This is a genomic window from Vibrio viridaestus, assembly GCF_003856525.1.
In the GTDB taxonomy this organism is placed as follows: Bacteria; Pseudomonadota; Gammaproteobacteria; order Enterobacterales; family Vibrionaceae; genus Vibrio; species Vibrio viridaestus.
On the sequence record NZ_RJVQ01000004.1, the window covers coordinates 1 to 57,671 of the forward strand.

The following is a 57,671-nucleotide window of genomic DNA, read 5'->3' on the forward strand; positions in this document are numbered from 1 at the left end:
GCACAAAAAGCCGACGTGAAAAAAGCGTAAGACAACCAACCAAACTATTAAGATAAGGAGAAAGACTATGTGGGGTGCATTCGCGTACAGCGCATTTTATCTAAAAAGTGATTATGACCTGGCCGGTAACAAAGTCGGTTCATCTAAAGAGAAAGAGAGCAAAAAGTAAGACGCCAGTCAGGCCATTGAGTCGGGGCCAAGCAAGAGCCGAGTGATAGTCACTCAATCATCAGACTCACCTATCACCATCAGAGTATCGGACAACTAAATCACACAACAAAAGAATCGTCCGGTATTTATTCGAATTAATACTTTAACTAATTAACTGTAAAGTTAATGTAAGTGTCCACATCCTAAGTGAAATTATTGTGATAGTCCTTATTTAAGCGTATCCCTTCGCTGATTGGAATGTTATTTTATATTCAATATTCTTCAATTAGGAAATCAACATGTTGTCCAAAAACTTCACAGGACGTACCGGATGGGTTGCCTTTTTTGCCTCTATTTCCCTATCCGTACTGTCATTTTCTGCGAATGCTGAAGATAATTCTGTATCAGACAGCCATGATCAATCCCAGGTAGTGACTGATTCGGATAATTCAGGAACAGAGGAATCTCTGGTCGATGAACGAATTGAGCAAGAAGAAAAGGTCATCGATAATCCTTTTGTTATCACGCCATATAAAGCGAACTACATAATGCCCGTTACTTATATGTCGCATACGAACGATGAACCGTTTAAAGAAGCGCTTGAGGATGATTATCAGCCATTGGACAATACAGAGGCGAAATTCCAGATAAGTTTCAAAATGCCATTAAGCACACATTTGTTTGACGACACAGGGGATCTTTACTTTGCCTATACGAATCAGTCATGGTGGCAAGTCTACAACAAAAGTAGCTCTTCTCCTTTCCGTGAAACCGTTCATGAACCAGAACTGTTTCTCCAATTTAAAAATGATTGGAAAGTGGCGGGTTTTACAAATTCCTTATGGCAGGTCGGTTTAAACCACCAATCGAATGGACAGTCTGGTGAATTATCTCGTAGCTGGAACCGCGTTTTTGGCGAAATGGTCTTTGATAAAGGGCCCTTTGCTCTGGGTTTAAAAACATGGTGGCGTATACCTGAATCTGATAAGAGTTCGCCCAGTGATGCATCTGGTGATGATAATCCAGATATTAACCATTATATGGGTAACTTCGAGTTAACAGGGCTATATGGTGTCGACAAGCATCGATTTGCAGTTGTACTGCGTGATAACTTAGAGTTTGGGGATAACAAAGGAGCTGTACAGTTAAGTTGGAGTTATCCAATATTAAATAATCTCCGGGTTTATGTTCAGTACTTTAATGGTTATGGTGAGAGCTTGATTGATTACAACTACCATATCCAAAGAGTCGGCGTGGGGATTGCGTTGAACGATCTTCTGTAGTGATTCACTACAGAAGATGTTGATAGGGAAGGCTTTTACTTATCTTTTATTCTTTTTCTTCGGCGAGATGCGTAACCTCTGAGCTACCTTGGTTTAGCTCAGAGGTTTTCAGCTTTTTTTCTTCTTCCTTCGCTTTTTCTATCATAGGTGTGATAGTTGAACCTTGCACGAGAATTGAAAACACAACTACAGCGTAAGTCATTACGAGCAATAACTCTTTAACGTCAATTAGCTTGTCTGGAATCACCAGTATCCCTGATGGAATCGACAGTGCCATTGCCAGAGCTAGTCCGCCTCTTAGTCCACCCCAAGTCAGTATCTTGATCGACCAAGAGTTATATTGACGATATCTTCTGAAACCAATATAAGCAGTGAATACACTTAGATAACGTCCAAGTAATACCAAAGGTACTGCGATCGCCATTAGAATCCAGTCTTCTTCGTGAAATTCAAATAACAGCATAGACATACCGATTAATAGGAATAATACGCCGTTTAAGAATTCATCGACTAACTCCCAGAAACGATCAAGGTGTTCTTCACTTTCCTTCGAAAACCCAATAAAGCGAGTCCAGTTACCGATCATTATTCCTGAGACGACCATTGCGAGTGGTCCCGATACATGGATTACTTCAGCAAAAGCATACCCAGCTGTTGGGATACCGATCGTCAGTAACAGTTCCATTGAGTGATCGTTGGTTGAGCTAATGAGATAGTGGAAAAGCAGTCCTAAAACTAACCCATAACAGATTCCCCCAATGGCTTCCTGTAAGAAAAGCATTGAAACACTGGTTACTGTTGGCGCTTCTGAACCGAACGCAATCGTAAAAAGGGTTACAAAGATGACCAGACCGAAACCATCATTGAATAGGGATTCGCCTTCAATTTGCGTGGAAATCCTTCTGGGAGCATTGAGTTTTTTCACGATAGCCAGAACAGCGATAGGGTCGGTAGGAGAAATTAGTGCGCCGAATAGAAGGCAGTAGACAAGGTCAAATTGAATACCAATAAGTTGGCATATAAAGTACAGAACACAGCCAATGAAAAAGGTGGAGAATAAGGTTGCGCCTAATGCCAGTACTGCAATTTCCCATTTTTGATCAGTTAAATTCGGTAATTTAATTCCCAAACCACCCGCGAACAGAAGAAAGCCTAAAATACCCTTAAGAAGAAAGTTTTCAAAGTTAATGCTTGTCATCGTTTCTGTAGCAATTTGGCTCAAATGGAACCAGTTGTTTTGACCTGCGACTAGAATGATAAGAGAGAGGATCATCGCACCAGCGGTAATGGCAATTGTCGTTTGCATACGACTTATCTTGCTATTTATAAAGGCAATTCCCATTGCCGCCGCAGAAAGAAAGCAGAGAGTATAATAGACCGACATCGTTTTCTCATATTGTTACAATTTGTGTCGGAAATTTTCCTTTGATGTTGGACAAATAGCAAACACTTTTTTCCATAATGTTTGTGATGAATTTAACAATAAATAGTTCCATCGATCTACGTTTAGACGTCTAGATTTCTAACGAGACTGTGTTAGGATGTGTGGCGTGAGAAATGTATGGAATGAGGCTGTAACGTGGGAACGAATATCAGACAACAAATAGAGCAACAGCTAAGAGAACGAATCCTTTTGATCGATGGTGGTATGGGCACCATGATCCAAGGTTACAAGCTTGAAGAGGAAGATTATCGCGGCAAGCGCTTCTCTGATTGGCATTGCGATCTGAAAGGTAACAACGATCTTTTGGTGTTGACTCAACCCTCTTTAATTAAAGAGATCCATTGTGCTTATTTGGAAGCTGGTGCTGATATTCTCGAAACCAACACCTTTAACTCAACAACGATTGCTATGGCTGACTATGACATGCAATCGTTAAGTGCTGAAATCAACTATGAAGCCGCTAAGCTTGCTCGAGCTGCTGCAGATGAGTGGACTAAGAAGACCCCGGATAAACCGCGTTACGTTGCTGGTGTTCTCGGTCCAACTAACCGTACATGTTCTATTTCGCCTGATGTCAACGATCCGGGTTTTCGTAACGTAACGTTCGATAAACTTGTAGAAGCGTATTCTGAGTCGGTTAAAGCTCTGATTGAAGGCGGCTCTGATCTTATTCTTATCGAAACGATTTTTGACACCCTTAATGCAAAGGCGTGTGCTTTCGCTGTCGAAACCGTTTTCGAAGAAATTGGTATTGAACTCCCTGTCATGATCTCGGGTACTATCACTGATGCTTCAGGACGAACTCTGTCAGGACAAACAACAGAGGCGTTTTATAATTCATTGCGTCACGTTAAGCCCATCTCCTTTGGTCTGAACTGTGCTTTGGGCCCTGATGAGCTTCGTCAGTATGTAGAAGAGTTATCACGAATTTCTGAAGGCTGTGTCTCTGCCCACCCTAATGCTGGCTTACCCAATGCTTTTGGTGAATATGACCTCTCTCCTGAAGATATGGCTGAACATATTCAGGAATGGGCGCAATCTGGCTTTTTGAACTTAGTTGGTGGCTGTTGTGGTACAACGCCAGAACATATTGCCGAAATGGCTCGCGTTGTTGAAGGTGTAAAACCAAGAGCACTTCCTGATATATCTGTTGAATGTCGTTTAGCTGGGCTTGAACCGTTAAATATCGCTAAAGAAACTCTCTTTATTAATGTGGGTGAAAGGACCAATGTAACAGGTTCGGCTCGTTTTAAGAGGTTGATTAAAGAAGAAGAGTATGATGAAGCACTGGATGTCGCTCGTCAGCAGGTCGAAAACGGTGCCCAAATCATCGATATCAATATGGATGAAGGGATGCTTGATGCGGAAGCTTGTATGGTCCGTTTCCTCAATCTTTGTGCTTCAGAGCCTGAGATCTCTAAAGTACCAATCATGGTTGACTCTTCTAAATGGGAAGTGATTGAGGCTGGCTTAAAATGCATTCAAGGTAAGGCAATTGTTAACTCAATATCCCTTAAGGAAGGCAAAGAGAAATTCGTTCATCAAGCAAAATTACTTCGTCGATATGGCGCGGCAGTTGTCGTGATGGCATTTGACGAAGTGGGTCAGGCTGACACTCGTGAACGTAAAATCGAAATCTGTACCAACGCTTATAACATTTTGGTGAAAGAGGTAGGCTTCCCACCTGAAGACATCATTTTTGACCCTAATATCTTTGCTGTAGCGACCGGTATTGATGATCATAATAATTATGCGCTTGATTTTATTAATGCTGTAGGTGATATAAAGAAAAACCTACCACATGCCATGGTTTCTGGCGGTGTTTCCAACGTATCGTTCTCATTCCGCGGTAATAACTACGTCCGCGAAGCTATTCACGCTGTCTTCCTTTACCATTGTTTTAAAAACGGTATGGATATGGGAATCGTAAATGCTGGTCAGCTTGAAGTATATGATAACGTTCCTGAAAAACTTCGAAATGCTGTTGAAGATGTGATTCTTAATCGACATAACGATGCAACGGAAAATTTACTCGAGATTGCGGACGAATATCGTGAGAATGCGGTAGGTAAGGCTGATGATGCTTCTGCACTTGAATGGCGTACTTGGCCAGTAGCGAAAAGACTTGAGCACGCATTAGTCAAAGGTATTACCGAGTTTATTACAGAAGATACAGAGGAAGCTCGAGCCAACGCATCTAAGCCGCTTGAAGTGATCGAAGGTCCTTTGATGGATGGAATGAACGTTGTTGGTGACTTATTCGGTGAAGGTAAAATGTTCCTTCCTCAGGTCGTTAAATCAGCGCGAGTAATGAAGCAGGCGGTAGCCTATTTGGAACCGTATATTAATGCTGAGAAACAGGCGGGCACGTCAAACGGTAAAATACTTATGGCGACCGTAAAAGGCGATGTTCATGATATCGGTAAGAACATTGTTGGTGTCGTATTACAGTGTAATAACTATGAAATTATTGACCTTGGTGTCATGGTTCCATGTGAGAAAATTCTCAAAGTTGCCAAAGAAGAAAACGTCGATATTATAGGTCTTTCCGGTTTAATCACGCCGTCTTTAGATGAAATGGTTCATGTAGCGAAGGAAATGGAAAGGCAAGGATTTGACCTGCCACTCATGATTGGTGGTGCGACGACATCAAAAGCGCATACAGCGGTTAAGATCGAGCAGAATTACAGCCAACCTGTCGTGTATGTGAATAATGCTTCACGTGCTGTTGGCGTATGTACATCATTATTATCAAATGATCTTCGTCCTGCATTTATTGAAAAACTAAATCTTGATTATGAGCGTACTCGTGAGCAGCATGCTCGTAAAAAGCCGAAAACAAAGCCAGTGACACTAGAGGCGGCGAGAGCGAATAGGGTTGATATTGATTGGGCTGCTTATACCCCTCCTGCACCAGTGAAGCCAGGTATCCATGTGATCGAAGATATGGATGTTGCTATCTTAAGGCAATATATCGACTGGACACCGTTTTTCATGACTTGGTCGTTAATGGGTAAATACCCTGCGATATTCGAGCATGAAGAGGTGGGTGAAGAAGCGAAACGATTGTTTAATGATGCCAACGCACTTTTAGACCAAGTCGAAGCAGAAGGTCTACTCAAAGCTAAAGGAATTTGCGGTATTTTCCCTGCGGCTAGTGTGGGTGATGATATCGAAGTTTATAGTGACGAGTCGCGTACAGATGTTGTACATACATTATATAATCTTCGCCAACAAACGCAGAAGCCGAAAGGATTTAACTACTGCTTATCTGATTATGTAGCTCCGAAAGCAACGAAAAAGTCAGATTGGGTAGGCGCGTTTGCTGTGACTGGCGGTATCGGTGAACGAGAATTAGCGGATGAATACAAAGCGAAAGGTGATGATTATAACGCGATTATGATCCAAGCTGTGGCTGATCGTCTGGCTGAAGCATTTGCTGAATATCTGCATGCAAAAGTTCGTAAGGAATTGTGGGGCTATGTTCCGGATGAAGCGCTTTCAAATGAAGATTTGATTCGTGAAAATTATCAGGGTATTCGTCCTGCTCCTGGTTATCCTGCGTGTCCCGAGCATACAGAGAAGGCCACGATATGGAGCCTGCTCAATGTTGAAGAAGCGATCGGTATGTCACTGACATCCAGTTACGCAATGTGGCCTGGTGCGTCTGTTTCTGGTTGGTATTTTTCACATCCTGAATCGCGCTACTTCGCGATTGCTGGAATCCAGCAAGATCAAGTGGAAGATTACGCGCAGAGAAAAGGTTGGTCTCTTGAAGAAGCAGAGAAGTGGCTGGCACCAAATATCGGTCTGTAATGATAATATTGCTAGATAATAAAAGGGGTTAGCATCGCTAACCCCTTTTCATTTAATACATATCTCGTTTAGTTGTGCTTTTTAGTTATTCTGCATCTTCAAATAAATCATGATGAATTTTTTGTACTACGGCTTTCGCTTCATCAGCATCGACTAGGAAACAAAGGTTATGATCACTTGCTCCGTAGCAAATCATTCTTAGGTGATAATCACCTAGTGTACTAAATACATCTCTCGCATAACCTTTAGTTTCCATCTGGTTACCAATCAAAGCAATTAGACTTAGGTTACGTTCTACTTCTACACTAGCTAACTCTTCAAGTTCAGAACGCACTGCTGGTGGTAGTTCTGGAGCACCACCTGAAGTGTCTGTCTTGTCGAGTGTTAACGATACACTGATTTCTGAAGTGGTAATCAAGTCCACCGACACTTTATGTTTCGCTAAAATCTCAAATACTTTTGCTAAAAACCCATAAGCATGGAACATTTTCGCACTGCGGATTGTCACCATCGTTTGGTTAGCACGTAGAGCAACGGCACGATACAGAGGAGAGCTTTCCACTCGTTTACGAATCCAGGTACCACCAAGTTCGGGTTCTTTAGACGAACCAACAAACACTGGAATGCCGTGACGTAAAGCAGGCAATAGTGTTGATGGGTGTAAAATTTTTGCGCCAAAGTTTGCCATTTCAGATGCTTCGCTAAAGCTGATTTCTGAAATTGCTTTTGCTTTTGGTGCGATACGAGGATCAGTAGTGTAGATTCCAGGTACATCTGTCCAGATCTCTAAACCTGCAGCTTGAACACCTTCGGCAATTAAGGCTGCAGAATAGTCACTACCACCACGTCCTAAAGTCGTTGTGTTTCCTTGTTCATCTGAACCGATGAAGCCTTGAGTCACTACAACATATTTATTGCATAGCGGTGCTAATTTTTCTTTTGCTAATGTAGCGATAGCTTCGATTTGTGGCTCCGCACGGCCAAAATTATCGTCTGTACGCAGTACTTCGCGGATATCAAAGCGAATTGCATTTGCTCCACGGTCACGCATTAGCTGAGCGAAAATATGCGTAGACATTAATTCACCGCAAGCAACTAAGTGATCCGTTAGCTTATTACTTGATTGGAACGATGCCGCTTCAGCAAGACTAGCAACTGTATCAAGAATAGCTTGGACTTCATTTCTTACCTGCTCTTGTTCTTTCAATTCATCGATAATTGAAAAATGGATATTCGCAAGTTGGGATAAAATTTCCTGACGTTGAGTGGCGTCTTTTACTCCGTTCGCTAGCTCAACCAAATAGTTGGTTACGCCTGAACATGCGCTACTTACGACAAGTTTTGTATCAGGATTACTCTCAACCACAGACGCACTGCGGCTCATTGCTTCAAAGTTAGCAACACTGGTTCCGCCAAACTTAGCGACATTGAATGCACTCACGGCATTTCTCCCACGACTTCTAGAATGAAAAATGTAGTTGGTTCTCCAACGACTCATGTTTGTGAAGAGAGTTTTTCTAGAGCAAATATAGAGGCGAGACAATTCGATTACCTCAGAAGCTCTTCATCAGCGGTGAGCTGATGACAGTTGATGGGATTCAGCCCAGTCACCCGACAAACCCAATCCGCAACTAGGGTTTATCTCGGCACTACTCCCCATGAATGTAATGTATTGGAGTTGAGGCTCCACAAAACATCTACCTGGGTAGTGCTCCTCTTCTGCTTGATAGCCCATGTATTGAACGTGTTACGGGATTCTTTGTCAATGGCTAATTTGTTATTTATGGAAATTTATCTTTTATATTTGTTTTCCATCAAATTGATGCGATTGCGAATGTTTAAGGGACCTCTTCAACTGATGGTATTTCAGTATGAAAGTGATGTTGAGGGAATAAATAGTGGGCTTCCAAATGAGTTTGTAGAGCTTTATTCTCATCACCTAAAATATCATAACTTCTTATCAATAAATCATAATAAGCTGGCGATGGCTGCTGTTTTATCAGCGTTAACAGTTCGGGTAAATAATGACTAATTTCTACTGATGAGTTTTCTTTTAGTGCTTCTGTTATTTTCTCTACCAATACACTGTCTCGATAAACGGTAGGTTCAATTAGTTTATTTAACAAAGAGTAAGTCCCAGCTTGCTTGAACTGATAGTAATAGTAATGGTTATATCCGACTAAAATCAGATAGGCACAAAAAACAGTACCGATAGGCAATGCCGTTAGTTGCAATAAACGAATTTTCCATGCGGCAAGGGGCCGTCTTCTGTATCGAGTAACTCGCTGATCGAGCCAGTAGAGAAGGATAACAAAAGTTATCCAATGAAGATGAGTTTGGTGAATAATATCAGAGCATTGGCTCCCAATGACAACAGGGAAAAGAAGAGAGAATGTCGCCAATCGAACGCCTTTTTTGGCAAAGTAGCCTCGAGCCAAAACGAACAAGCCAGCAAGAATGATGGCGACTACAGGAATTAATCCCCCTTCGATTCCCCACACGAGTATTTCACTGTGGGGAGACAGCAGCTCATCCATGGCTGGGGGAAAGCTTGGGTTTAGTGCATGTTGCCGTGCCGTATAAAGTACGTATTCTTCGGGGAATTTCCCGTAGCCGTATCCAGAAAAAGGCCTTTCAATAAACATATCACTCGTTTGAGCAATGCTTGACAGCATCATACTGTCTTCAGATTCTGAGTTTGGAAAAACAGGCGAGATAATCGATGTATAAAAATAAAGTGTCCCGAAGACAGTTCCGAAGAATAAAGAAATAGACCAACCCACCAATCTTCTGGTTGTTGAGCGTTTTATTACGTACTTTAACAATGCCGAGATACTAATTAGTAACGTAAACCACAATGTTGGAGAGTACATCTGCAGCAATAAAGGCAGGGTATAGATGGGTACGAAATAGAGTAGGGAATTCTTATTCCAAGTGAATTGATACTTTCTAGGTTGCTTCGCCAGTAAATAACCTGACGCTAAAACCCCGGTCATCAGAAAAGTCGCGAGCGAGTAATAACTAGAGAAACCGCCCCATATCTGGTGGGGTTCAAATAGTCCTTTATCTAAGTAAACAGACAGTATTACTGCATAGCTAAACGTTGTTTGTATGAGGCTGGAGAGGATAATAAACCAAAGTAGGCGCTGTTTATATTTATTACTAAAAGGGAATTGCTGCAGAGATAAAAACAGCAACCATCCAAGCCATATAGCGATAACTCGTGGTAATGATTGCGTTAAATTTACATCTGACTCAAATATTGGCAGAGTCAGAAGAACGCAACAGAAAAATAGCCCTAAGGTCAGTTTTGAATAACGCAAATAGCAGTTTCTTGTTACCTGGATAAGGCCAACAAGAATAAGGGTTAGGCTAACAAACCAAGTTAATAGATTTGAGTATCTTTCTATACCATAGCCACTATCCCACCAAGCTGAAAGATAGAATAGTACGATATACAAGCTGCCAATGATTGACATAAACAGCTTGCTAAGCGGCTTCTTCGGCGCGACTTCTTCTAAACGTGTTCCTTTAAGGAGCAGTTGGGCCATAAATAAATCTTTATTTATTAAGGAACTGTAGAGATTACCACAGTTCCTTTATTGCGTTGTTTTTTCAGTTTAACATAGGTTTGAGAAAACGTGCGGTGTGCGAGCGAGTTTCTTCAACGATCTCTTCTGGCGTTCCCTGAGCAATAATCTCTCCGCCACCTTGTCCACCTTCTGGACCTAAATCAACAATCCAGTCTGCCGTTTTAATGACATCCAAATTGTGCTCGATGACGACGACAGTATTGCCTCTATCTCTTAATTGATGGAGTACCGTGAGTAGCTGTTGAATATCATGAAAGTGCAGCCCGGTTGTCGGTTCATCCAAAATGTAAAGAGTCTTTCCAGTGTCTCGTTTAGACAGTTCCTTAGCAAGCTTAATTCTTTGCGCTTCACCGCCAGATAGCGTCGTTGCCGCTTGTCCCAGACGAATATAGGACAAACCGACATCGATTAATGTTTGTAGTTTTCTTGCTATCACGGGTACGGGCTCGAAAAATTCACGAGCATCTTCAACTGTCATCTCTAGTACTTCGTCTATCGTTTTTCCCTTATAACGAACCTCAAGTGTTTCTCTGTTGTATCGTTTTCCTTTACATACATCACAGGGAACATAAACATCGGGTAGGAAGTGCATTTCAACTTTGATAACACCATCACCCTGACAAGCTTCACAGCGTCCACCTCGAACGTTAAAGCTGAAACGCCCCGGTTTGTATCCACGAGAACGCGACTCTTGTGTTCCTGCAAATAGTTCTCTGATTGGCGTGAATATACCAGTGTAAGTCGCTGGGTTTGAACGTGGCGTTCTTCCAATAGGACTTTGATTGATGTCGATAACCTTATCTAGATATTCTAGCCCTTCAATCTTTTTATACGGAGCTGGCGTGGTTGCCGTTGCACCGTTGAGTGCAATGTGCGCTATCTTGAAAAAGGTATCATTGATCAACGTTGATTTTCCTGAGCCAGATACACCAGTAACGCAGGTGAATAGCCCAACGGGAACCGATAAAGTGACGTCTTTTAAGTTGTTACCACTTGCGCCAATTAAGTTAACCGTTTTTTTCTTATCTATCGGCGTTCGGTGCAGCGGTACTTCTATTTTCTTTTCACCACTCAAATATTGCCCTGTTAAAGATGCTTTTGATTTTAGAATTTGTTTCGGTGTGCCCTGAGCAACAATTTGTCCCCCATGGACTCCCGCTCCTGGACCAATATCAACCACATAATCGGCCATTCTTATCGCATCTTCATCATGCTCAACGACGATGACGGTATTACCTAAATCACGTAAATGCGTGAGAGTTTTTAATAGGCGTTCGTTATCTCGTTGGTGTAAGCCAATTGATGGTTCATCTAATACATACATTACACCAACTAGACCAGCACCAATCTGACTGGCAAGTCTAATACGTTGAGCTTCACCACCTGAGAGCGTTTCGGCGCTCCGAGAGAGGTTCAGGTAGTTGAGTCCGACGTTAACTAAAAAGCTAAGACGATCGTTTATTTCTTTCATTATCTTCTCAGCTATCTGGGCTTTTTGCCCTTCAAGTTTTAGGTTTTGAAAGAAAGTCAGGGTATCGGATATGCTTAACTCTACTATTTGCGGCAGCGTTGTATCCTTAACGAAGACATGTCTGGCTTCTTCTCTTAAGCGTGTGCCATTACAGGTTGAACAGGGCTTGTTAGAAATATACTTCACCAACTCTTCACGTACTGAGTTGGACTCTGTTTCACGATAACGGCGTTCCAAGTTAGGTAAGATCCCTTCAAATGGATGGCGTTTTACTCGAATGTCACCACGGTCATTCACATATTTAAACTCAATCTCTTCAGACCCTGAGCCATTTAAAATGATGTTTTGTATCTTTTTAGGAAGCTGATTTAAAGGTTCATAAAGATCAAATTTATAATGTTCTGCTAGTGCATTAAGCATTTGAAAGTAATAAAAGTTCTTCTTATCCCAACCTCGAATTGCTCCATCGGCCAAACTAAGTTCACTATTTTGTATAACTCTGTCGGGATCAAAATACTGCTGAACACCTAATCCATCACAAGTGTGACAGGCACCAGCTGGATTATTGAACGAGAACAACCTTGGCTCAAGCTCTCGCATACTGTATCCACAGTGGGGGCAGGCAAAGTTCGATGAAAAAACAATTTCTTTATCATCGCCATCCATTGGAGCAACCGTTACTACGCCACCGGAGAGTTCGAGTGCCGTTTCAAAGGACTCTGCTAATCTTTGTTGTAGGTTATCCCGGACTTTGAAACGATCAACGATAACTTCGATAGTATGTTTTTTATGCAGTTCTAATGTTGGTGGATCGCTCAAATCACAGGTTTCACCGTCAATACGAGCCCGAATAAATCCTTGCGCTGACAGATTAGCCAGCGTCTTTACATGCTCACCTTTACGCTCCTTAACAATAGGAGCAAGAAGCATCAATTTACTTCCTTCTGGCAGAGTCAAAACCTGATCAACCATCTGGCTGATGGTTTGTGCGGCTAGTGGAACATTATGTGTAGGACAGCGCGGTTCACCAACTCGTGCATAGAGAAGTCGTAGGTAATCGTAAACTTCGGTAATCGTCCCTACTGTTGAGCGAGGGTTGTGTGATGTCGACTTCTGTTCAATCGAAATGGCGGGAGACAGCCCTTCAATGTGGTCAACATCAGGCTTTTCCATGAGTGATAAAAATTGTCTTGCATACGCAGACAGCGACTCAACATAGCGTCGTTGTCCCTCGGCATAGAGCGTATCAAAAGCCAGTGATGACTTTCCTGAACCGGAAAGGCCAGTAATAACGATTAACTGATCTCTTGGCAGTGTCAGGTTGATATTTTTCAGGTTATGAGTGCGTGCACCACGAATTTCTATCTTATCCATCTCATTCACTACAGTGGTTTGAAAATGGAATCAGTATTACATAGAGCGTTCAAACTGAAAAGAGAAATACTGGATAAAAAAACAGTGAGCAAGTGCTCACTGTTTTTCTGGCTTCGAAAGGCTGACGATTACTCGCCTTTACGAGTAGAGTGTTTATTCAATTCTACTTTTTCTGAATTTGACTTATACATATTCTCGTAGCAGAAGTTAGTTGCTTCGATATAGCCTTCTACGCTACCACAGTCAAAACGTTTGCCTTTAAATTTGTACGCAAGAACACAGCCAGATTTAGCTTGTTTTAGTAATGCATCTGTAATTTGAATTTCACCACCTAAACCAGGTTCTGTTTGCTCTATTAAATCAAAAATATCTGGAGTTAGAATGTAACGACCAATGATTGCTAGGTTACTTGGTTCAGTACCAGGTTTTGGTTTCTCAACCATGTCGTCGACGCGGTAAAGATCGTCTTTAATCATTTCACCAGAAATAACACCGTATTTATGGATTTCTTCTTTTGGTACTTCTTGAACGGCAACGATAGTGCAACGGAACTGCTTAAATAAAGCAACCATCTGAGCCAATACGCCTTCGTCTGGATTAACACACAAGTCATCCGCTAACACAACAGCAAAAGGTTCATCGCCAACTAGTTCACGACCAGTTAGGATCGCGTGACCAAGACCTTTCATTTCGCGTTGACGTATGAAAGTGAAGTGAGTTGAACTGATAATCTGACGAATATCACCAAGCAGTTTTTCTTTGTTTGTACCTTGGATTTGGTGTTCAAGCTCATAGTTCATGTCGAAGTGATCCATGATCGAGTGCTTACCACGACCTGTCACGATACACATTCCGTCCATACCGGCTTGAATTGCTTCTTCTACACCATATTCAATCAGTGGTTTATTTACTACGGGCATCATTTCTTTCGGCATTGACTTTGTTGCTGGTAAGAAACGTGTACCGTAACCTGCTGCTGGGAAGAGACACTTTTTAATCATATTATGAAAGCCTTGTTACCTAGTTGTTAAGTAAATGAAATAAAATTTGTCTAGTTGACAATAATGACACTCTAACACGCTTTTTTGACGTGAATACTACGATACACCACTTATTGTAGTAAAAACACAACGAGTTTCAAAAGTGAGACTATTAGACACAGTTATTTCTCGCCCAACTAATTGCCTGTGCTCGGTTCTTTACCGCTATCTTTTTATAGATCTGATATAAATGAGATTTTACCGTTGGTTCACTGATAAATAAGCTATCGGCAATAGCCTGATTACTGCCTCCTGCCTCAAGAGATTTGAGTATTTCTACTTCTCTAGAAGTCAGATTCATCGCAGCACTGAGATTGATATTCTCAAAGTGGTGACGGTAAAAATGAATTAGTTGTCCTAGAGTTCGCCTAGGAAGCCACATTTGTCCATTAACAATTTCTTCTAATCCACGATTTATTTCTCCATATTGTGCTGAGGTATAAAAGAGTCCTTTTAGATTGCCAAACGAGATAAGTCTGTCTGTTGTCAGTCTTTGAGGTGAATTAATAACAACCATCTCTCCTCTATTATTCTGTGGTACTTTTTTCTTGAAAAAAGCTGTAATGCTTTCAGCGTTATCATAGTCGAAGACAAAAATTTTATGAGGATGCAAATCGTAGGGGTTGTCGATGAGAGTGGAGAGCGAGTCTATACGCTTAGAAGAATATGAAAAAATATTTGAAAGATGTTCTATATGTCGGGATTTAAAGCCAGCCTCTTCAGATAAAGTTAAGAAATAAAGTGTTCTTTGGTAATCGGTTCTGTGCATGTATTTACCCTCTTTAATTATGGTGGTTGCACCATGTGTTATGCACGAAACAGGTTCAAGCGAAGAATGTGATTTAACGAGAAACTTCAAATAATTAGCTGAAACAATAGCTCATTGGTAAGTAAAGATATGACTCGACTAGCAACTCTCGTTTTCGCGATGTCTGTGTCAGAAATGTTTGCGATGAAGTGCAAAGAGAAAATTTGTCGTACCTTGAAAGCATGTTATCCTATGCCGATACTTTACATGTAAGACACTAGACGGAGCAGAGAATGGCAAGCCGTGGAGTAAATAAAGTTATCCTAGTCGGTAACTTAGGTAATGATCCAGAAATTCGTTATATGCCAAGTGGTGGCGCGGTAGCGAATATTACTGTTGCTACTTCAGATACATGGCGTGATAAAGCAACAGGTGAGCAGCGTGAAAAAACGGAGTGGCACCGTGTAGCATTGTTCGGCAAGTTAGCTGAAGTTGCTGGAGAATACTTACGTAAAGGCTCTCAAGTTTATATCGAAGGACAACTTCAGACACGTAAGTGGCAGGATCAAAGTGGTCAGGATCGCTTTACAACTGAAATCGTTGTCCAGGGCTATAACGGTGTTATGCAAATGCTTGGTGGACGTCAGCAAGGTGGTCAACCTCAAGGTATGAACGCACCTCAGCAGCAAGGTGGATGGGGACAGCCTCAGCAACCTCAATATCAGCAGCCAGCTGCCAAGCCTCAGAATCAACAACCAGCGCAATCCCAGCCTCAGTACAATGAGCCTCCAATGGATTTCGATGATGATATTCCGTTCTAGATCGATTATTTAGAACATTTAATATGTAGAGCCGCGAGAAATCGCGGCTTTTTATATGTAAAAGACAATAAACGCGTTACTATTAGCGTTGGTCTATTCTTTATCTATGAATATAAAAAGGATTTGGTATTCATGAGATACACCCCAACGCTAAAATTGAGCACTCGACTAGTGGCTTTTGTCACTGTAATTGTGACTGTCGCAATGTTCATCTTGTTTGTCGGTGGCACACTTTCGTTTCAAAAGTTAGGACAAGAATACTTAAATCATTACCTCAATGGGATCGTAGAAGTCGTTGATAAAGAGCTAGAAGAACCTGACTCCGCCTATTCTATGCAGCGGTGGATGCCAAAGTTACTTCAAGCCAGTAATATTGTTGAAATGACCTTAAATTCACCAGCAGGAGAGGTATATCATTTCAAAGATACAGCTTCTAAAGTAGATATTCATCGTCTTTTCTCTGTAGATATTCCCCTCAAGCGTAACGAAGGTTATTCCCTTCATTTCAAAGCTGTTCCCCCTTATATCGGTTATACCTATTCTCTTGGCGCCATGTGGTCTATTACTCTTGCGGTTATTTTGATCATTTTCTGCCTACTGCGGGGAGTTAAATGGTTAAAGGAGCAGTTAATAGGTTCCGAATTACTCGAAGAGCGAGGGAGAATGATACTCGCTGGTCGAGTAGAGCAGTTTGCTAAAGGCGATGAAAGAGAGTGGCCATACACGGCAAGTGAAGCGTTGGATAAGCTGATTGAAGAACTGCAAGACGCTAGACAGGAGAGAAGTCGGTTTGACACGTTTATACGCTCACAAACATTCCTAGACCAACTGACGGGAGCGGCGAATCGTATTTTATTTGATAGTAAGCTTGAAGCTACGTTATTGGAAAATGGCTCCCAAGGTGGGGTGATTTTAATTGGTATCAGCGATGTCGATTCTTTAGAACATGAAAGCGAACGAGAATATGCTCTGGATGAGCTTGTTGTTCTGGTTGGAGAATGTGTTTCAAACATTATTCAACGATACCCCGAGGGGATGCTGTCCCGATACTATGAGTCAGTATTTGCAGTATTGATTCCTCATCAGAGTTCTCGAGAAATTGCAAATGCAACAGTCCAGCTTTTGAAAGCATTAGAACGAATTGATCCTCCTCGACCTCTAGAAAAAGATAACTGGTGTCATATTGGCATCAGTATGTATCAGGAAGGCGAAAGTAGAGCAAGAATTGTGGATGAGGCAGAAACGGCATTGAAGAGTGCGCAGCTGCAAAATATCAATACATGGAGTCGCTTTAATAAAGTTCGCCAGTCTGATGAAGAGCGTGGAAACGTGCGTTGGCGAACGCTGTTTGATCAATCAATTCAGCCTGAAAAAATTCATCTATTCTCTCAGAAGTGTTTTCTTATCGATCACTCTGAGTCTCTTCATTTTATTCATAATGAGTTATTTGTTCGCTTATCTGAGCCGCAGAAAGGTCTTATTAAAGCCTCTCACTTTAGTTCTGCAATTGAAACTGTGGGTTATCAGACAATTTTGGATAAGGCCGTGATTGTTCGAGCGCTTGAGTATTTTAGAGAGAGTAAAGATGAGCAGAGTCTTTCTATTAACTTGTATGTTGTACCATTTGAAGACCGCTCTTATCTGAAATGGTTTAGAGATCTTCTTATTCAGGTGCCATTACGTTTGAGAAAACAGCTCGCTTTTGAATTTACTGAGGGGCATCTTGTCCAACACTTAGACTACATGAGACCCGTAGTTAAAATGCTAAAAGCGTTTGGTTGTAGTGTTATTGTTGGTCAGGCTGGTCGGACGATAGTAAGCACTCACTATGTTAAAGATTTAAATATTGACTATGTGAAGCTTCATCGCAGTTTAATTAAACGAATCAATCAAAGACATGAAAACCAATTATTTATTCGAAGTATGATTGGAGCATGTGGTGGTTCAACGACAAAGGTTATCGCCGTTGGGGTCGAGTTTGAGTATGAGTGGCATGTTCTTAAGTCACTCGGTATCCATGGAGTTCAGGGGCGCTTCTTTGATCAGGAAAAGCAAGTTGTACCTTTACCAAAAAAAACGTCTATTGTGGCGCTAGGGAAAAGAAATCGTTGGAAAAAAAGATGATTTTGGGCAAGTATAGTAACAATTAAGTGTTGTGGTTCCGTTTTTCACAGTTTGTGAGGTGGTTATCCGGACTTTCAGTAAGAAATGTGTTAGAAATTGCTGCATTATGTCCATGTTTGGGCTTCAATACCTTGCCGTGTTGGTAAGGCATTGGTACATTTAGGGCAATTTTTTTAATCTTAATAAATTTATATCTCTTTCAGGACGAGCGAAGAATATGTTTAAAAAACTTCGTGGCATGTTTTCAAATGATCTATCAATTGATTTAGGTACTGCCAATACTCTCATATACGTTAAAGGACAAGGTATTGTTCTTGACGAGCCTTCTGTTGTTGCCATTCGCCAAGATAAAGGTCGTGGTGGTAGAAGTGTTGCTGCTGTAGGGCAAGCCGCTAAACAAATGTTAGGCCGTACTCCCGGTAATATATCAGCAATTCGTCCTATGAAAGACGGCGTTATTGCGGATTTTTATGTTACGGAAAAAATGCTGCAAACATTTATCAAACAGGTACATGACAACAGTTTCCTTAAACCAAGTCCTCGAGTTCTGGTTTGTGTTCCATGTGGTTCGACTCAAGTTGAACGTAGAGCGATTCGCGAGTCTGCTCTGGGCGCGGGTGCTCGTGAAGTCTATTTGATTGATGAACCAATGGCTGCAGCTATTGGGGCTGGTTTGCGAGTGTCTGAACCTACTGGTTCGATGGTTGTCGATATCGGTGGTGGTACGACTGAAGTTGCTGTTATTTCTCTAAACGGCGTGGTTTATTCTTCGTCAGTACGTATCGGTGGAGACCGATTTGATGAGGCAATTATTAATTATGTTAGACGTAATTATGGAAGTTTGATTGGTGAAGCTACGGCAGAAAAAATCAAGCATGAAATTGGCTCTGCATATCCAGGCGATGAAGTTCGTGAAATCGAAGTTCGTGGTCGTAATCTCGCTGAAGGTGTACCAAGAAGCTTCACTCTGAATTCAAATGAAATTCTTGAAGCTCTTCAAGAACCACTAACAGGAATTGTTTCTGCAGTCATGATTGCTTTAGAACAATGTCCGCCAGAGCTTGCATCAGACATTTCTGAAAATGGAATGGTATTAACTGGTGGTGGCGCATTGCTTAAAGATTTAGACCGTCTTCTGACCGAAGAAACGGGTATCCCTGTTGTTGTCGCAGATGATCCTTTGACATGTGTTGCTAGAGGTGGCGGTAAGGCTCTAGAAATGATCGATATGCATGGCGGCGACCTCTTCAGCGAAGAGTAATTGTTTTTAAATATTTAATATAGAACTCCGCATCCAATCAAAACTGGGGTTAGTGAGTAATGAAGCCAATTTTTGGGCGAGGCCCATCTCTCCCGTTGCGCTTGTTTTTTTCTGTCGTTATATCAGCCAGCTTAATGCTGGCTGATAGCCGTTTAAATGCATTTTCTGATGTTCGTTACTTGTTAAACAGCTTAATAGCTCCGATCCAATATGCTGCAGATTTACCTCGAAGTATGTTTGATGGTTTTTACGAGCGATTTCAAAGTCATAAAACGCTTCTGAGTTCAAATCAACAGTTAAAGCATGAAGTACTATCGCTTAAAAGTGATTTAATTCTTCTTAAGCAGTACAAAGAAGAGAACGAACGTTTACGTAAACTTTTGGGATCCTCTTTTGTTCGTGATGAACGTAAGATGGTGACAGAGGTTATGGCGGTTGATACATCGCCTTACACACATCAAGTTGTTATTGATAAAGGCCATATTGATGGTGTTTACGAAGGGCAGCCGGTAATCAATGAAAATGGTATTGTTGGGCAGGTAACATTTGTCGCTGCGCATAATAGTCGAGTGTTATTGCTAATCGACTCGAATAGTGCCATTCCTGTACAAAACCTACGTAATGATATTCGGGTCATTGCTTCTGGTAACGGACAAATGGATAAAATCCAGCTAGAGCATGTTCCTAGTAGCACTGACGTAAAAGTGGGTGATATGTTGGTTTCTTCTGGTCTGGGGGGCGTATATCCAGAAGGCTATCCAGTAGGTCGAGTATCTAAAGTTGACAAGGATACGCGAAGAGAATTCGCAGTCATCTACGCTGATCCCGTGGTGGATTTTGATCGCTTGAGATACCTGCTATTGGTTTGGCCAAATCAGGATCGACAGCAGCAAGTACTCCAATCGACGTTACACTCAGAAGATGAGGATAAAAATGGGCAGTAGTGTTATTAAAGGTCATTTTATCATCTGGGTTTCTTTTATATGCGCATTGATCTTACAAACGATTCCTTGGCCTGGAACACTGGATCTTTTTAGACCACCATGGATCTTATTGATTACGTGTTACTGGGTTTTGGCTTTACCTCATAGGGTCAATGTTGGTACTGCATTAATTCTTGGACTGTTGTGGGATCTGCTTTTAGGTTCGACTCTCGGCATTCGCGGTATGATGATGTCTATTGTTGTTTATCTTGTAGCCATGAACTTTTTGGTTTTAAGAAATATGGCACTATGGCAACAAGCGTTAGTCATCGGTTTTATGGCAATGCTATTGGATGTATTCGTTTTTGCGGGCGAATATCTGATCCGAGAAACTGACTTTAATCCGTTGTCGCTGTGGTCTGGGCTTATAAGCTGTATTTTATGGCCTTGGTTGTTCTTTTTATTGCGCAGAGTTAGACGTTACTGGAATATCCGCTGATGAGTAAATCGCTAATATTGGCATCGGGGTCTCCACGTCGAAAAGAGCTTCTTACCCAACTGGGGTACCAATTTTCAATTTGTGTTCCTGGTGTTGAAGAAGTTCAATCAGCACAAGAAACACCTATAGAATATGTTCAGCGTTTGGCTGAAAGCAAAGCGACAGCTGTAATGAATATGTATCATTGTGATGTTTCGCTTGGTGCCGATACTGTGGTTGTCTCTGGGAGTAGTGTTCTCGAGAAACCTAGCGATTTTGATGATGCTAAGAAAATGCTTATGATGCTGTCTGGTCATCAACACCAGGTATTAACAGCGGTTTCAGTCGCGACGCCAAAAAAAGTTAAGACAATTGTGGTTTCTACTGATGTTTGGTTCAAAGAGCTGACAGAACAAGAAATACAAAATTATTGGGACTCAGGAGAGCCACAAGATAAAGCTGGCAGTTATGGTATTCAAGGTATTGGTGGCAAGTTTGTTACTCGTATTTCAGGCAGTTATTATGCTGTTGTTGGCCTACCTTTATATGAAACTGATCAGCTCTTGCAAGAATTTTTATAAATTTAAAATCTGAGGTGTTCCCATGAGCGCAGAGTTGTTATTGAACGTCACTCCCACAGAAACCCGGGTTGCGATGATTGAAGGGGGGATCCTTCAAGAAATACATATCGAAAGAGATGCGAAGCGTGGCATTGTTGGCAATATTTATAAAGGCAAAGTCAGCCGAGTGTTGCCCGGAATGCAGGCTGCATTTGTTGATATCGGACTAGATAAAGCTGCGTTTTTACATGCTTCGGATATTGTCCCCCATACCGAGTGTGTTGCTGAAAATGAAAAGCAACAATTTCAGGTAAGAGACATTTCTGAGTTGGTACGTCAGGGACAAGACATTGTCGTTCAGGTTGTTAAAGATCCTTTGGGAACAAAAGGTGCGCGACTGACTACCGATATTACTCTGCCCTCTCGTTATCTTGTCTTTATGCCTGGTGCCGGACACGTAGGCGTTTCACAGCGAATAGAAAGTGAAGATGAGCGCAGCCGCTTAAAAGATATTGTTGGCCAATACTGTGATGATCTTGGTGGCTTTATTATCAGAACTGCTGCTGAAGGGGCAGATGAAAAAGAGCTACGTCAGGATGCGGCATTTTTAAAACGCTTATGGTCAAAAATACTCGAAAGACGTTCGAAATATAAGACACGAACAACACTGTACGGTGAGTTGGGGCTGTCTCAGCGCATTCTGCGTGACTTTGTTGGTACCGAATTAAATAAAATCTTAGTCGATTCTCGCCTCGAATTTGAAAACCTAAAAGAATTTACATCTGAGTATGTACCTGAATTAACAGATAAATTGGTATTGTATGAAGGTGAAAAGCCTATTTTTGATATGTACGATACTGAAAATGAAATTCAGCGTTCATTAGAGAGAAAGGTAGAGCTTAAATCGGGTGGCTACCTGATTATTGATCAAACCGAAGCAATGACCACAATAGATATCAATACTGGAGCGTTTGTTGGTCGGCGTAATTTGGAAGAGACTATCTTCAATACTAACGTTGAAGCAACTCAAGCGATTGCGCGTCAGCTAAGATTAAGAAATTTGGGTGGCATCATTATCATCGATTTTATTGATATGATCTCTGATGAGCACCGTAAGCGAGTGCTTGCCTCTTTAGACGTTGCGTTAAGCAAGGATAGAGTAAAGACCAATATCAATGGCTTTACGCACCTTGGTTTAGTTGAAATGACACGTAAAAGAACTCGAGAAAGTATTGAACATATTCTATGTTCTACTTGTCCAACTTGTGAAGGCCGAGGAAGCGTTAAAACAGTTGAAACGGTTTGCTTTGAAATTTTGCGTGAAATTACCCGGGTTAATCGTGCCTATGACGCAGACCAGTTTGTTGTCTACGCTTCTCCTGCAGTCGCAGAGGCTTTACAAGGCGATGAGTCTCACGCCCTTGCTGAACTAGAAGTGTTTATCGGTAAACAAGTGCGTATTCAGGCTGAGCCGCTTTATATTCAAGAACAGTTCGATGTTGTAATGATGTAATGGAAAAAATGTGCAGCTGCTCGTATCTCGTATAGTTAAGTTTATTAAGTGGGGCCTATTGGCCCTACTTGTATTATCGGCAATCCTAATTACCTCCTTACGGATAGCACTGCCTCACCTAAACTATTTTCACAAAGAAATTACTCAGTGGGTAAGTCAACAGACCCAGCTTGATATTTCAGTTTCCGATCTTTCTGGTTATTGGCGAAATACACATCCGTATATTTCGTTTCATGATCTCAAAGTATCTCTTCCCAATGGTGAATCCATTTCTTTTGAAGCGAAGCGAGTTGATTTAGAACTCAACGTTTTTCGCTCGATTCTCCAAAGGCAGTTTGTTGTTTCGGAACTTGATGTCAATAAGCTCGATCTGGATATAAGTTCTGTCGATCTGCTGTCTTCTCTTTCTCAGGAAACTGAGGAGAATGTCTTGTCATCTACACAAGAAATGGCAGGAGGTAGTCGCGAGATTATACGAGTTTTAGACAATGTGTTCTTACGCCAACTGGATCGTTTTATCGTTTCTGATTCTACCATTCGTTATCGGTCGTTTGTCGGCGATACCAAGACATTGTTGATTAATAACCTTAATTGGAAAAATGACGGGCGCCAGCATACGGCTTCGGGACTGGTTAGTATTAAGGGGACTGGTCTTAACTTTCTAGACGTACGTGCCAATTTTTCTGATAACGGTTCATTTCGTGATGTCGATGGTCAATTTTATGTGAATGCAAAAAATGTTGCAGTTGGTCCATGGTTAACTCACTACCTAAAAAAACAAGTTGGAATAAACAAAGGTGAGGTTAGCTTCGACAGCTGGGTAACCCTCAAAAAGAGTAAGCCTATCCGAGGTCTAATTGCATTACAGCCGTCGTATTTACAGTGGGGAAAATCGCAGCAGCACAAAGTGGAGTTTTTGAGTGGGCTGCTCAAGCTGATCCCGACTGAGCAGGGATTAAGGGTCTCTGGTCATCAATTTAAAGCGCAAACCGATAATCACCCATGGCCAGAGCTCGCTCTCAATCTCGATTGGCAAAAAGAGAATGGAATAAGCCTTAATATCAATCAAATCTCTGTCGCTGATATCTTAGCGTTTGGTGAACTGATTCCTGAAATCAATCAAGACGCAGATAACTGGTTAGTTTCATTGAATCCCGGGGGAATATTGTCTGATATTCGTATGCGATATACATCAGATAGCGACTTTGAGTATTCGGTGCATTTAAAAAAAGGGTCTACTGACCAGTGGTCTTTGTTGCCTGAGGTTCATAATTTGAGCGCTACAATTTATGGCTCTCAAGATAAGGCAATTATCCACGCAGATCTACAGGATGATATTTTACCTTATGGTGACGTATTTCAGGCGCCATTAAGGATAACGAAAGGGCACACTAAACTAGTTTGGCAAAAGACGGATGCGGGGTGGTCAATTTGGTCCGACAAAGTTGGTGTTACAACGCCAGATTTACAAGCTATAGGCGCATTCAAGCTCGATTTTCCTGAGGGTAAGAGTCCTTTCTTATCATTTTATACTGAAGTGAACTTGATGAACGGTGGGGAAAGTTGGCGCTATCTACCTACGAGAGCTTTAGGTTCACCCTTGACTGATTACTTGACCAGTGCGATTCAGGCTGGAGAAGTCCAAACAGCTAAACTAGTATGGTACGGAGCTATAAATGCGTTCCCATATCACAGTCATGATGGCGTCTTTCAAGCATGGGTACCGTTAAAGAAAGCTCGATTTAGTTATGATCACCAATGGCCTGCTTTAACTGATCTTGATATCAATCTTCTGTTTGCAAATGATTCTCTTCACTTTGATTCTGAGCAAGCAAAACTCATGAAGGTTCAGGCAAAGAGAGTTCGTGGTCAAATAGCTCATATGGGGCCGACAGGCAAATTAGATATTTCAGCTAGCGTCGTAGGTAAAGGGCCTGATGTTCGTCAATACATGATGGCTACGCCGTTGGTCGATAGTGTCGGTGCCGCATTGACGACTCTCAGAGTGAAAGGGGATGTGAAGTCAGAATTTCAATTATCCATTCCACTCACAGCTGATGAGCAGCCTAGGGCATGGGGATGGGCTGATTTAAATAACAATATGGTCTCTATGCCATCACTATCAATGGATCTCAGCAATGTAACCGGACGGATCAACTTCGATAATGATGTCCTGAGTGCTGCTGGAATTCATGCAAAATTACTCAAGCAAAATATATCACTGGATTTTAATGGAGAGAGTCGCCGAAAAGGATATGCTGTTCGAATTGACTCCATTGGTGATTGGCAGGTTAAACCACTGCAGAACTATCTAGATAAAAAGTGGATAGATCCTTTATCGGGTCGTGCTCCATGGCAACTAGGAGTTGATCTACAATTAACGGGTGTTGGATTTAACTATCAAGCGACATTGAATTCACAACTCAAAAATATCTTAAGCGAATACCCGTACCCACTTAATAAAAGTAAAGGACGTACTGACACTCTTAAAGTTCAGGTTTCGGGTAATGGAGAATCTGTTAATGCACGTGCACAGGTATCGAATGCAAAGTACCAAGCACTAATTGATATATCTCGTAAACAGCCAATCATAAAATCAAGCAACCTTGTTCTTGGAAAAGGCAGTTTTAAAGTTATACCGTTTTCGGGCCACTATGCTGCTGTTCGTTTGGATCACTTTGATTTAGACAATTGGATTCCCTATTTTCAGACAATGGATGATTCTAAAGTCCGTTCAACCACAGGCAAATCGGGTAAGTCGCCAATGATCGATATTCCCTCACCTGAGTCGGTCAATCTCAACGTTAAAGAGCTGAAAGTAGCAACGTTAGATTGGCACGATGTTGTGCTGAAGGTGAAGAAAAAATCTCAAGCTTGGAACTTTGATTTACATAGTCAGGAGGCGACGGGATCGGCTTCCTATATTGCACCGTATGATTTATCCGTTGCGCTCAAACAACTGCATCTATATTTGCCGGCATTAGATGAGTCAAATGATAGTCACCAGCCAATCATTGTCAGCAAGTTGAATAAAAAACAGCTAGTGACCGAGTTCGACAAGGACTTTTATCGACTCGTCCCTAATATTACCTTGGTCGTTGATGATTTTTGGTTACAAGGGTATAAAGTTGGCAGGTTAAAAACCAACCTACAACGTGAAGATAATCAACTGCGCTGGAAAAATATCGATATAGTCAGTGGGAAAAATGAAATACACGCTAATGGCTCGTGGCGCCTGACAGAAGATGATAGTTCGACTCACTTAGATATGGTATTCAAAGGTGAAAATAATAGTGAGATACTGGAGCGCTTTGGTATTTCATCCGGTATTCAGAAGGCTCCGTTTACCATCACTAGTGTGTTAGATTGGCAAGGTTCTCCATGGGCAATGCGAGTAACTAGCTTAGCGGGCAAAGTTAGCGCTGAATTTGGTCAAGGTAGTGTTTCCGATGTCAATGGAGCCGCTAAGTTGCTGGGGCTCTTCAGTCTAGATTCGATTATTCGCAAGATGAAGCTAGACTTTAGTGATATTTTTGATGATGGTTTGGCGTTCGACTCGATTAAAGGTGATGGTGAAATATCGAAAGGAGTTTTTGTTACCAACAATTTATCAATGGATACCGTTGCTGGCGATATGGACTTAAAAGGCTTGGTCGATCTGAATCAACGGGTCATTGACGCTGAAGTGAAGTTTGTCCCAGATGTCACTTCTGGGCTTCCGGTCCTGAGTGCTTTTGCTGTTTCTCCTCCGACAGCGCTATATGTGCTCGCCATTACAACCGTCATTTCGCCCGTTGTAGAAGTCTTTACGGAAGTCAATTATCAGGTCAAAGGTCCTATCGATTCACCCGAGGTAAAAGAAATATCGCGTACTAAAGGGGAATATAAATTGCCAGGCTCGCTACTCGAAGAAGACCAGCAGCAAGGAGTGCAGAATGACTAAAGTTGGCATTATTCAGATGAACTCGACAGAATCTGTTGAAGAAAATCTGCAGACTATACGAACACAGACAGAATTACTTGCCAGTAAGGGCGCAAACTGGGTTGTTACACCTGAAAATGCACTTATGTTCTCTAATCGCGACGACTATTTAGCCCATGCTGAAAAACTTGGAAATGGACCTATTCAGGCACAGCTAGCGTCAATCGCTAAGATGAATCAAGTTTGGTTATTCATCGGTAGTATGCCGACGATCCGTAATGAAAATATGTACTCTACCTGTGTGGTCTTTAATGATAGTGGAGAGGTAGTCTGCTCTTACGATAAATTGCACATGTTTGATGCTGATGTGTCAGATAGCCAGGGTGCTTACCGCGAATCAGATACTTTTTCTGCTGGCGAGAGACCCGTAGTGCTCATCACTCCCTTTGGTGTAGTAGGATTGTCCATTTGCTATGATTTACGCTTCCCTCACCTCTATTCTGAATTAAGAAATATGGGGGCTGAAATTATTATTGTACCCGCAGCGTTTACTGCGGTAACAGGAAAAGCACACTGGGAAGTGCTTTTAAGAGCAAGAGCGATAGAAACCCAATGTTTTGTTATTGGGATCGCTCAGACAGGTACTCATAGCCGAAACCGAGAAACGTGGGGACATTCAATGGTTGTAAACCCATGGGGTGAGATTGTCTCTTGTATGGCAGACAATCCTGACGTTATGATGGTGGAAATAGATAAAACAAGTTTAGAGAAGGTCAGAACTGCTATGCCAGTGGTAAGGCATACGAGATTTGGCACCGTAAATAAAATATAGAGCGACTTATGATCATAGACCCTATAGAACAAGCACTTTTAGCTCCTACCGGACTGACTTCTCAAGATGTACAAGATACATTAGTGGCGATGACGTCTCGTCAGATCGATTATGCCGATATTTATTTTCAGTCCAGCTGGCATGAGTCTATTGTACTTGAAGACAGTATTATTAAAGATGGCTCCTTTAATATCGATAAAGGTGTTGGTGTAAGAGCCGTATCTGGTGAAAAAACAGGTTTCGCCTATTCAGATCAACTCGATCTCGCTGCATTACAACAAAGTGCCAAGGCGGCGAGAGGCATTGCTCATAAAGGTGGTAACGCTACAGTAAAAACGCCTGTGAGAAGTGCGCAAAAGGACCATTACTCTTGGGTAAATCCACTAGAAAGTTGGGAAAAGCAGAAAAAAGCGGACTTACTCAAAGAGCTTGATGTCTATATTCGTACGAAAGAGCCTTTGGTTAAAGAGGTGAGTATCAGCCTTTCTGGCGTACACGAACAGATTTTGGTTGCAGCAATCGATGGGACTTACGCTGGAGATATCCGTCCACTGGTCCGTTTATCTATTAGTGTGTTAGCACAACGTGGAGATAGACGTGAACGCGGCAGTTCTGGCGGTGGTGGCCGATTCGGTTATGACTTTTTCCTTACTCAAAATGATGGAAAGAGTATTGCTCATCATTACGCTGATGAAGCCATTCGCCAAGCTTTGGTGAATCTGGATGCTATTGCTGCTCCTGCAGGAACAATGCCTGTTGTGCTCGGTTCTGGTTGGCCTGGTGTCTTATTACATGAAGCCGTAGGTCATGGTTTAGAAGGTGATTTTAACCGCAAAGGATCTTCTGTTTTCTCTGGTAAAGTTGGCCAAAAAGTAACGTCTGATCTTTGTACTATTGTTGATGATGGAACACTGCAGGATTTACGTGGTTCACTCAATATTGATGATGAGGGAGTCAAAGGGCAGTACAACGTATTAATAGAGAAAGGCGTCCTTAAAGGCTATATTCAAGATAAGCTCAATGCTCGTCTCATGGGCGTGAACCCAACGGGTAATGGTCGTCGTGAATCTTATGCGCATTTGCCTATGCCAAGAATGACCAACACCTATATGTTGCCAGGAGAACATACTCCGGAAGAGATTATTTCGACGGTTAAGAAGGGTGTATATGCACCAAACTTTGGCGGGGGCCAGGTTGATATTACGTCGGGCAAGTTTGTCTTTTCAGCTTCTGAGGCCTACTTGATTGAAAATGGTAAAATTACGCAACCAATCAAAGGCGCAACACTTATCGGGTCTGGTATTGAAGCAATGCAGCAAGTGTCTATGGTCGGGAATGATCTTGCGATAGACCGTGGCGTTGGTGTTTGCGGAAAAGCAGGGCAAAGTGTACCCGTTGGAGTAGGGCAACCAACGCTTAAACTGGATGCTTTAACAGTCGGTGGCACGGAATAAAGATAATTCGCCACTGATGTTCTGTTTAAGTGGAATTTTTCAGTTAAGCATGACATAGTGGCGCACCTTTAATTGTTCAGGCAAAAAGAAATTCTGGAGTACGCTATGTCTCATGAAGATGATTATCTATCGGTCGAAGAATTGATCGAGATTCAAAAAGAAGAAACACGAGATATTATTCAGGCACTGCTCGAAGATGGTAGTGACCCTGATGTGCTGTATGAGATAGAGCACCATCTTTTTGCTGAAGATTTTGCTACGTTAGAAAAAGCGGTTATTGAAGCATTTAAAATGGGCTTTGATGTTCAAGATGCTGAAGAAGTAGAAGATGAAGATGGCAAACCTCTACTGTGTTGTGATGCAATCATGCAATCAGCACTTAATGCCGAGCAAATTGATGCTCAAGTAGAGAAACTGGTTAACTTAGCTGAAAAGCATGACATTATTTATGATGGTTGGGGTACCTACTATGAAGGCGAAGATGCGCTGTATCCTGACGATGAAGACGACGACGATTTATAATTAGATTTGTTATTTCAGTCTTAAAATCCTCTCATATATGAAAATGTTATGAGAGGATTTTTTTATGAGCTGTACTCCGACTAGTTGATTGTTATAATGAGTGAAAATTGATCTAGAGCAAATTTATAATGATGTTTTCGTTAGCTGGCCTTTGGCAGCTTTCACCTTTAACTGATCTTACGATTCCTCAGAACGACCTATCTTTTCCTGGACCTTTAAGTCAGTGTCTTCCTGATAATTTGTCTGAAGATGCTATTTCAGAACAAGAATGGCATCTCATGCATGATATTGAGGTTGATGAAGCTTTTTTGTCTTACCCCGCAATCGATCTCATCATTGAAGGGGTTGATTATTATGCTGAGGTTCGTCTGAACGGATTTGCTCTATTCGATTGTGATCAGAACCAGTCGGTATATCGAAAAGATATCTCTTCTCTGTTGAATCTTGGACGTAACCGTTTCGAAGTTTTATTTCTAAATAATGATGAAGATGAGTTACTCATTGACGATGACTCGGATTCAGATGACGCCTGTTTGTTGGGAGATTTATCTTATCAACCTTACGATAAACGAATGGGGATATGGAAGGAGCCTTATCTACAATGTTTGAAGCATGTGAGATTGACACACATTTCGACTGAGCAGGTTTGGCACTATGGTGGTGGATGTGAGCTTTTAGTGAAATTGCATTTTGATTTACTCAAGGCCGGTCTTATTTCTGCGAGAGTTAAATTTGATGGCAGAACCTATTCGGTTCCTCTTGATATGATGAAGCGCGAATCCAGTGCGTTGTTTCAAATTGATGCCCCAGTTACTTGTGATGGCTGTAATGATTGTGCTGATTGTACCTATGAATTGGACATCGAACTCGATGGACTAACTCATCAAATATTGTTACCACTATCGATTGAAAACCGAGTCAGTCATTTCCCTATATAAAAAGGCGCCCAATGCGCCTTTTTGCTGGTTTATTAAACTTGAGGTTTAATTACCATAACATTAATTGGGGAGTTTTGTACCACTTTGGTGGCAACTGAACCTAACATCACTTTATCAATCTTAGAGCGCTTGTGGCTTGGCATGATAATCAGATCCGCTCCTAGTTTCTCAGCATAATCTAAAATTGTTGAGTAAGGTTTTCCTTCAGCCACATAAGTTTTGTAGATGATGTCCTCATCAATATTCTTTTCAGCAAATTCCTTGAGCTGTACTTTTACATCTTGCTTCATTTTCGCCGCGGCGTCTTTGGGAAAGTAGGTTGATACCATGGACATGTGAATGCCCGGGAGAACATTAAGTAGATGTAATTCCGCATTTGAATGTTTGGCGTGCCACACTGCAATTTGGACGGCTTTATCGGCAAAGCCTTGTTCATTTAAATCTACTGGTACCAGAATATGTTTATACATGCCGTAACCTCAATCAGGAGTTTGGAAGTCTCGTTGTTAAGTTATGGGCTATAAAAGCCCACTTCAAATAAAGGTATACCTGAACTCAATCAGGTATACATGCTCCGCACTTTATTATTTGGTTTTTTGTCTACGACGTTGATTCCAAGCCATTAGCAAGGTTAACAATAACGCAGGCAAAAAGACCCATTCTTTCATAGGGCGGTTTGTTTCGACGATAATGGAATCAATTTGCCAGTCAAAGTCGATACCTGCATTTTCTGCCGGACTACCAAATTCAACCATGTCTATGATCATCTTATTGTCATCTTGCCTTAACATCAGCCCCATCGATTGGATTCGTTGTTCTGCTGTTTTTGCTCTGTCATCAAAAGGTAGTTGAACCGTTTTCGTGACAGAATCGCCATCTAATGTTTCCCCTGAAACAACCAGATTGATGGATTCACCTTTTTTCAGGTTCTCAACTTGTTGAGAAATCTCTGTACCTGGGTAGAGATCATGCTCAGGATAAACCATATCCCACCAGAACCCAGGGCGGAAGAAAGTAAAGGTCAGTACCAGTAATAGGACTGTCTCCCACCATTTATTCTTAACAAACCACCACCCTTGAGTTGCTGCAGAGAACAGCAGCATGGCAACGATAGCTGAGAAAATAGTGAGGCCAAGGTGCCACCAGGTATCGATACCCATTAGTAACAATTGGGTATTGAAGACGAACATGAAAGGCAAGATCGCCGTTCGAATATCATAGGTAAAGCCTTGAATACCAGTTCGAATTGGATCTGACTTTGCAATTGCTGCCGCCGCAAAAGCGGCAAGACCTACTGGTGGCGTATCGTCGGCTAGGATCCCAAAGTAGAATACAAATAGGTGGACAGCGATGAGCGGAATGATGAGTCCATGCTGAGCGCCTAGTGTAACAATTACCGGTGCCATAAGTGTTGAAACGACAATATAGTTTGCGGTGGTAGGGAGTCCCATTCCCAACACGAGACTAATGACTGCGGTAAATATCAACATCATAATGACACTACCACCAGAGATAAACTCAACGAAATCAGTCATCACAAGACCAACACCGGTAAGCGTTACGACACCAACTACTGTCCCCGCAGCTGCTGTGGCAACACCGATACCAATCATATTTCGTGCGCCAGAAGCCCAGCTTTCAGCTAGGTCGATTACGCCTAGTTTAAACTGTTCAGTGGCATCTTGGCTTTTATTAAATAGAGCCATTAATGGTCTTTGTGTGATCAGAATGAACATCATAAAGACAGTAGCCCAAAACGCGGAAAGCCCCGGAGAGAATCGTTCTACCGTTAGACACCAAACAAGAACTAGGATAGGTAACAGGTAATGGACTCCTGATTTTACCGTTGGACCCGGTTCTGGTACTTCTTCGATTGACTCATCCATACCTGCGTGTTCTTTGTAGTTTGATGAAATCTTTACTAAGAGAACGTACACAACTAATAGTGCGATTGTAACAATTGGGGTTGCTGCAGATCCAAAGACATCTTTTGTCCAACCCACACCATAGTAAACTGCAGCACTCAATACACAGAGCCCAAGTATGGTTCCAGTGAAAGACAGCAAGCTATGAATAAGCGTTGTCGTTTTTCTTCTTGGAAGACCAGTCATACCCGCTTTACATGCTTCTAAGTGAACAATATAGAGTAAGGCGATGTACGATATTAAAGCAGGAAGTATGGCTGCTTTTATGACCTCAACATAAGAAATCCCAACATATTCAACCATAAGGAATGCTGCGGCACCCATGATGGGGGGAGTTAGCTGTCCATTCGTTGACGCGGCAACTTCAACAGCGCCTGCTTTGGTTCCGGGAAAACCAACACGCTTCATTAAAGGAATCGTAAAGGTTCCGGTTGTTACAACGTTGGCAATAGATGAGCCAGATACCAGACCGGAAAGACCAGAGGCGACAACAGCGGCCTTAGCGGGACCACCTCTCATGTGACCGAGAAGAGAAAATGCGACTTTAATAAAGTAAGCACCTGCTCCAGCCCTTTCCAGCATGGCACCAAATAACACAAACAAGAATACGAAAGACGTTGATACCCCTAGCGCAACACCAAAAACACCTTCGGTTGTGAGCCATAGGTGTGACATGGCTTTATTCAAGCTCGCTCCCTTATGTGCTATTACATCAGGCATATAAGGACCGCCAAAGGTATAGAGAAGAAACACTGCAGCAACGATCATCAATGGTGGACCAAGTGCTCTGCGAGTAGCTTCAAGAAGTAAAATCATACCCATTACAGCAACAACCACATCCAGTGTCGTTGGCGCGCCTGAGCGCTCTGCTAATTCAGCATAAAAAATGTATATATACGCAGCAGAAAAACTACCGAGTAACGCGAGTATCCAGTCGAATACTGGAATACGATCACGAGAAGAGTTTTTGAATGCTGGATAAGCGGTAAACGCTAGAAAAATAGCGAAAGCCAGATGTATTGATCGTGCTTCGGTATCATTTAATACCCCAAAATCGAAAATAAATGGTAACGGGGAGGCGTACCACAATTGAAATAGTGACCAACAGACTGGTACAACCCATAACAGGCGGCCTGCAAAGCCATTTGGGTTGCGTGCTCCTGTATCAGACTGGGCCACCATATCCTGCACGTCTTGAGCGGGAGTATTGTCCTGCGTCATGTACGTTTCCTCATGTAAATGGTCTATTAAATATAAAAGAAAAATTTTCTGAGTAGAAAATCCAAAGGCTATTCGTCTGAATTGACAACCTAGCCTAAAGTAAATAAGGAGGCTTTAGCCCCCTTATAAATGGTTATAAAATTGGTTGTGGGGAATTATTTTATTAAACCAACTTCTTTATAGTATTTGATTGCGCCTGGATGAAGAGGAATGGAAAGACCAGCTTTAACCATGTCTTCTTTTTTCAGGTTAGCAAATGCTGGATGAAGTCGTTTGAACGTATCAAAGTTTTCAAAGACAGCTTTGGTTACGTTATAGACAACATCATCTGATACATCAGAGCTGGTTACTAGTGTTGCTGCTACACCAAAACTTTTAACGTCTTGATCTGTGCCGCGATACATTCCAGCTGGAACATTGGTGTAAGTGTAATAAGGATTATCGCCAACGATTTTATCGATTTCTGGACCGGTTACTGGTACAAGTTTAGCATCGCAAGACGTTGTTGCTTCTTTGATTGAACCGTTTGGATGGCCAACCATATAGATGAACGCATCGATTTTGTTATCACACAATGCTTGAGAACGTTCTGACCCTTTTAGCTCTGAAGCTAATTTAAAGGTATCAAGATTCCATCCCATAGCGTCCATTACAACTTGCATAGTCGCTCTGTCGCCAGAACCCGGGTTACCAATATTGACACGCTTTCCAGCAAGATCTTTTACGCTATTGATACCAGAGTCAGTGCGTGCAATAACATTAAAGGGTTCGGTGTGAAGAGAGAATACTGCACGAAGCTTTTTATATGGTCCTTGCTCAGCAAAGGCACTAGTGCCGTTGTATCCGTGATATTGCCAGTCTGACTGAACAATACCAAAGTCCAACTCGCCTGAGCGGATAGTATTTACGTTGTAGATTGAACCACCAGTAGACTCAACCGAACAGCGAATATCATGAGTTTTGCGTTCTTTATTGACTAATTTACAAATCGCGCCACCTGTAGGGTAATAGACCCCAGTAACTGAACCTGTACCAATAGTAATAAATTCTTGAGCGTTAACCGCACCAGCACCACAAAGTGTCGCAGCGAATGCACTAACTGTTAATATTTTACTAAGTGCCATATATTTCCCTTCCTTATGCTTGTCATAATCTTCAGGTTTGTATGAGACCTAAAAAGATTCCTCTTGTAGAAACGGCAGCTTACGCTAATTTCGGCGAAAGCGGCGGCATCATACCAGAAAAAACGGAGATAATTGCAAGTTAGTTTTAAATTGTAGCTGAATTATCTAAAAGTGAGAAAATAATAAAATCCCAGTAATTATTGGAATTATATTCTTAATCAATGGGTTAAGGGTTTTGGACAAGGTGGAGTGAGTGAGTTAAATATGTGATATAAATCACGAACAGTAGAATAAAATCTGTTCGTGATTGATTGTCTGGTAAATCAAGCTAAACGTCAAAATGTTTAGCCTGCATATTCAAACAGTTCACATACAGAATCGAAAAGTTGTTTTGTTGGTACTTCTAATGTCGGAGTGATGAAAATAGTATCATCTCCCGCAACAACACCAAGAATACCTTCCGATTTACCCAATGAATCTAATAATCGAGCGATAAGCTGAGCTGCACCAGGACCTGTATGAATAACGACCAATGCATTGTTGTAGTCTATATCCAATACTAACTCGCGTAGAGAGCTAGAGACCGTCGGTACGCCAAGTTCTGCTGGAAGACAATAAACCATTTCCATTTTTGCATTACGAGTTCTAACGGCACCAAATTTCGTGAGCATCCGAGAAACTTTGGACTGGTTGATGTTATCAAAACCTTCACTTTTTAAAGCGTCAACAATATCGCTTTGTGAGCCAAATCGTTCTTCTTTTAATAGAGCTTTAAAAGCCCGGACTAAACTATCTTGCTTATCAATATTTCTCATAAAGGTGCCAGGTTATTAGTTGTACGCATTAATTGCATATTTTCGCATAGTTATGCAGATATTGCCATTATTTGAGGAAAAAGTATTTGTAGGGTGATTAGGTGATTTAAGTTCTGTACATTTTATTTATTGATGATAAGGTATTGTTAAATATGGAAAAATGAAATTTAAAGTTGTATTAATGGTAGAGCCTTGACTATTCTTATAGTTGTCTATGAGATTCGTCTCAAAGCTTGAGTGATGTCATTGTAATCAACATATGATTCCGATAATTTAGTTGAATCAAATTACCCTACGACAAATATCTAAAAATACTCTCAAGGAGATAACCATGAAAGTTGCTGTTATTGGTGCCGCTGGTGGCATTGGTCAGGCGCTGGCGTTACTTTTAAAAAATAACCTGCCTGCAGGTTCGGATTTGGCATTATACGATATCGCGCCTGTGACCCCAGGGGTTGCTGCGGATTTAAGCCATATCCCAACACCTGTTTCCATTAAAGGCTATTGCGGTGAAGACCCAACACCAGCCTTAGAAGGAGCGGATGTCGTTTTAATCTCTGCTGGTGTGGCGCGCAAACCTGGTATGGATCGTTCAGATCTATTCAATATCAATGCTGGCATTATCAAAGGTTTGGCTGAGAAGATTGCAGTATCTTGCCCTAAAGCATGTGTTGGTATTATTACTAACCCTGTGAATACAACGGTTGCTATTGCTGCTGAAGTATTGAAAAAAGCAGGCGTGTATGACAAAAATCGTTTGTTTGGTGTGACAACACTTGATGTCATCCGCTCTGAAACATTTATCTCTGAATTGAAAGGTAAAAAACCGTCTGAAGTTAAAGTTCCTGTCATTGGCGGACACTCTGGTGTGACTATCCTTCCATTGCTTTCTCAGGTTGCTGGCGTTTCTTTTACAGATGAAGAAGTTGCTGCGTTGACAGTTCGTATCCAAAATGCAGGTACTGAAGTAGTAGAAGCAAAAGCGGGTGGCGGTAGTGCTACGCTGTCTATGGGACAGGCAGCAGCGCGTTTCGGTCTTGCTTTGGTTAAAGCTCTTCAAGGTGAAGCTGGTATCGTTGAATATGCTTATGTTGATGGTGATACTGGTCATGCTTCATTGTTTGCACAGCCAATTAAGCTGGGTAAAAATGGTATCGAGGAAACATTACCAATTGGTGCGTTAAGCAAGTTCGAACAAGATGCGCTTGATAGTATGTTAGATACTTTAAAAGCGGATATTCAGAAAGGCGTTGAGTTCGTTAAGTAATTCTTTCGCTGGCTGAAAAATGAAAGGTGGGTTGTTGAACCCACCTTTTTTATTGGTAATCAGTCTGTGGCTATTTATTTCGATCCACAGCAAGGTGGGCGAGTGTTACTAGTGCATCTTTATATTCGCCTTCTGGAAGAACGTCTAGCTCTCTTATGGCTTTTTCTGCTTCTTCATTCGCTTTTGCTTTTGTGTATTCGAGAGATCCGGTTTGCTCCATAATAGATAGAATCTCATCTAAATGATCCATACCGTTCGCTTTCTCTATAGCTTCACGAATTCTAGCGGCCTGCTGTTCCGTGCCTTTTTGCATTGCGTATAAAAGAGGTAGGGTTGGTTTTCCTTCTGCCAGATCATCGCCGACATTTTTGCCCATTTCTTTACCATCAGCAGTGTAGTCCATTACATCATCAATCAGTTGGAATGCAGTACCTAGGTAACGACCATAATTTTGCATTGCCAATTCGATTTTTTCAGGTGCTTCAGCCAAAATAGCGCCAACTTGAGTTGCTGCCTCAAAAAGTCTTGCTGTTTTTGAATAAATCACCTGCATATAGCTTTCTTCGGTTGTATTGGGATCGTTACAGTTCATTAGCTGCTGAACTTCACCCTCGGCGATAACGTTTACCGATTCACTCATCAAATCAAGAATGCGTAATGACCCCAACTGAGTCATCATTTGGAATGAGCGAGTATAGATATAGTCACCCACTAATACACTGGCTGCGTTACCGAATGTTGCGTTTGCTGTTGCTTTTCCTCGTCGCAGGTCAGATTCGTCGACAACGTCATCATGCAAGAGTGTAGCTGTGTGAATAAATTCAATAAAAGCGGCTGCTTTAGTGTGTTTATCTCCGTCATATCCCAAAGCTCGGGCTGATAATACGGCCAGTAGAGGGCGTAAGCGTTTGCCACCTCCACTGACTATATAGAAGCCGAGCTGGTTAATAAGGGAAACTTCTGAGTTGAGTTGGGCAAGAATTGTTTCGTTGACTTTTGCCATGTCGTCGGCAGTAAGCGCTTGGATAGCATTAAAATCCATTATAAATCCGGCTAAAGTTAGTACTGATAAGGACCAACTGTCCTCACTATATGGTGAATAATATACTAAAAAATATTGATTAATACATGACTTAAAGGCATGATCGCGGCACTTTTAGTTGGCGATTAGCTTTTCGCCAATTTTTTCAAAATATGGCTTGTCATAGACGCGTTGTTCGAGTAGAATCTGCGCCCTATTGATGATTAGTTTAGCGCACACCCTACATGCTCAAAATTGAAGCTAACGGCTGTGCGGAAAGAGCGGAGTAAAATATGTACGCTGTTTTCCAATCTGGTGGTAAACAACACCGTGTAAGCGAAGGGCAAACTCTTCGTTTAGAGAAATTAGACGTTGAAACTGGTGCAACTGTAGAATTTGATAAAGTTCTTCTTGTTGCTAACGGTGAAGACATTAAAGTAGGCGCACCTTTAGTTGAAGGTGGTAAAGTGACAGCTGAAGTGGTACAACACGGTCGCGGCGATAAAGTTAAAATCGTTAAGTTCCGTCGTCGTAAACACTCTCGTAAGCAGCAAGGTCACCGTCAGTGGTTCACTGAAGTGAAAATCACTGGCATCAACGCTTAATTTTAGTAGGAGAGTTTAACAATGGCACACAAAAAAGCTGGTGGTTCTACTCGTAACGGCCGCGATTCAGAAAGTAAACGTCTGGGTGTTAAGCGTTTTGGTGGTGAGTCTGTGTTAGCAGGTAACATCATCGTTCGTCAACGTGGTACTAAATTCCACGCTGGCAACAACGTAGGTATCGGTAAAGACCATACTCTATTTGCTTTATCTGACGGTAAAGTTAAATTTGAAGTTAAAGGTCCTAAGAACCGCAAGTTCGTTAGTATCGAATCTGAATAAGTCTCGATAACTTACTGAATTCAAAAGCCCTGCCGTATGGTGGGGTTTTTTATTTATCTGGAAGAATAAAAAAGTAGTGACCGCTTGTGATAAATCACTTCTTTTTTGTTCTTGGTATCGAAATAGCATAGCCATAATAGAGTTCTGCTAAAATTGATATCATTGGTAATTAAATACAAAATGCAACGCGTTTGTGCGGAGTAGAAAATGAAGTTCGTTGATGAATCGGTAATTAAAGTTGAAGCTGGAGATGGTGGCAATGGTATTGTCAGCTTTTGGCGAGAAAAATTTGTTACCAAAGGCGGCCCTGATGGTGGTGATGGTGGTGATGGTGGCGACGTCTATATAGAGGCGGATGAGAACCTGAACACACTTATCGACTATCGGTTTCAGCGCTTTTATGCTGCTGAGCGAGGCGAGAATGGGCGAGGTGGTAACTGTACCGGTAAGCGCGGTAAAGATACGGTATTAAAAGTGCCTGTAGGTACTCGTGCAGTCGATATCCATACTAATGAAATCATAGGTGAAGTTGCCGAGCATGGTAAAAAGCTTATGGTGGCAAAAGGTGGATGGCACGGTTTAGGTAATACGCGTTTCAAATCGTCTGTGAATCGTGCTCCACGCCAAAAGACAATGGGAACAAAGGGTGAAGTGAGAGAGCTTCGTCTTGAGCTGCTGCTATTGGCTGATGTTGGTATGTTAGGTTTGCCTAATGCGGGTAAATCCACTTTCATCCGTGCAGTTTCTGCGGCGAAACCAAAAGTGGCTGATTATCCGTTTACAACACTTATTCCTAGTTTAGGGGTTGTGAGTGTATTACCAGAGAAAAGCTTTGTCGTAGCAGATATTCCTGGATTGATTGAAGGCGCTGCAGATGGTGCAGGCTTAGGAATTCGCTTCTTAAAACACCTTGAGAGATGCCGTGTTCTTTTGCATATGATTGATTTGCTTCCTGTTGATCAGTCTGATCCTGTTGATAATGCCATGATCATTATTGAAGAGTTGATGCAATACAGCGATAAACTTGCGAATAAACCGCGTTGGTTGGTATTCAATAAAGTTGATCTACTGTCAGAAGAAGACGCGAATGAGACCATTCAGAGAGTATTGGATGCTCTAGAGTGGGATGAGCAGTACTTTAAGATTTCTGCTATCAATAAAAATGGTACGAAAGAGCTTTGTCGCCAGTTAGCAGACTTTATGGATACCCTTCCTGATGAAGTGGAAGAGCTATCTGAAGAAGATAAAGTCGACTTTATGTGGGATGACTATCATCGCGACGCAATGAAAGCTGAAAACGTTATCACAGAAGACTGGGATGACGATGACGATTGGGATGATGAAGAAGATGATGGGCACGTAATTTACGTGCGTGATTAATCTCAATCATTATAATGAAAAGCCGCAAATAAAATTTGCGGCTTTTTTTGTCTAAATCATTTTTTAAATCAATATAATGATAGAGAATTAATCATTTGCAGCGTTTAGGAAGGAATCATGGCTGAGAGTGACCAGAGAAAAGTTTCTCGCTTAATTGCTCAGGCAGGTCAAATGTTATTAGCTCATGGCGCAGAAAGTACGTTAGTAGCGGATATTATGCGTCGAATAGGACTTGCCAGTGGTATGGATGAAGTCGAAGTTGCTCTGATGGCGAACTCGATAGTTGTTACTACCGTATGTGATGAGCATTGTATTACTACTGCGAGACGATGTCAGGATCGTGGTATCAACATGAAAGCTGTCATACAGATTCAGCGTATCTGTATCATGCTTGAAAAACGTATTATCGATCCAATGGATGCTCAGCAAAAACTTAATAACATTAGTCCTGAACGATATAACCGTTGGATTGTGATGTTTATGATTGGTCTGTCTTGTGCTGCATTCAGTCGTCTTGCTGGTGGAGATTGGTTGGTATTTCTTGCAACCTTTGTTGCATCGTCTGTCGGTATGGCGGTGAGATTAGAAATTGGTCATAGGCATTTTAATCCACTACTGAATTTTGCTGTTACCGCATTTGTCACTACTGTTATTTCGGCTCAAGCCGTTATTTATCAGTTTGGCAACAGACCAACACTTGCCATGGCATGTTCAGTCTTGATGTTAGTCCCTGGTTTCCCATTGATTAACTCGGTGGCTGATATGATCAAAGGGTATATTAATACAGGGGTCGCTCGATTTATTATGGCTTCTCTTCTTACTCTGGCGACCTGTTTAGGTATTATTGCTGCCATGTTTATTACTGATGTATGGGGGTGGTCATGAGTATTTCTGAGTTTATTCTGGCACTCGCGAACGATATGTTCTTTGCCTCAATCCCTGCAGTCGGTTTTGCACTTGTTTTTAATGTGCCTACGCATGCTTTGAAGTACTGTGCTTTAGGTGGAGCAATAGGACACGGTTCCCGGTTCCTCTTTATGCAATATGGCGTGCCGATTGAATGGGCTACTTTCTTTGCCGCGACCATTGTTGGTATGGTTGGTGTTCATTGGTCGCATAAAGTACTCGCTCACCCAAAAGTGTTTACGGTTGCTGCGCTTATTCCTATGGTTCCTGGGGTTTATACCTATCGAGCAATGATTGCCATGGTAGAAATAAACCACTTAGGCTTTACTCCGGACCTATTTTCTGCACTAATGGAAAACTTTTTAAAAGCCATGTTTATCATTGCTGGTTTGGCGTTAGGACTTGCTGTTCCGGGGTTATTCTTCTATCGCAGAAAACCAATTGTATAACTTAGAGGAAAACGATTTCTAATGATCATTAGTATGATTGCGGCGATGACGAAGCATCGTGTCATAGGTAAAGATAATGAGATGCCCTGGCATCTGCCCGCCGATTTCGTATGGTTTAAACGCTGTACTATGGGTAAACCGATCATTATGGGAAGGAAAACATTTGACTCTATTGGTCGACCTCTTCCGGGACGGAAAAATATTGTTATAACAAGACAAAATAACATGCAAATAGACGGTGTCGAGGTTGTTTCGTCTATAGGTGATGCGATTGCGTTGGTTGAGGACCAAAGCGAAGTTATGATTATTGGTGGAGGTAGTATTTATCGCTCATGCTTGGATAAAGCGAATCGCCTTTATATAACGGAAATAGATGCCGATATAGAAGGGGATACTTGTTTTCCTGCTATTGATTCTAGCTGGAAAGAAACGCATAGAGAGCATTATTATGCTGATGATAAAAATAAGTATGATATGGATTTTGTTATTTTAGAGAAAGGCGCTTAAGCGCCTTTTTTATGATTATTTCAATGCGGGTTGAGTGAAATAAACACGATCTTCCCATCGTAGCATGGTGAGATGTCCGCCCCATACGCATCCTGTGTCTAGTCCAACTACCGTCTCATTTTCCACACCATTTAATGCAGCCCAGTGGCCAAAGAGTATGGTTTTTTCTAGCTCTTTCCGTTGGGGATATTTAAACCAGGGGAGCAGACTGTCGGATTTTACTTCCTGAGGTGGAAGTTTACATTCAAAGTCAAATGAGCCGTCAGGTTTGACAAAGCGCATTCGAGTAAATGCATTGATCGAGTAACGGAGTCGATCGAGTCCATCTAAGCTTTCGTCCCATAGCGAGGGTTGATTAGAGTACATTTTCTCAATCAGCCATTCCCAATCGTCGCTGCGTAAAATCGTTTCTATTGATTTTGCTTCAATCCTTGCCGTCTCAAGGTTCCAGAGTGGCGATATGCCCGCATGCGTTAAAACGAACTCTTCATGCTCAGCAAGAAGTGGTTGATTTCTTAGCCAGGTAAGTAATGTGTTTTTATCCGGGGCTGAAAAGATTGGGCGAGTTTTGTCTTTAGTTTTTATGGGATGAATACCGAGCGATACGGCAAGTAAATGCAAGTCATGATTCCCTAAAATAACCTTTGCTCTCGAGCCAAGTGAGTATGCAAATCTAAGTGTTTCTAACGATTTTGGCCCTCGTGCAACTAAATCTCCAGCGAACCAAAGTGTATCTAATTCTGGATCAAAACTGGCCTTTTTCAACAGTAGCTGTAGTTCGTCAAAACAGCCTTGAATATCTCCTACGATATAATTTGCCACAAGAGTCCTTAATGTAAAATATTGGGTATACAGAGTCTGAAAGGTTCGATTTCAGCGATAAACTCAGAATCAGAGGCATCGTGCATGATGTAGTGCCCTTGCATTACTCCCACTGGAGTCTCAATAGCTGTTCCACTTGTGTAGGTGTATTCATCATTAGCTTGAATTACTGGCTGTTCACCAACGACACCATCTCCTTCAACGGTAATCTGTTTACCATTTGCATCGGTAATAAGCCAACGTCTACTTAAGAGTTGAACATGCTCGCGACTCAAATTTTTTATCGTAATAGTATAAGAAAATACGTAGCGCTTTTCATCGGGTGTGGATTGTTCCGGAATGTATTTAGTGTGAACCTGAATCTTTATGCAGGGGGTAGAGGCATCCATGACTTCTCCTTAAAATGAAGCAGGCTACGAGCCTGCTTCTCTTTTTTATTGGTGATGCTTGTCGAGCCAGTTTGCTAGAGAGACGAATTGTTCGAGTGTTAAGTTCTCAGGGCGAAGTGCAGGATTAATTCCTAACTCTTCCAGAACCTCAGCACTGACAAGAGATTTAAAACAATTTCTTATTGTTTTTCTTCTCTGATTGAAACCTTCACGGCAGACTCGGTCCAACCATTTTAGACTAGAAGCAGGATAGGGCAGTTTTTCGTAGGGAACCAAGCGAACAACCGCGGAGTCCACTTTGGGAGGTGGAACAAATGCCGTTGGCGGTACTTCTAAAACAGGAATAACCTTACAATAGTATTGCGCCATGACCGTTAGTCGGCCATAGGCTTTTGTTCCAGGACCTGCTGCCAGACGATTAACCACTTCTTTTTGCAACATAAAGTGCATGTCCTGGACCTGGTCGTGAAATTCAAACAGGTGGAACATGAGCGGTGTTGAAATGTTATACGGCAGGTTACCGAAAATACGTAATTTATTATTTGGCTTTACTAGCTGCGTAAAGTCGAAACGCATAGCATCGCCTTCATAGATGGTCAGCTTATCCTTTAATTCCGGATGCTGACGTAATCTTTCGGCTAAGTCTCTGTCGAGCTCTATCACACTCAATTTATCGACTTCGGCACCGACAGGTTCGGTTAAAGCGCCGAGGCCTGGACCTATTTCGACTAAATTTTGCCCAGGAAGTGGGTTTATGGCTGAGACGATTCCATCGATAATATAGGGATCGTTCAGGAAGTTTTGTCCAAAACGTTTTCTGGCTTTGTGTCCCAAATGGACATCATTTTTCATCATATTTCTATTAACTTGTCTTCGAATTAACTAACTGAATAGCGTATTGTAGTGCCGTTTTAAAACTTCCTGTATCCACATTTCCTGTGCCTGCTAAATCCAGAGCCGTACCATGATCGACTGAAGTACGAATAAAGGGGAGGCCTAAAGTGATATTCACTGAATTCCCAAACCCTTTATATTTTAATACCGGTAAGACCTGATCGTGGTACATACCGAGTATTGTATCAGCCTTCTGCAGATATTTATCATTAAAAATCGTATCAGCGGGCAATGGGCCGTTCAAGTTGTACCCAAAGTCATGTCTCATTTTTTCAAGAGTAGGGGAAATAGTATCGATTTCCTCCATTCCTAAAACGCCATCTTCACCAGCGTGAGGATTCAAACCACACACATAAATATTAGGTGACATCAGACCAAATTTCTCAACCAGATCGTTGTGGAGAATATGTATTATTTTTTCTAGCCGCTCAGATGTCACCGCTTTAGAAACGTAAGCCAGTGGAATATGTGTTGTGACTAGAGCGACGCGAAGACCTTCAGTTGCTAACATCATAACCACTAAAGGCGTATTGGATTTCTCCGCAAAAAATTCAGTATGGCCACTAAATGCGACTCCAGCTCGATTTATCACGCCTTTATGAACCGGTCCTGTCACGACCGCATCAAATTCATTCGTCATACATCCAGAGGCTGCTCTTTCGAGAGTTTTGAGCACATAATGGCTATTAGCCTCGTCTAGAATTCCTGCCGTGACGCTTGTTGCTGTATCGATATGTTCAACGAGTAGTGAACCTTTACGATGAGGTTTTGGTGTCAAGTTTGCATTGTAGTCGACCAAATTGACATTAATTCCTAGCGTCTTGGCTCTTGTTGTCAGCATATTTTTATCTGCGATTACGACGACTTCGTGCGCCCAGTCATGTTGAGATAGCGCCAAAACCAAGTCAGGGCCCACGCCAGCGGGTTCGCCAGCGGTGACTACAATACGTTTAATACTCATTGTTCCTCATCCAAATTTTCAATATAGGCACTTGCTCTCAGCTCTTGTAACCACGCTGAAGACTCTTCATTGAACTTACGATTGAAGATAATACGATACGCTTTATTTTTCATTGCTGCATCTGTACGGTCAACTTGCCTACGACTAAGAACCTGAACGATATGCCATCCATGTACAGTTTTAAATGGTTCGCTGATTTGGCCTACTGGTAGGGTTTCAACCTGATGTTTAAATTCAGGGACGAAAGAGTCTGGTGTCTGATAACCTAAATCACCTTTATGGGATGCTGAACCTGGATCTTGACTATACTGTTCAGCCAAGTCACCAAATTTCGCTTTCCCAGATTTGATGCGCTGAACGAACTCTTTTAACTCTTTCTCTGCACCTTCATCGCTTAAAATGATAGATGGTTTGATCAAAATATGTCTCGCATCGACCTCGGTAACTGAAACGCTCTCTAGTCCTTTCACATCATCAATCTTAAGTATGTGATAGCCAACACCACTTTGGAATGGGCCAATAATATCGCCTTTCTTCTGGATAGAAATGTGATCAGCGAAAATCGTTGGCATTTCTTCCTTTCTCATCCATCCCCAGTTACCACCTTTGAGTGCTTTGGGTCCTTTAGAGTAGGTAAGAGCTAACGTGGTGAAATCAGCGCCATTTTTTAACTTCTTCACGATGTTATCAGCGACTGATTTCATCTTATCTTTATTGGAGTCATCTACCTTAAGTTGAATATGACTGATCTTGTATTCAACCGTCTGACTGGTTTTTTGTGCCATCAGACCCGCCAATGATTCAACTTCATTCGGTAGAATGTTGATTCTGCGGCGAACGAGAACGTTACGAGCTTCGGTTGCGGCAAGCTCTTGACGAATTTTGTCACGAAATTCTGCGTAACTTACACCAGATTGCTCTATAGATGTTTTTAGCTGTTGTAGTGACTGTTTGTTGTGCTCAGCTATTTCGCTTAGGGCTTGATTTAATTTCGTATCATCAATCTTAACCCCAATTCTGTCTGCTTCCTGCTCTTGAAGCTTATCATTGATTAATTGGTCGATGACTTGCTCTCGTATCACATTCGCAGGAGGTAGCTGATTTCCTTTCTCAGCCGCGCTTGCTTTTAGTAGTTTTGTCGCAGTTGTTATATCACTTTGTAGTACGGCACCATCGTTTACGATGACAACCACTTTATCTAATTCCACCGGATTGGATTGAGCGGCAAAGCTAAGTAACAGCATGAAGCTTGTCAGTGCGTATTTCCAACGATTCATTTAAATTCCTATAGGGCTAGTGATTTTTTTCTATTAATTGTTGAGGAAGAATGGTCTTCCATATCCTAGAGAGCCAGAGCTACTGCTCGTACTTGTGCCGGCACCCATATTTGTGCCAAAACCAACGATACCAAAGTTGATACTAAAGTTATTTTCGTATTTAGGGTCAGAGTCTGGATATTGAGAGAAACCACCGTTAGTCCAGCCGTTAAGTTCTTTTGCATAGGCAAATCCTATATACCAACAGTCTGAAAGGTAAGTCACGCCAGCTTGCCACTCGATTGACTGATCTATGGTCATATCATAATAGTAGTGTCCCGTTACGTTCCATTTTGGATTAATCGCATATTGTCCTACTGCACCGACTTGAGAAATACCATCATCAGTTAACGAATCTAAATCTAGTGTATCGCCAACTGTGTTATCCAGATATTCTTTAGATACATAGCGATAATTTGCTTGGATGAAGTTTTGGTTTTCTCTTAATTCCAGAGTGCTATTGGCTAACTGCATTTGATCAGCATTAACATCGTACTGCACCCCTCCGTGATAGAAGAGGTAGTCGTTAAAGTTGAAGTCAGTTTCGATAGCCCATGCTGAATATTCTGAGCTACTATCGTCAGAATTTGATGGACTGATAGACCTGTCTAGGTAAAAGATTTGTCCGAACGACAAGTTAAATCGCTCTTTATATTCGTCATCATAAAAGCGAGTGGTTGCACCATAACTTATCTGGTTGGCTGGGGCCACATAGTCAATACTACTGTATTGGCGACTACGGAATAAACCGTAGTAATCGGTTTGAAGAATTGTCGTATCATAATGAGCAATATCTGACTGATTACGTTTAGGTACATAAAGGTATTGAATTTGAGGCTCTAGTGTTTGTGTATACCCATTTAGATAAGGCTCATCATTTTCTAGTACTAGGCCCATGTGCGAGCGAAAGAGTGGAATTGTTCGAGTAACTTCCTCTTTGTAACCACTGTCGGATATATTTTTTAAATCTTGAGCATAATAAGTTGATAAAAGACGTGCTTCCGTAGTCCAGTTACCCCAACTTGCACCTAAAGGTATTGTTACCCCAGGCTCTACGTGGACTCGTGTCGCGTCAGGCATATCTGTATCATCAGTTTCAAATCGAGAAATATTGCCCTTAACATCAATATCTAGATTATCTAGCATTGGCGGTGCGTAATAATTAAAGCCTAATTGCGGCATCAATCTATAAGGTTGTGTTGACCCTATGGTTAAAATTTGAAAATCTCGGGTTAATAATGAAACATCCCAATTACTTGTACGGTAAGATAATTGAGCTTCTTGTACTAATTGCCCATCTTGCTTATCGCCAATGTCGGAGCTTAAATCCGTAAAATAATCAATATCACTGACTTTTGCGTAATTTAAATGCAGGAGCCAATTTTCATCATATATGCCATCATGGATATATTGTAACCCCCAACGGTTACCTTTATCTTCATACTTTTTGTCATCAGGTAAGTATTCATAATCGATAGTACCGCTACCTAATCCCGTTAAATAACGAAACTTACTGTTTAGCTGGGTACCGCGTTTTTCCATGTAATGGATATCGGTTTGCAGATCATAATTGGGTGCTAGGTTCCAATAAACTGGGATATTGGTTTCGAAGCCATCATTGGTACCGAAACCAAACGTTGGGTAGAGCAATCCTGTTTTACGGGTATCACCAATTGGAACCGTAAGCATTGGCAAATAAAGAAGCGGAACCCCCATAACTTCCATTCGCGGGTTATAAAAAGTTGCTTCTTCTTCATTCTTATCAATATCAATACTTGAAGCTTTGAGACGCCAGGAATTATCGCCTTCCGGACAGGATGTTATTGAGCCATCTTCAATTTTATAAATCGCTTTACCTGTTTTAGACACGTATACCGCATCACCGCGACCAGGTTCACAAAGAAACTTATATTTTGTATTTTCTAGGGTAATCACATCTTCATTTAAACGGTTGGTGGCTTTGTCTGAAACAGCTTTAACCTGACCATCATTAAACGTTACATCACCTTCAGCAACGACAACATTTTCTTTCTGATGAAGTGTTACTTTCTTGGCAGATATGTGCTTATTGCCCTGAACGACAATAACATTACCTGAGTAAGTTGCCTTATCGCCATTAACAGCCTCTAGCTTATCCGCTTCAACATTGATAGGCTGATCAGTGTTAGTATTCTCAGACGATTTATTTTCGATGCGACACTGTTCGTTTATAGAAGAGATCGGATCCTTACTATTATCAGGTATTGTATTTGCTTGCAGTTGTGGTGCGAACAAAGCTGCACTAATTGAGGCTGCTAGCAATGAACGAGGGAAATGTAACATCGAGTTGTATTATCCTGTTAATCGTGACTAAATCGAGGTTATACGCTTCAGTTCAAAAGTGAAATATTCCTAATAATAAAGGAAAAATCGTTCTACAGCATTAGTAGACTACGTTATTACTAAAAAATTCAAAGATTGAGAGAAGATAATGCACATTTTGGGCAAGATTATAGGTGCTGTTTTTGGCTTTTTTGTTTTAGGGCCAATCGGTGCGATTGTTGGTTTGTTTATCGGTCACCAATTTGATAAAGCGAGACAATATCAGAGCTTTACTTTTTCGACCGGTGGCGGTCGTAATTCAGCTGCGAATGCAGAAAAGCAAAATGCATTTTTTCATTCTGCTTTTTCCGTTATGGGGCATGTTGCCAAAGCAAAAGGGCAGGTGAGGGAAGAGGAGATTCGTCTAGCATCTATCATGATGGATAGGATGCAACTGAACGAAGAGCAGAGAAAAAACGCTCAGAATGCTTTTCGTGAGGGTAAGACGAGTGAGTTTCCCTTAGAAGATGAACTGAATAGACTTATGTCAGTGACAGGTGGCCGTCATGATTTGATTCAGTTTTTTCTCGAACTGCAAATCTCCGCAGCATTTGCTGATGGCGATCTTCATCCCAACGAAAGAGAAATATTACATAAGATAGCCGCTGCACTCGGTTTCTCCTCTGAACAACTAGAGAGACGGTTAAAAATGCAGGAAGCCGCATTCCGTTTCCAGCAAGGAGGAGGGTTTGCTGGAGGGCAGGGAAGCAGTCACTCTTCTGGTGGACAGCAGCAATCATGGCAGCATCAAACCAGCAGAAACCAGCTAGAAGACGCGTATAAAGTTTTAGATGTTGCAGAGGATGCTGATGGTAAGCAAGTCAAACGTGCGTATCGAAAATTAATGAACGAACACCATCCAGATAAATTGATGGCAAAAGGACTTCCCCCTGAAATGATGAACGTTGCTAAAGAAAAGTCTCAGGAAATACAACGAGCGTATGACTTGATAAAAAAAGAAAAGGGATTTAAATAATCATTACCAACCACATCTTCGGATGTGGTTTGTTATTAGGGAAAAGAAAAAGCCCAATCCTGAGATTGGGCTTTTCTGTATGGCTCCCCCTGCAAGACTTGAACTTGCGACATACGGATTAACAGTCCGCCGTTCTACCGACTGAACTAAGGGGGAATTGTAAATGGTGCCGACTATCGGAATCGAACTGATGACCTACTGATTACAAGTCAGTTGCTCTACCTACTGAGCTAAGTCGGCACACTTTATCTCTAAAGTGTACGAGTATTTCGAACACCAAAATTTGTGGTGCCCGGAGGCGGAATCGAACCACCGACACGGGGATTTTCAATCCCCTGCTCTACCGACTGAGCTATCCGGGCAACGGGGTGTATTAAAATGTTTTTCTTTAAATTCGTCAACAGTAAAATGCAAAAAAATTATCGTTTGTTGTTTTTCTGTACTTAATGAGCTGTTTTTACCCATTTAGACGTAAATATGTCTGCTTTTAAGACTTAATCCTGAGAGGGAGAACTGTTTTTATCTGAGTATCCAAGTCGGTATCCCTTTTGTAACAGGTTGGTTTTTTAATCATTTACATTAATGGCGATGAATTTATTTTGTTGGAGTAGGGGACTAAACAACGGATTGATGAGTTTTTCTATATCATGTTATAACGAGTCTAGAAGATGATAGAAAAGAAAAAAGCCCAATCCTGAGATTGGGCTTTTCTGTATGGCTCCCCCTGCAAGACTTGAACTTGCGACATACGGATTAACAGTCCGCCGTTCTACCGACTGAACTAAGGGGGAATAAATTGTGGTGCCCGGAGGCGGAATCGAACCACCGACACGGGGATTTTCAATCCCCTGCTCTACCGACTGAGCTATCCGGGCAAATAATTGGTGCCGACTATCGGAATCGAACTGATGACCTACTGATTACAAGTCAGTTGCTCTACCTACTGAGCTAAGTCGGCACACTTTATTCCTAAAGTGTACGAATGTTTCGAACACCAAAATTTGTGGTGCCCGGAGGCGGAATCGAACCACCGACACGGGGATTTTCAATCCCCTGCTCTACCGACTGAGCTATCCGGGCAACGGAGCGCTATTAAACGTATTTTCAGTCGCTACGTCAACTTGTTTTTATAAAAAAAATCAAAAACTAGTGTGATTGATGGCTTTTTCAACAAATGTTGAGTTCTGAGTTGCTAATTATGGATTTTATTGAAGTCGTCTTTGAATCGAGTGACTTTTTGCAAGTAGCGCCGTGACTCTGAACTGCGATGTTTATTCGTCAGTGCCCAGTAAACCTGATTGGGCTGCAGTGAATTAATATCACTAAACGCTCTTTGTTTGTTACGACTAAAGGTATATAGCACTCCTCCAGCACCTCCGTTATATGCTGAGATCATACTGTATTCAAGTGATAGGGGGTTTTTAATCTTATTGAGATACCGGTTCTTAAGTAAATAGAAGTATGCAGTCCCTGTATCGATATTATTCGTCGGATTGTATAGATATTCGGGAGAGGGCTGACCTGAACGATTTTTTACTAAACGAAAAACATCTTTCCCTGCTGTTTTGGGGACCACTTGCATCAGGCCATATGCATTGGCCCAGCTTACTGCATAAGGGTTAAAACTGCTCTCTGTTTTGATGATGGCATAAATTAGGTCTTCTGGAATGCCATATTTCTTAGAGGCTTTGCGAATAATATTGGCATACTGGTAACTACGAATCGCAATTTGATCTTTCACCATCGGTATTTGAACGTAGTACGATTTTTTAAAATCAACTTGTTTTACTTTTAGATGATGCTCAATCAAATAGTCAGCATAACGATTTGCCCGCCAAGACCACTGAATAGCTTTAGCGTCTTGATCCACTACCTGACGGTATAAAAACGGTTTTCCTTTAAGCTGGATATTCTTAGAGGAAAAAAGGTCGACGTGTTTGGGATCATCTGGGGTCAATAAGGTCGTTACGATCGCTTTTTTAAGATGGGCTAGAGGCTCAGTTGTCGATATCGTCTCAACTAATATTGTGCCTTTAGAAAAATTGACATCTGCTCGACTTGAATAATCATCAATGTATTTGACGTAATTGCTTTTCCCTGCAATTTTAATTTCATTTTCTCCCCACTTTTTAACAATGCGGCCAGTAAAGCTATTGATCAGCGCATCCAGTGCTGCTGTATCTTTTTGAAATTGACCGGGTAGGGGAGCCAAGTTTTTTGCGAAGCGATTTGTTGGCTCATAATCAACGTGATAGAGACCTTCAATGAATTCTCGGCTACAGCCTGCGAGAAGTAGGATCGTGATCGTTAGCGTCAGTATTTTTCTAAGCATGCGGTCCTAATCAAAAATCGCCTGGCGAGGGGGTCATCAGGCGATAATTTTATTCTTTTACTTTTCTGGAGGTGTATAACCGTCGATTTGTACATCTTTCCCTTCGAACAGAAAACTGACCATTTCTTGTTCTATCAGTTTTCGATGCTCAGGATCCATCATGTTCAATTTCTTTTCATTGATCAGCATGGTTTGTTTGTGTTGCCATTGTCCCCAAGCTTCTTTGGATATGTTATCAAAGATTCGTTTACCGAGTTCTCCCGGATAGAGCTGAAAGTCTAATCCTTCCGCTTCTTTATTTAGTCGAGCACAAAAAACTGTACGACTCATGATGACCTCTTATTGCTCTAGTTCGAAATGAAGGTTATCCAGCAGTTGTTTTACAGGTGCCGCCAGACCAACCTGATTTGGTTGGTTTAAGTTATACCAAAGACCTGCATTATCTTCCATGATGGAGTGAGGAATTTGTTTCAATTCGAACAATATCGGTGTGATATCGAGATGATAGTGACTGAATGTATGCCGAAAGGTGATCAATTGTTGTTTAGACTCTAGCTGGGATTGTGTTATTCCTAAACTGTCCATCAGGTTTAATATTTCGGATTCGTCATTAATTTGTGGAAAACAGTGCAGTCCCCCCCAAATTCCCTGAGATGGACGTAATTCAAGCCACACCTGATTATCCACAACGAAAATAACAAAGATGGTTGATTTTTCTGGCTTTTGCTTTTTCGGTTTTTTCCCTGGATAGTTTTCAGGCGTTCCCTGACGTAATCCAATACATTCATCACTTACGGGGCATAAAGAGCATTTGGGCTTGCTACGAGTACAAATCATCGCACCCATATCCATCATTGCCTGATTATATTTATCGACATCTGTATCTGGAGTGTTCTGCTCTGCAATCTCCCATAGTCGTTGTTCTACTTTCTTTTGTCCTGGCCAGCCATCGACAGCAAAGCATCTGGCAAGTGTTCTTTTGACATTACCATCTAAAATTGCATGAGGTTGTTTGTAAACAGAAGATAACACCGCTGCAGCAGTAGAGCGCCCAATGCCCGGTAACGCGTTGACTTCTTCCAGCGTTAGCGGAAATTGCCCTCCGTGTTGATTTGATATGATTTGTGCTGTTTTATGGAGGTTTCGGGCTCGAGCATAGTAACCAAGCCCGGTCCAATAATGGAGTACTTCATCCTGACTGGCATTTGCGAGAGCATTGATGTCAGGAAAACGCTCAAGAAAGCGTTCGAAGTAGGGAATGACGGTAGCGACCTGAGTCTGTTGGAGCATTATTTCTGATAGCCAGACACGATAAGCTGTTTTATTTTGCTGCCAGGGAAGGTTCTTACGACCAAATGCGTCGTACCATTGTAAAATTTTGCTAGCGAAAGGTGTCACGACTTGCTCTTTACTCTATTTTTAATAAGAGCAAAATTCCACCACAGTTTAGTGACGTTGTAAAACACACATTTTCTGTGGTTTTAAAGAAACTATTTTGTTGATCGTGACTATTTACACTTGCACGAAAATGAATTCTTTGGATAATCACAATCCCTTTGAGTCAGACTAAAAACTGGACAGGCAGACAAATGAGCGAAGTGACCACAAATGAATACACTGAAGACGGAAAAGTTGTACGAAAAATTCGTAGCTTCGTCCGTCGTGAAGGCCGTTTAACAAAAGGTCAGGAAGCGGCAATGAATGAGTGTTGGGAGTCTATGGGAATAGATTACCAGGCGCAGCAACTCAATTGGCAAGCAGTTTTTGGTAATGATAATCCGGTTGTTCTGGAAATAGGCTTTGGCATGGGAGCGTCCTTGGTTGAAATGGCAAGCAATGCTCCAGAGAAAAACTTTATTGGCATAGAGGTTCACTCTCCTGGTGTGGGAGCCTGCTTAGCGGCTGCCAGAGAAGCGGGTGTGACCAACTTACGTGTAATGTGTCATGACGCGGTTGAAGTATTTGAACATATGATTCCTGATTCAAGTCTTGCCACTTTGCAGTTGTTCTTTCCCGATCCATGGCATAAAAAACGCCATCATAAGCGCCGGATTGTCCAGTTAGAATTCGCAGAAATGGTACGTAGTAAACTCATTCCTAAGCAGGGTATTTTCCATATGGCGACAGATTGGGAAAATTACGCTGAGCATATGATTGAAATAATGGAACAAGCTCCTGGCTTTACTAATATTGCTGCTGAAGGGCATTATGTTCCACGACCAGATGACAGACCTCTAACCAAGTTCGAGCAACGTGGACACAGGCTGGGGCATGGTGTTTGGGATATTAAGTACATGCGTGTTGAATAGAAGAATGGGAGTCGAGAGACTCCCATTTTTTATTGATCTTCCTCAGGCATAAAAGCGGCCAGTAAATCGTTTAGGAATAGTTTTCCTTTTTCCGTGATTTGCCAAAAGTCCTCGCTTTCAATGAGATAGCCTTTCTCTTTAGCCCATTCAATCGTTGGTTGTATTACACTAATGGGTAATCCTGTTGTAGCTTCGAATTCGCTTTTGGGACAGGGTTCTATCAAGCGAAAACGATTCATAAAAAACTCAAACGGGCGATCCGCATCACCCACTAGCTGTTCACTATCAAGATACGGCTTTAACATATTCAGATAGCCTTTCGGGTGCTTAACTTTAGTGGTTCGAATAATCTTACCATCAGAAAAACTCACCTTGCCGTGTGCTCCACAGCCGATACCAAGGTAATCACCAAATCGCCAATAGTTCAGGTTATGTTCGCATTGAAAGCCCGGCTTACTGTAGCCGGAGATCTCATACTGAACATAGCCTGCATCTGTCAGTTTTTTATGGCCTTGACTGAATATATCCCAAAGATCATCATCATCAGGAAGCTGAGGCGGCTTTGAATAGAATAGCGTATTGGGTTCAATGGTTAGCTGATACCAAGAAAAATGTGGAGGTGCGAGCTCTATCGCTTTATCCAGATCTGAGAGGGCTTCATCAATGGTTTGGTCAGGTAATCCATGCATAAGGTCTAGATTGAAACTATTTAGATCAATTCGATGCGCTAAATTAGCTGCATTTATTGCCTCTTCTGGCCCGTGAATCCTACCAAGTTTGAGTAACTTATCCGCGGAAAAACTTTGAACACCAATTGAAATTCGGTTAACGCCTGCATGGCGATATTCAGCAAATCGCTCAGCTTCTATTGTGCCTGGATTGGCCTCCATGGTGATCTCGATATTCTCAGAAAACGTGATTCGTTTTTTGATCCCGTCAAGCAGTCTGCCAATACTCTCTGCACTGAACAAGCTTGGGGTGCCACCACCGATAAAGATGCTATGAAGTGGACGAGGAGACTTCTCCAACTGGTAGGCTTTAATATCCCGATCCAGATCGTCTAACAGAGCATCAATATAGATACTTTCCGGTATTTCTGACTTCAGTGCATGCGAGTTAAAATCACAGTATGGGCACTTTTGTACGCACCATGGAATGTGAACATACAAACTTAACTTAGGTGGTCTGAGCATCAAATCTGTTCTTTTAACTGATTAAAGAGAGTTTGAAGTGCCTTGCCCCGGTGAGATAGTTGCTTTTTCCTTGCTGGTTCGAGTTGAGCCGATGCACATTTCTCTTCTGGCACCCAGAATACAGGATCGTAGCCAAAGCCATTTTCGCCAATCTGAGTGGTTAATATCTGACCTTCCCATTTGCCGTGACATACGATCGGTGTCGGGTCGTCAGCATGTTTCATTAAAACGAGCACACAGTGAAAACGAGCCGTACGATCTTTTTCAGGAACATCTTTCATTGAAGCCAATAATTTATCGATATTGTCCTGATCACTCGCGTCTGACCCGGCGTAACGAGCAGAATATACCCCTGGCTGACCATCTATTGCATCAACTTCCAAACCTGAGTCATCGGCAATTGCAGGAAGACCCGTTTCTCGGGCGGCATGTCTTGCTTTAATGATGGCATTTTCTATAAAAGTTGTGCCCGTTTCGGCGACTTCTGAAACGTTAAACTCACTTTGTGCTTTAACATCAAATCCAAAATCAGACAGCAGATCGGCCATCTCTTTTACTTTACCCTGGTTTCCAGTGGCTAATACAAGTTGTTTCGTTTTCATTTGTTTGTGATCGTTATTTTGGAACATGGCGTAAGTATATCGTGTTCAGCTCCTGAGGATAATAAAAAAGCCATCATATTGATGGCTTAATTAGAATCAGCTTGTGATTTATCTAGAGTCCGAATTTAAAGTTGGTACCACACTGGACCGACAAAGTCGCCAATAAGGTAGTTGGCAAATTGCAGCAAGATAAATACAACTAATACACTTAAATCGATGCCACCTAAGTCTGGTAGAATTCGTCTCACTGGAGCTAAGAGAGGCTCAGTGATTTGAAAAAAGACATATTCGATAGAACTACGTCCCTGACTTACCCAACTTAGAATTGCTCGAATTAGGAGTACCCAGAAAATCATTGCGCCAGCTTGTTTAAGTAATGTCAGCAGACCAAGAATTAAAAAGTAAGCGCTAAAACCCAGTGAGCCGCCTGTTGCAGTGAGAACCAAAATGGTAAATTTCAGTACGCAAAGAACGTAAGCAAATAGAATCGTTGCGACATCAATACTGCCTATTGATGGAATAATACGTCTTAGCGGACCGACAACAGGCTGAGTCGCTTTTACAATAAACTGAGAGAATGGATTGTAAAAATCAGCGCGTGCAGCCTGAAGCCAAACACGCATTAAAACGACCATGATGTATAGGTCAAATACGGTTGAGATTAAAAAACTCACTGAATTCATATAGGATCCTTTTTGATCAGTATCGATCGAATTTTAAAATAATTTTTCCATCTCTTCTGCTCGTGCCACGGCAGATTGGATTGATTTCGAGACGATTTCTTTAAGAGAATGTTCATTAAATGTAGCAAGCGCTGCTGCGGTTGTACCGCCTTTTGAGGTCACGCGCTCACGTAACGTGCCTATATCCAAATCGGGATTGTTCACCACCATTTCAGCTGCGCCGAGAGCCGTTTGTTGAACCAGTGTGCGTGCCGTTTTTTCATCAAAGCCCTGATTGAGAGCTTCTAGCTGCATCGCTTCCATAAATAAGAAGAAGTAGGCAGGACCACTTCCAGAAATACCCGTCACACTGTTTATTCCAGACTCATCTTCGGTCCAGCAAATGTCTCCTACAGATTTGAGCAACTGCTCCGCATATTCTTTGTCTTTTGTCGTCGTCGCTGAGTTGGCATATAGTCCACTCATACCTTTACCTAGTAAAGACGGAGTATTCGGCATCACTCTTACAATTCCGGAGTCTGCTTTAAGTAAGCTGGCAATACGATCACAGGTTACTCCAGCCGCAATCGATACAACCAATTTATCAGAAAAATCGACTTCGGATAGAAGAGTACAGACATCAGCCATGATCTGAGGCTTTACTGATAAAACGACCACATCTGCTTGTTTAGCTGCGTTAATATTATCTTGCGTAATTTGAATATCGTATTTGCTTTTTAGGTACTCTAAACGCTCTAATCCACGGTTAGCTGCAATGATAGCCCCTTTATCGTAGCCACTTTTGACCATACCCGAAAAGATAGCCTCAGCCATATTTCCTGCGCCGATAAATGCGATCGTTTTTTGTTCCATTACTGTTATTCCTTTCGTTACGATACTCAAATAATGTTATTGTTTATTACTATAATCTCTGGCACCAAAGATTGCGGTACCAATTCTTACAATGGTACTTCCTGCTTCTATGGCTGCTTGCATATCTCCGGTCATTCCCATTGATAGAGTATCAATGTCGGGGTATTTGGCAGACAGTTTCTCTTTTAAAATCGATAACTGCTTGAATGCCTTCA

48 protein-coding genes, 7 tRNA genes and 1 riboswitch (1 of these 56 running past the window's edge) are annotated in these 57,671 nt (G+C 41.8%); of the genes, 23 read left to right on the forward strand and 32 right to left on the reverse strand.

What is annotated here, in order from left to right:
* The first annotated feature begins 449 nt into the window (after window positions 1–449).
* Window positions 450–1,433 (forward strand): phospholipase A, encoded by a 984-nt coding sequence (locus tag EES38_RS10735; RefSeq protein WP_124937212.1) that lies wholly within the window; start codon window positions 450–452, stop codon window positions 1,431–1,433.
* Window positions 1,434–1,479: 46 nt separating this feature from the next.
* Here EES38_RS10735 and EES38_RS10740 read toward each other — a convergent pair whose 3' ends face one another.
* Complete coding sequence (locus tag EES38_RS10740) at window positions 1,480–2,817, reverse strand: cation:proton antiporter (RefSeq protein ID WP_124937213.1); 1,338 nt, start codon at window positions 2,815–2,817, stop codon at window positions 1,480–1,482.
* Window positions 2,818–3,012: 195 nt separating this feature from the next.
* Between EES38_RS10740 and metH the strand changes: the two genes are divergently transcribed.
* Complete coding sequence (gene metH, locus EES38_RS10745) at window positions 3,013–6,693, forward strand: methionine synthase (protein ID WP_124937214.1); 3,681 nt, start codon at window positions 3,013–3,015, stop codon at window positions 6,691–6,693.
* Between the two features lie 85 nt (window positions 6,694–6,778).
* Here the strand turns inward: metH and lysC are convergent, their stop codons facing one another.
* The 5 genes from lysC to EES38_RS10770 form a co-directional block, all read right to left on the reverse strand.
* Window positions 6,779–8,134 (reverse strand): lysine-sensitive aspartokinase 3, encoded by a 1,356-nt coding sequence (gene lysC / locus EES38_RS10750; RefSeq protein ID WP_124937215.1) that lies wholly within the window; start codon window positions 8,132–8,134, stop codon window positions 6,779–6,781.
* A gap of 108 nt (window positions 8,135–8,242) precedes the next feature.
* Window positions 8,243–8,420: riboswitch (Lysine riboswitch) on the reverse strand.
* Between the two features lie 111 nt (window positions 8,421–8,531).
* Window positions 8,532–10,244, reverse strand: coding sequence for a PglL family O-oligosaccharyltransferase (locus tag EES38_RS10755; RefSeq protein ID WP_124937216.1), 1,713 nt, complete (start codon window positions 10,242–10,244; stop codon window positions 8,532–8,534).
* Window positions 10,245–10,308: 64 nt separating this feature from the next.
* Window positions 10,309–13,131, reverse strand: coding sequence for an excinuclease ABC subunit UvrA (gene uvrA, locus EES38_RS10760; RefSeq protein ID WP_124937217.1), 2,823 nt, complete (start codon window positions 13,129–13,131; stop codon window positions 10,309–10,311).
* A 128-nt stretch (window positions 13,132–13,259) separates the two neighbouring features.
* Entirely contained in the window at window positions 13,260–14,132 is an 873-nt protein-coding gene (gene galU / locus EES38_RS10765; protein WP_124937218.1) for a UTP--glucose-1-phosphate uridylyltransferase GalU, read from the reverse strand.
* Window positions 14,133–14,283: 151 nt separating this feature from the next.
* The gene (locus EES38_RS10770) at window positions 14,284–15,030 is read right to left on the reverse strand and encodes a LuxR C-terminal-related transcriptional regulator (RefSeq protein WP_124937219.1); all 747 of its coding nucleotides are present in this window, start codon (window positions 15,028–15,030) and stop codon (window positions 14,284–14,286) included.
* Window positions 15,031–15,212: 182 nt separating this feature from the next.
* Here EES38_RS10770 and EES38_RS10775 point away from each other — a divergent pair, with 182 nt between their 5' ends.
* The 12 genes from EES38_RS10775 to EES38_RS10830 all read left to right on the forward strand — a co-directional run bounded on the left by EES38_RS10775 (window position 15,213) and on the right by EES38_RS10830 (window position 30,267).
* Window positions 15,213–15,740, forward strand: a complete 528-nt coding sequence (locus EES38_RS10775; protein ID WP_124937220.1) for a single-stranded DNA-binding protein — start codon at window positions 15,213–15,215, stop codon at window positions 15,738–15,740.
* Between the two features lie 132 nt (window positions 15,741–15,872).
* Window positions 15,873–17,864, forward strand: a complete 1,992-nt coding sequence (gene csrD, locus EES38_RS10780) for an RNase E specificity factor CsrD (RefSeq protein WP_124937221.1) — start codon at window positions 15,873–15,875, stop codon at window positions 17,862–17,864.
* Between the two features lie 217 nt (window positions 17,865–18,081).
* A complete protein-coding gene (locus EES38_RS10785; RefSeq protein WP_124937222.1) occupies window positions 18,082–19,125 on the forward strand; it encodes a rod shape-determining protein in 1,044 nt (347 codons plus the stop codon).
* A gap of 59 nt (window positions 19,126–19,184) precedes the next feature.
* Window positions 19,185–20,069: a rod shape-determining protein MreC gene (mreC, locus tag EES38_RS10790; RefSeq protein ID WP_124937223.1), complete on the forward strand. Its 885-nt coding sequence runs from the start codon at window positions 19,185–19,187 to the stop codon at window positions 20,067–20,069.
* Window positions 20,059–20,547, forward strand: coding sequence for a rod shape-determining protein MreD (mreD, locus tag EES38_RS10795; protein WP_124937224.1), 489 nt, complete (start codon window positions 20,059–20,061; stop codon window positions 20,545–20,547). Before mreC ends, mreD begins: the two co-directional genes overlap by 11 nt.
* Complete coding sequence (locus tag EES38_RS10800; RefSeq protein ID WP_124937225.1) at window positions 20,547–21,107, forward strand: Maf family protein; 561 nt, start codon at window positions 20,547–20,549, stop codon at window positions 21,105–21,107. Before mreD ends, EES38_RS10800 begins: the two co-directional genes overlap by 1 nt.
* Before the next feature lie 22 nt (window positions 21,108–21,129).
* Entirely contained in the window at window positions 21,130–22,599 is a 1,470-nt protein-coding gene (rng, locus tag EES38_RS10805; protein ID WP_124937226.1) for a ribonuclease G, read from the forward strand.
* Between the two features lie 10 nt (window positions 22,600–22,609).
* Complete coding sequence (locus tag EES38_RS10810; protein WP_124937227.1) at window positions 22,610–26,542, forward strand: YhdP family protein; 3,933 nt, start codon at window positions 22,610–22,612, stop codon at window positions 26,540–26,542.
* Window positions 26,535–27,353, forward strand: a complete 819-nt coding sequence (locus tag EES38_RS10815; protein WP_124937228.1) for a carbon-nitrogen hydrolase family protein — start codon at window positions 26,535–26,537, stop codon at window positions 27,351–27,353. The genes EES38_RS10810 and EES38_RS10815 overlap by 8 nt, the downstream gene beginning before the upstream one ends.
* 8 nt (window positions 27,354–27,361) lie before the next feature.
* Complete coding sequence (gene tldD / locus EES38_RS10820; protein ID WP_124937229.1) at window positions 27,362–28,807, forward strand: metalloprotease TldD; 1,446 nt, start codon at window positions 27,362–27,364, stop codon at window positions 28,805–28,807.
* 105 nt (window positions 28,808–28,912) lie between these two features.
* The gene (gene rraB, locus EES38_RS10825) at window positions 28,913–29,329 is read left to right on the forward strand and encodes a ribonuclease E inhibitor RraB (RefSeq protein WP_124937230.1); all 417 of its coding nucleotides are present in this window, start codon (window positions 28,913–28,915) and stop codon (window positions 29,327–29,329) included.
* A gap of 128 nt (window positions 29,330–29,457) precedes the next feature.
* Window positions 29,458–30,267: a glycosyl hydrolase 2 galactose-binding domain-containing protein gene (locus tag EES38_RS10830; RefSeq protein WP_124937231.1), complete on the forward strand. Its 810-nt coding sequence runs from the start codon at window positions 29,458–29,460 to the stop codon at window positions 30,265–30,267.
* Between the two features lie 32 nt (window positions 30,268–30,299).
* Here EES38_RS10830 and EES38_RS10835 read toward each other — a convergent pair whose 3' ends face one another.
* The 4 genes from EES38_RS10835 to argR form a co-directional block, all read right to left on the reverse strand.
* The gene (locus tag EES38_RS10835; RefSeq protein ID WP_124937232.1) at window positions 30,300–30,737 is read right to left on the reverse strand and encodes a universal stress protein; all 438 of its coding nucleotides are present in this window, start codon (window positions 30,735–30,737) and stop codon (window positions 30,300–30,302) included.
* A gap of 114 nt (window positions 30,738–30,851) precedes the next feature.
* Entirely contained in the window at window positions 30,852–33,413 is a 2,562-nt protein-coding gene (locus EES38_RS10840) for a TRAP transporter permease (RefSeq protein ID WP_124937233.1), read from the reverse strand.
* A gap of 155 nt (window positions 33,414–33,568) precedes the next feature.
* A complete protein-coding gene (locus tag EES38_RS10845) occupies window positions 33,569–34,537 on the reverse strand; it encodes a TAXI family TRAP transporter solute-binding subunit (RefSeq protein ID WP_124937234.1) in 969 nt (322 codons plus the stop codon).
* Window positions 34,538–34,881: 344 nt separating this feature from the next.
* Complete coding sequence (gene argR / locus EES38_RS10850) at window positions 34,882–35,352, reverse strand: transcriptional regulator ArgR (RefSeq protein ID WP_124937235.1); 471 nt, start codon at window positions 35,350–35,352, stop codon at window positions 34,882–34,884.
* 331 nt (window positions 35,353–35,683) lie between these two features.
* Here argR and mdh point away from each other — a divergent pair, with 331 nt between their 5' ends.
* Window positions 35,684–36,619 (forward strand): malate dehydrogenase, encoded by a 936-nt coding sequence (mdh, locus tag EES38_RS10855; protein ID WP_124937236.1) that lies wholly within the window; start codon window positions 35,684–35,686, stop codon window positions 36,617–36,619.
* Between the two features lie 70 nt (window positions 36,620–36,689).
* On the opposite strand, the gene ispB is transcribed toward mdh, so the two are convergent.
* Complete coding sequence (gene ispB, locus EES38_RS10860; RefSeq protein WP_124937237.1) at window positions 36,690–37,661, reverse strand: octaprenyl diphosphate synthase; 972 nt, start codon at window positions 37,659–37,661, stop codon at window positions 36,690–36,692.
* Between the two features lie 272 nt (window positions 37,662–37,933).
* Here ispB and rplU point away from each other — a divergent pair, with 272 nt between their 5' ends.
* The 6 genes from rplU to folA all read left to right on the forward strand — a co-directional run bounded on the left by rplU (window position 37,934) and on the right by folA (window position 41,766).
* Window positions 37,934–38,245, forward strand: a complete 312-nt coding sequence (gene rplU, locus EES38_RS10865; protein WP_073580811.1) for a 50S ribosomal protein L21 — start codon at window positions 37,934–37,936, stop codon at window positions 38,243–38,245.
* 21 nt (window positions 38,246–38,266) lie between these two features.
* Complete coding sequence (rpmA, locus tag EES38_RS10870; protein WP_124937238.1) at window positions 38,267–38,524, forward strand: 50S ribosomal protein L27; 258 nt, start codon at window positions 38,267–38,269, stop codon at window positions 38,522–38,524.
* Between the two features lie 207 nt (window positions 38,525–38,731).
* Window positions 38,732–39,904 carry an Obg family GTPase CgtA gene (gene cgtA, locus EES38_RS10875; RefSeq protein ID WP_124937239.1) on the forward strand — a complete coding sequence of 391 codons (1,173 nt, stop codon included), beginning with the start codon at window positions 38,732–38,734 and terminating at the stop codon, window positions 39,902–39,904.
* Window positions 39,905–40,021: 117 nt separating this feature from the next.
* Window positions 40,022–40,789: a threonine/serine exporter family protein gene (locus tag EES38_RS10880; protein ID WP_124937240.1), complete on the forward strand. Its 768-nt coding sequence runs from the start codon at window positions 40,022–40,024 to the stop codon at window positions 40,787–40,789.
* Window positions 40,786–41,259 carry a threonine/serine exporter family protein gene (locus EES38_RS10885; protein ID WP_166434249.1) on the forward strand — a complete coding sequence of 158 codons (474 nt, stop codon included), beginning with the start codon at window positions 40,786–40,788 and terminating at the stop codon, window positions 41,257–41,259. Before EES38_RS10880 ends, EES38_RS10885 begins: the two co-directional genes overlap by 4 nt.
* Window positions 41,260–41,280: 21 nt before the next feature.
* Complete coding sequence (folA, locus tag EES38_RS10890; protein ID WP_124937242.1) at window positions 41,281–41,766, forward strand: type 3 dihydrofolate reductase; 486 nt, start codon at window positions 41,281–41,283, stop codon at window positions 41,764–41,766.
* A 15-nt stretch (window positions 41,767–41,781) separates the two neighbouring features.
* Here folA and EES38_RS10895 read toward each other — a convergent pair whose 3' ends face one another.
* From EES38_RS10895 to lptD, 6 genes are read right to left on the reverse strand one after another with little or no spacing between them, the layout of a single operon-like run.
* Window positions 41,782–42,588 (reverse strand): symmetrical bis(5'-nucleosyl)-tetraphosphatase, encoded by an 807-nt coding sequence (locus EES38_RS10895; protein WP_124937243.1) that lies wholly within the window; start codon window positions 42,586–42,588, stop codon window positions 41,782–41,784.
* Window positions 42,589–42,596: 8 nt separating this feature from the next.
* Window positions 42,597–42,977: a Co2+/Mg2+ efflux facilitator ApaG/CorD gene (gene apaG, locus EES38_RS10900; protein ID WP_124937244.1), complete on the reverse strand. Its 381-nt coding sequence runs from the start codon at window positions 42,975–42,977 to the stop codon at window positions 42,597–42,599.
* A gap of 45 nt (window positions 42,978–43,022) precedes the next feature.
* A complete protein-coding gene (gene rsmA, locus EES38_RS10905) occupies window positions 43,023–43,829 on the reverse strand; it encodes a 16S rRNA (adenine(1518)-N(6)/adenine(1519)-N(6))-dimethyltransferase RsmA (protein ID WP_124937492.1) in 807 nt (268 codons plus the stop codon).
* A gap of 10 nt (window positions 43,830–43,839) precedes the next feature.
* Window positions 43,840–44,832: a 4-hydroxythreonine-4-phosphate dehydrogenase PdxA gene (pdxA, locus tag EES38_RS10910; RefSeq protein WP_124937245.1), complete on the reverse strand. Its 993-nt coding sequence runs from the start codon at window positions 44,830–44,832 to the stop codon at window positions 43,840–43,842.
* Complete coding sequence (surA, locus tag EES38_RS10915; RefSeq protein ID WP_124937246.1) at window positions 44,829–46,109, reverse strand: peptidylprolyl isomerase SurA; 1,281 nt, start codon at window positions 46,107–46,109, stop codon at window positions 44,829–44,831. The genes pdxA and surA overlap by 4 nt, the downstream gene beginning before the upstream one ends.
* 33 nt (window positions 46,110–46,142) lie before the next feature.
* Entirely contained in the window at window positions 46,143–48,470 is a 2,328-nt protein-coding gene (gene lptD / locus EES38_RS10920; protein ID WP_124937247.1) for an LPS assembly protein LptD, read from the reverse strand.
* Window positions 48,471–48,618: 148 nt separating this feature from the next.
* Between lptD and djlA the strand changes: the two genes are divergently transcribed.
* On the forward strand, window positions 48,619–49,485 hold the full coding sequence (gene djlA / locus EES38_RS10925) for a co-chaperone DjlA (RefSeq protein WP_124937248.1): 867 nt from the start codon (window positions 48,619–48,621) through the stop codon (window positions 49,483–49,485).
* Window positions 49,486–49,565: 80 nt separating this feature from the next.
* Here djlA and EES38_RS10930 read toward each other — a convergent pair.
* From EES38_RS10930 to mutY, 10 genes are all read right to left on the reverse strand, one after another.
* Window positions 49,566–49,641: transfer RNA gene (locus tag EES38_RS10930), tRNA-Asn, on the reverse strand.
* A gap of 8 nt (window positions 49,642–49,649) precedes the next feature.
* Window positions 49,650–49,725: transfer RNA gene (locus EES38_RS10935), tRNA-Thr, on the reverse strand.
* 46 nt (window positions 49,726–49,771) lie between these two features.
* Window positions 49,772–49,847, reverse strand: a tRNA-Phe gene (locus tag EES38_RS10940).
* A gap of 353 nt (window positions 49,848–50,200) precedes the next feature.
* Window positions 50,201–50,276 (reverse strand) — tRNA-Asn (locus EES38_RS10945).
* Window positions 50,277–50,284: 8 nt separating this feature from the next.
* Window positions 50,285–50,360, reverse strand: a tRNA-Phe gene (locus tag EES38_RS10950).
* A 7-nt stretch (window positions 50,361–50,367) separates the two neighbouring features.
* A tRNA-Thr gene (locus EES38_RS10955) sits at window positions 50,368–50,443 on the reverse strand.
* 46 nt (window positions 50,444–50,489) lie between these two features.
* A tRNA-Phe gene (locus tag EES38_RS10960) sits at window positions 50,490–50,565 on the reverse strand.
* A gap of 112 nt (window positions 50,566–50,677) precedes the next feature.
* Window positions 50,678–51,817 carry a membrane-bound lytic murein transglycosylase MltC gene (mltC, locus tag EES38_RS10965; RefSeq protein ID WP_124937249.1) on the reverse strand — a complete coding sequence of 380 codons (1,140 nt, stop codon included), beginning with the start codon at window positions 51,815–51,817 and terminating at the stop codon, window positions 50,678–50,680.
* 57 nt (window positions 51,818–51,874) lie between these two features.
* The gene (locus tag EES38_RS10970) at window positions 51,875–52,147 is read right to left on the reverse strand and encodes an oxidative damage protection protein (RefSeq protein ID WP_124937250.1); all 273 of its coding nucleotides are present in this window, start codon (window positions 52,145–52,147) and stop codon (window positions 51,875–51,877) included.
* A 9-nt stretch (window positions 52,148–52,156) separates the two neighbouring features.
* Window positions 52,157–53,215, reverse strand: coding sequence for an A/G-specific adenine glycosylase (gene mutY / locus EES38_RS10975; RefSeq protein ID WP_124937251.1), 1,059 nt, complete (start codon window positions 53,213–53,215; stop codon window positions 52,157–52,159).
* Window positions 53,216–53,406: 191 nt separating this feature from the next.
* Here mutY and trmB point away from each other — a divergent pair, with 191 nt between their 5' ends.
* On the forward strand, window positions 53,407–54,126 hold the full coding sequence (gene trmB / locus EES38_RS10980; RefSeq protein WP_124937252.1) for a tRNA (guanosine(46)-N7)-methyltransferase TrmB: 720 nt from the start codon (window positions 53,407–53,409) through the stop codon (window positions 54,124–54,126).
* A gap of 29 nt (window positions 54,127–54,155) precedes the next feature.
* Here the strand turns inward: trmB and hemW are convergent, their stop codons facing one another.
* The 5 genes from hemW to EES38_RS11005 all read right to left on the reverse strand — a co-directional run.
* Window positions 54,156–55,319: a radical SAM family heme chaperone HemW gene (hemW, locus tag EES38_RS10985; RefSeq protein WP_124937253.1), complete on the reverse strand. Its 1,164-nt coding sequence runs from the start codon at window positions 55,317–55,319 to the stop codon at window positions 54,156–54,158.
* A complete protein-coding gene (locus tag EES38_RS10990) occupies window positions 55,319–55,921 on the reverse strand; it encodes an XTP/dITP diphosphatase (protein ID WP_124937254.1) in 603 nt (200 codons plus the stop codon). The genes hemW and EES38_RS10990 overlap by 1 nt, the downstream gene beginning before the upstream one ends.
* Window positions 55,922–56,046: 125 nt before the next feature.
* Window positions 56,047–56,604 (reverse strand): YggT family protein, encoded by a 558-nt coding sequence (locus tag EES38_RS10995; protein WP_124937255.1) that lies wholly within the window; start codon window positions 56,602–56,604, stop codon window positions 56,047–56,049.
* A gap of 33 nt (window positions 56,605–56,637) precedes the next feature.
* Window positions 56,638–57,456 carry a pyrroline-5-carboxylate reductase gene (gene proC, locus EES38_RS11000; protein ID WP_124937256.1) on the reverse strand — a complete coding sequence of 273 codons (819 nt, stop codon included), beginning with the start codon at window positions 57,454–57,456 and terminating at the stop codon, window positions 56,638–56,640.
* A gap of 36 nt (window positions 57,457–57,492) precedes the next feature.
* A protein-coding gene (locus EES38_RS11005; RefSeq protein WP_124937257.1) for a YggS family pyridoxal phosphate-dependent enzyme crosses the window boundary here: on the reverse strand, window positions 57,493–57,671 show its 3' end. Its footprint extends 532 nt past the window's final position; 179 of the gene's 711 nt are visible here — the last part of the coding sequence; the start codon falls outside the window, past its right edge; the stop codon is at window positions 57,493–57,495.

Excerpts from the sequence above, each read along its gene's own strand:
- rsmA (WP_124937492.1), bottom strand. The coding sequence starts at position 43,829 with ATGAAAAATGATGTCCATTTGGGACACAAAGCCAGAAAACGTTTTGGA.
- rng (WP_124937226.1), top strand. The coding sequence starts at position 21,130 with ATGAGCGCAGAGTTGTTATTGAACGTCACTCCCACAGAAACCCGGGTT.
- EES38_RS10835 (WP_124937232.1), bottom strand. The coding sequence starts at position 30,737 with ATGTATAAACATATTCTGGTACCAGTAGATTTAAATGAACAAGGCTTT.
- csrD (WP_124937221.1), top strand. The coding sequence starts at position 15,873 with ATGAGATACACCCCAACGCTAAAATTGAGCACTCGACTAGTGGCTTTT.
- EES38_RS10800 (WP_124937225.1), top strand. The coding sequence starts at position 20,547 with ATGAGTAAATCGCTAATATTGGCATCGGGGTCTCCACGTCGAAAAGAG.
- argR (WP_124937235.1), bottom strand. The coding sequence starts at position 35,352 with ATGAGAAATATTGATAAGCAAGATAGTTTAGTCCGGGCTTTTAAAGCT.
- folA (WP_124937242.1), top strand. The coding sequence starts at position 41,281 with ATGATCATTAGTATGATTGCGGCGATGACGAAGCATCGTGTCATAGGT.
- EES38_RS10740 (WP_124937213.1), bottom strand. The coding sequence starts at position 2,817 with ATGTCGGTCTATTATACTCTCTGCTTTCTTTCTGCGGCGGCAATGGGA.
- EES38_RS10735 (WP_124937212.1), top strand. The coding sequence starts at position 450 with ATGTTGTCCAAAAACTTCACAGGACGTACCGGATGGGTTGCCTTTTTT.
- lptD (WP_124937247.1), bottom strand. The coding sequence starts at position 48,470 with ATGTTACATTTCCCTCGTTCATTGCTAGCAGCCTCAATTAGTGCAGCT.
- EES38_RS10995 (WP_124937255.1), bottom strand. The coding sequence starts at position 56,604 with ATGAATTCAGTGAGTTTTTTAATCTCAACCGTATTTGACCTATACATC.
- mreC (WP_124937223.1), top strand. The coding sequence starts at position 19,185 with ATGAAGCCAATTTTTGGGCGAGGCCCATCTCTCCCGTTGCGCTTGTTT.
- mdh (WP_124937236.1), top strand. The coding sequence starts at position 35,684 with ATGAAAGTTGCTGTTATTGGTGCCGCTGGTGGCATTGGTCAGGCGCTG.
- uvrA (WP_124937217.1), bottom strand. The coding sequence starts at position 13,131 with ATGGATAAGATAGAAATTCGTGGTGCACGCACTCATAACCTGAAAAAT.
- cgtA (WP_124937239.1), top strand. The coding sequence starts at position 38,732 with ATGAAGTTCGTTGATGAATCGGTAATTAAAGTTGAAGCTGGAGATGGT.
- ispB (WP_124937237.1), bottom strand. The coding sequence starts at position 37,661 with ATGGATTTTAATGCTATCCAAGCGCTTACTGCCGACGACATGGCAAAA.
- EES38_RS10970 (WP_124937250.1), bottom strand. The coding sequence starts at position 52,147 with ATGAGTCGTACAGTTTTTTGTGCTCGACTAAATAAAGAAGCGGAAGGA.
- hemW (WP_124937253.1), bottom strand. The coding sequence starts at position 55,319 with ATGCTCAGACCACCTAAGTTAAGTTTGTATGTTCACATTCCATGGTGC.
- EES38_RS10840 (WP_124937233.1), bottom strand. The coding sequence starts at position 33,413 with ATGACGCAGGACAATACTCCCGCTCAAGACGTGCAGGATATGGTGGCC.
- mltC (WP_124937249.1), bottom strand. The coding sequence starts at position 51,817 with ATGCTTAGAAAAATACTGACGCTAACGATCACGATCCTACTTCTCGCA.
- rplU (WP_073580811.1), top strand. The coding sequence starts at position 37,934 with ATGTACGCTGTTTTCCAATCTGGTGGTAAACAACACCGTGTAAGCGAA.
- EES38_RS10815 (WP_124937228.1), top strand. The coding sequence starts at position 26,535 with ATGACTAAAGTTGGCATTATTCAGATGAACTCGACAGAATCTGTTGAA.
- djlA (WP_124937248.1), top strand. The coding sequence starts at position 48,619 with ATGCACATTTTGGGCAAGATTATAGGTGCTGTTTTTGGCTTTTTTGTT.
- galU (WP_124937218.1), bottom strand. The coding sequence starts at position 14,132 with ATGATTAAAAAGTGTCTCTTCCCAGCAGCAGGTTACGGTACACGTTTC.
- mreD (WP_124937224.1), top strand. The coding sequence starts at position 20,059 with ATGGGCAGTAGTGTTATTAAAGGTCATTTTATCATCTGGGTTTCTTTT.
- rpmA (WP_124937238.1), top strand. The coding sequence starts at position 38,267 with ATGGCACACAAAAAAGCTGGTGGTTCTACTCGTAACGGCCGCGATTCA.
- tldD (WP_124937229.1), top strand. The coding sequence starts at position 27,362 with ATGATCATAGACCCTATAGAACAAGCACTTTTAGCTCCTACCGGACTG.
- apaG (WP_124937244.1), bottom strand. The coding sequence starts at position 42,977 with ATGGATGCCTCTACCCCCTGCATAAAGATTCAGGTTCACACTAAATAC.
- EES38_RS10880 (WP_124937240.1), top strand. The coding sequence starts at position 40,022 with ATGGCTGAGAGTGACCAGAGAAAAGTTTCTCGCTTAATTGCTCAGGCA.
- EES38_RS10785 (WP_124937222.1), top strand. The coding sequence starts at position 18,082 with ATGTTTAAAAAACTTCGTGGCATGTTTTCAAATGATCTATCAATTGAT.
- EES38_RS10775 (WP_124937220.1), top strand. The coding sequence starts at position 15,213 with ATGGCAAGCCGTGGAGTAAATAAAGTTATCCTAGTCGGTAACTTAGGT.
- EES38_RS10830 (WP_124937231.1), top strand. The coding sequence starts at position 29,458 with ATGATGTTTTCGTTAGCTGGCCTTTGGCAGCTTTCACCTTTAACTGAT.
- pdxA (WP_124937245.1), bottom strand. The coding sequence starts at position 44,832 with ATGAGTATTAAACGTATTGTAGTCACCGCTGGCGAACCCGCTGGCGTG.
- surA (WP_124937246.1), bottom strand. The coding sequence starts at position 46,109 with ATGAATCGTTGGAAATACGCACTGACAAGCTTCATGCTGTTACTTAGC.
- EES38_RS10990 (WP_124937254.1), bottom strand. The coding sequence starts at position 55,921 with ATGAAAACGAAACAACTTGTATTAGCCACTGGAAACCAGGGTAAAGTA.
- proC (WP_124937256.1), bottom strand. The coding sequence starts at position 57,456 with ATGGAACAAAAAACGATCGCATTTATCGGCGCAGGAAATATGGCTGAG.
- EES38_RS10845 (WP_124937234.1), bottom strand. The coding sequence starts at position 34,537 with ATGGCACTTAGTAAAATATTAACAGTTAGTGCATTCGCTGCGACACTT.
- EES38_RS10755 (WP_124937216.1), bottom strand. The coding sequence starts at position 10,244 with ATGGCCCAACTGCTCCTTAAAGGAACACGTTTAGAAGAAGTCGCGCCG.
- EES38_RS10885 (WP_166434249.1), top strand. The coding sequence starts at position 40,786 with ATGAGTATTTCTGAGTTTATTCTGGCACTCGCGAACGATATGTTCTTT.
- rraB (WP_124937230.1), top strand. The coding sequence starts at position 28,913 with ATGTCTCATGAAGATGATTATCTATCGGTCGAAGAATTGATCGAGATT.
- trmB (WP_124937252.1), top strand. The coding sequence starts at position 53,407 with ATGAGCGAAGTGACCACAAATGAATACACTGAAGACGGAAAAGTTGTA.